The sequence below is a fragment of the Embleya sp. NPDC005575 genome (genome assembly GCF_040605455.1).
Lineage (GTDB): Bacteria > Actinomycetota > Actinomycetes > Streptomycetales > Streptomycetaceae > Embleya.
Window position 1 is genome coordinate 1 of record NZ_JBEXCV010000046.1, and the last position, 49,840, is coordinate 49,840.

Below are 49,840 nucleotides of genomic sequence, written 5' to 3' on the forward strand. Positions count from 1 at the left end.
GCATCCCGGTCCACATGGTCGAGGTGATCAACAAGCTGGCCCGCGTGCAGCGCCAGATGCTCCAGGACCTGGGCCGCGAGCCCACCCCGGAGGAGTTGGCCAAGGAACTCGACATGACGCCGGAGAAGGTCGTCGAGGTGCAAAAGTACGGCCGCGAGCCGATCTCCCTGCACACCCCCCTCGGCGAGGACGGCGACAGCGAGTTCGGCGACCTCATCGAGGACTCCGAGGCGGTCGTGCCGGCCGACGCGGTGAGCTTCACGCTGCTCCAGGAGCAGCTGCACTCCGTGCTCGACACGCTTTCCGAGCGCGAGGCGGGCGTGGTGTCGATGCGCTTCGGGCTCACCGACGGTCAGCCCAAGACGCTCGACGAGATCGGCAAGGTCTACGGGGTCACCCGGGAGCGGATCCGCCAGATCGAGTCGAAGACCATGTCGAAGCTGCGCCACCCGTCCCGCTCCCAGGTGCTGCGCGACTACCTGGACTGAGCCGGCAGCGCGGACCGGGCGGACCGCACCGCATGGGCACGACATCGGCCCCGGATACACCATCCGGGGCTTTCGTGTGTGCGGTTGACGAGGAAATCACCCGTTCGCACAGCGCGAGGGTTCCGCACGGCCACGCTGGGGCACCGGCCTCTACCTGACGGTAGCCGGCGAGAGGTTCCCCATGATGGTGCGAGCGCCCGAGCGGAACAGACGCAGCAGTTTCCGGCGGTACACACGAGGATCGATGGTCGCCCTTGCCGTGGTCGTGACGGTGGCAGTCCTGACGGGCGCCACGCCCTCGGGACCGCCGCGCGTGGTGGTCGGCGGGACCCCCGCGGACACCGCGACCTATCCGTGGGCGGTGGCCCTGTCCAGTCGGGCCGAGTACGGCTCCGCACGATCGGGGCAGTTCTGCGGCGGCACGCTGATTGCGCCCACCAAGGTGCTGACCGCCGCGCACTGCATGTACGACGCGAACGGCAAGCGAGACGACCGCCCGGACCTGAAGGTGATCCAGGGGCGGACCGATCTGCGCACCACGCAGGGCCACGAGGTGGCGGTCGGCGAGGTGTACGTGAACCCGGACTTCGATCCGGGGCGGATCCTGGGTGACTGGGCGGTGCTCACCCTGGACGAGCCGCTCGAGACCGGCGTCGCGTCGATGGTGGGACAGGACGCGGACGTCTACGCGAGCGGGACCGCGTCCACCGTGGTCGGGTGGGGTGACACAACGGGACGGGGCGACTACTCCTCGACGCTGCGACAGGTCACCGTGCCGCTGGTGTCCGACGCGACCTGCGGGGCCGCGTACCCGGGCGGGCGCTACGGGACGTACGACGCCGTCGCGATGGTGTGCGCCGGTGAGCGGCTGGGTGGCAAGGACGCGTGCAGTGCGGACAGCGGCGGCCCGCTCCTGGTGGCCGGCCGGGTCGCCGGGATCGTCTCGTGGGGTGACGGATGTGCCCTGGCGGGTAAACCGGGTGTCTACACCCGGCTCGCCTCGTTCGCCCGGGACATCCGGGATGCCGCCGGATTGTGAGGGATATCACGCCTCTCGATGGTGCCGACCGCCCTCCGGGTGAGCACGACAGACGCCGATGGCGGCCACCTCGCGGTGGCCGCCATCGGCGCGATGTCTGCTCGTCGGGGTCTCAGAGGGTCGGCTGTCTGGTCAGTTGTCGTCGTCCGGTGCGGTAACGGGGACCGCCGTGAGGCGGTCGGTCTCGTCCTGTATCTCCACGGCCACCTTCCGAAGTTCAGGCTCGAACTTGCGGGCGTGGTGCGCACAGAACAGCAGTTCGCCGCCGCTGGAAAGGACAACCCGAAGGTATGCCTGGGCGCCGCACCGATCACAACGGTCGGCGGCCGTCAACGGACTGGCGGGTGTCAGAACCGAATTCACGTCGCCTCTTCTCTACTCGACGAAGCCTTCATCGATGTCCAACATCAAATCAGCCTCGAACGTTCCCGGGGTGATCGTGTCATGTTCAACAGCTTCTCGGCACACCCCTTCTGCAACTCATTCCTTGTGCATAGGACGTGCCCTGTGCGCGTACGGTTCATGCCGGCCACCCGATCGGGTGGTCGAAGATGTGTTCGGTTGCCGGCTAGGATGCGGCGGCGAGCCGTCACCGGGGTGTCTTCCGGCCCCGGTAGCCTTGCTCTCCGGCGCGACGAGGGTGGTCAGTGGGCCCGATTTCGGGGGCTCGGGCACCGCCGCCGCGCCGCACGGATCGACGCGTTTCGCGGCGATTCGACTACGCGACTACATGCGAGGAGTTGCACCGCGTGACCGCCCAGACGACCGCGCAGTCCACCGCGCTCCTGGCGGGCGAGCCCGACCACTCGAACTACACCGCGCGGCATCTCCTCGTTCTCGAGGGTCTTGACGCGGTCCGCAAGCGGCCCGGCATGTACATCGGCTCCACCGACAGTCGGGGCCTGATGCACTGTCTGTGGGAGATCATCGACAACTCGGTGGACGAGGCCCTCGGGGGCTTCGGCGACCGGATCGAGGTGCTCCTGCACGCTGACGGCTCGGTGGAGGTTCGAGACAGCGGTCGCGGTATCCCCGTCGACGTGGAGCCCAAGACCGGCCTGTCCGGTGTCGAGGTCGTCATGACCAAGCTGCACGCCGGCGGCAAGTTCGGCGGCGGATCCTATGCCGCCTCCGGCGGCCTGCACGGCGTCGGCGCCTCCGTGGTCAACGCCCTGTCCGCCCGACTCGACGTCGAGGTCGACCGCGGCGGGCACACCCACGCCATCTCGTTCCGGCGCGGCGTGCCCGGCGAGTTCGCCACCCTCGGCGCGGACGCTCCGTTCAGTGCCGGTAACGGACTGCGCAGGATCAAGAAGGTCGCCAAAGCCAAGGCCGGCACCCGGATCCGCTATTGGGCGGACCGGCAGATCTTCCTCAAGGACGCCGCGCTAGACCTGGAATCGCTGTACTCGCGCGCCCGCCAGACCGCCTTCCTGGTGCCCGGACTCACGATCGTTGTTCGCGACGAGCGTAATGGTGCGAATCCGGGCGAAGTGGACGAACAGGTCTTTCACTACTCCGGCGGGATCAGCGAGTTCTGTGAATACCTCGCTCCCGACCGTGCGCTCTGCGACGTGTTGCGCTTCACCGGCTCCGGCACTTTCAAGGAAACCGTGCCGGTGCTCGACGAGCAGGGGCACATGGTGCCCACCGAGGTCCAGCGCGAGCTGGGCGTGGACGTGGCGCTGCGCTGGGGCACGGGATACGACTCGACCCTGCGTTCCTTCGTCAACATCATCGCCACGCCCAAGGGCGGCACCCACGTCGCCGGATTCGACCAGGCGCTTCGGCGCACGGTCAACGACGTGCTGCGCTCGACCAAGCTGCTGCGCGTGTCCGAGGACGACATCACCAAGGACGACGCGACCGAGGGCCTGACCGCCGTGGTCACCGTGCGTTTGGCCGAGCCACAGTTCGAGGGGCAGACCAAGGAGGTGCTGGGCACCTCGGCCGCCGCGCGGATCGTGCAGAACGTGGTGTCCAAGGAACTGAAGGCGTTCCTGACCTCCACCGGGCGCGACCACAAGGCGCAGTCGCGCGCCGTCCTGGAAAAGGTCGTCTCGGCGGCCCGCACCCGGATCGCCGCGCGGCAGCACAAGGAGGCCCAGCGGCGCAAGACGGCCCTGGAGACCTCGGCGCTGCCGGCCAAGCTGGCCGACTGCCGCAGCGACGACGTCGACCGCAGCGAGTTGTTCATCGTCGAGGGCGACTCGGCGCTGGGCACCGCCAAGCTCGCGCGCAACTCGGAGTTCCAGGCACTGCTGCCGATTCGGGGCAAGATCCTGAACGTGCAGAAGGCGTCCGTCTCGGACATGCTCAAGAACGCCGAATGCGCCGCGATCATCCAGGTCATAGGAGCGGGCTCCGGGCGTACGTTCGACATCGACCAGGCCCGCTACGGCAAGATCATCTTCATGGCGGACGCCGACGTGGACGGCTCGCACATCCGCTGCCTGCTGCTCACCCTCTTCCAGCGCTACATGCGTCCGATGGTCCAGGCCGGCCGGGTCTTCGCCGCGGTTCCGCCGCTGCACCGGATCGAGCTGTCCCGGCCCAAGAAGGGGCAGGACAAGTACGTCTACACGTACTCGGACGCCGAGCTGAAGCGCACGCTGCTGGATTACCAGCGCAAGGGCATCGCCTGGAAGGACCCGGTCCAGCGCTACAAGGGTCTGGGCGAGATGGACGCCGACCAGCTCGCGGAGACCACGGTCGATCCCCGGCACCGCACCCTGCGCCGGATCAACCTGGGCGACCTGGAGGCGGCCGAGCGCGTGTTCGACCTGCTGATGGGCAACGAGGTGGCGCCGCGCAAGGAGTTCATCACCAACTCCGCGTCGCTGCTCGACCGCTCGCGGATCGACGTCTGAGCACACCGGCCCGCCGGTCATGCGCCGGGCCCGAAGGGATTCGTCCCTTCGGGCCCGGCGTTTTTCATGATCATGACATCCGGTCCAAACGGTCCGTATATCTGCGATAGAAGGACGAATGTCACTCATTGGCGTGTGACCGTCACGCCTCCCGTATCGGGAGGGTTCAAATCCTCGTTGGCCAAACGATTCCACGACGCATGGCGGGGCCAGGTCTGCGGCCGTGCCGACGATTCATCCATACAGGTGAATCGTGCAGAACCTGGCCGTGCGGCCCGCGCCCGCTGCCCATGCTGAACACCGGTCCCGTCGAACGCCTGTCTCGGGTGTCGGGATCGGGACGAACGCGCGGTTCGGCAATCGACGAGGAGAGCTACGGTGACGACCAGTTCGTACCGACCCACACTCACCCGGGGTGTGCCGTTCGGCGACCCGGAGTCGGATACGCGCGCGGACATCTATCTACACGTGCAGGCGAGCCCGGAGTTCCAGGAGATTCGGCGTCGCTATCGCGACTTCGTCTTCCCGATGTCGCTCGCGTTCCTCGCGTGGTACCTGCTGTACGTGTTCGCGTCCACCTTTGCGCGCGGCTTCATGGCACACCGGGTCCTGGGCGTGTTCAACGTCGCGCTCGCCTTCGGTCTGCTCCAGTTCGCGAGCACGTTCCTGATCACGTGGGCGTACGCCCGCAATGCGCGCGGCAAGCGCGACCGGGCCGCGCTCAACCTGCGGTGGGAGACCCAGGAGATGTTCCGGTGAACGGTGCCTACCTCGCGGCGGCCGGCGGCCACCGCAGTCTGACCGGCCTGCTGTTCGTGGTCTTCGTGGTGATCACCCTCGGCATCACCGTGTGGGCCAGTCGGAACAACCGCACGGCCAACGACTTCTACGCCGGCGGGCGGGAGTTCTCCGCGTCCCAGAACGGGCTGGCCATCGCCGGCGACTACATGTCGGCGGCGTCCTTCCTGGGCATTGCCGGGCTGATCGCGCTGTTCGGCTACGACGGCTTCCTGTACTCGATCGGCTTCCTGGTCGCCTGGCTGGTCGTGCTCATGCTCGTGGCCGAACTCGTGCGCAACTGCGGGCGGTTCACGATGGCCGACGTGGTCGCGTTCCGGATGAGCCGCAAGCCGGTGCGGACCGCGGCGGGGGCCGCGACGATCGTGGTCTCGATCTTCTACCTGATCGCCCAGATGGTCGGCGCGGGCACGCTGGTCGCGCTGCTGCTCGGCGACACCGGCGGCTCGGCGCAGACCTGGACGATCGTCGGCGTGGGCGCGCTGATGGTGGTCTACGTGACCTTCGGCGGGATGAAGGGCACCACCTGGATCCAGATCGTCAAGGCGGTGCTGCTGCTCGGCGGCGCGATCCTGATGACGATCCTGGTCCTGGTGCGTTTCCACTTCAACCTCGACGAGTTGCTGGACACCGCGGCGCACACCAGCGGCCACGGACAGAAGTTCCTCGAACCGGGTCTGAAGTACGGGAAGAACCTGACCAGTCGGCTGGACTTCATCAGCCTGGCGATCGCGCTGGTGCTCGGCACCGCGGGGCTTCCGCACATTCTGGTGCGGTTCTACACCGTGCCCACCGCGAGGGCCGCGCGGCACTCGGTGATGTGGGCGATCGCCCTGATCGGCACGTTCTACCTGCTCACCATCGTGCTCGGATTCGGCGCCGCAGCGGTGCTCGGGTCGGACAAGATCCGCAAGTCGAACGCGGCCGGCAACACCGCACTTCCGCTGCTCGCGGAGGAACTCGGCGGCGGGCCGAACACGTTCGGCGGCGTGGTGCTGCTCGCGGTGATCGCGGCGGTGGCGTTCGCGACCATCCTGGCGGTGGTGGCCGGGCTGACCCTGGCCTCCTCGGCGTCCTTCGCCCACGACCTGTACACGAACGTGATCCGCAAGGAGGCGACCGAGGAGAGGAGCGAACTCCGGGCCGCCCGGCTCTCGGCGATCGTGATCGGCGGGATCGCGATCGGACTGAGCCTGTCCGCGCAGAAGCTCAACGTCGCCTTCCTGGTCGCGCTCGCTTTCGCGGTGGCGGCCTCGGCCAATCTGCCCACGCTGCTGTACACGCTGTTCTGGCGGCGGTTCAACACCAACGGCACGGTGTGGGCGATCTACGGCGGGCTCGGCTCGGCGCTGGTACTCGTGTTGTTCTCGCCGGTGGTCTCCGGAGGCAAGACGCCGCTGGTGACCGGGATCGACTTCCACTGGTTCCCGCTGGAGAACCCGGGGATCGTGTCGATCCCGATCGGCTTCCTGTGCGGCTGGATCGGCACGCTGCGCTCGGACGAGGAGGCGGACGTCGCCAAGTACGCCGAGATGGAGGTCCGTTCGCTGACCGGGGCGGGCGCCTACTGACGGTGCGTCAGTAGGCGGGCCCGCATGCTCGTCGGGAGGCCCTGGTCCTTGCCGCAACTCTCCGGCCGGGCGGGGGCCTCCTTGTGAGCGTCCACCGCGACGGTCCAGGTGCGGCCGTCGATGTGATCGACCCGGATCGTCCAGCCGCCCTCGTCCTCCGCGCGCTCGTCGTAGACCGACAGCGCGTCGGCCCGGCGCTCGCCGCAGTCCGCGCGGACCGCGAGCTCGGCGGCCTGACCGGCCCGGGAGTAGGTGGACCGGCCCCGGCAGTGGTCCGGCACCATCTCGCCGCGCCCGGCGGCGGCGACCACGGCGCGGGCCGAGGTGGGGTCCAGGCGCCCGTACAGGTAGCCCTGGGGCAGTACGACGGCGGTCGGTGCGAACCGGTGCCCGCCCAGGTGCGTGACCTCCCACGTGGCCTCGGGGAAGCTCGCGGCGAGCGCGGCGGCCAGCGGTCGGCCCGCGACCGCGCAGCACCGGTCGCGCTTGCCGTTCGTGCAGACCAGTAGGAGCGGCTCGGCAGCCGACTCGCCCACCGAGGGTTCGGTCGGTCCGGCCAGCGCGGCCAGGTCGAGCGCGAGCAGGTCGGCGGCGCTGCGCACGCGCAACCAGCGCAGCCAGGTGCCGCCGGGTTCGGTCCAGGCCAGGAAGGCGGTCCGGGGTCCTTCGGAGGCGGCGCCGGCCTTGTCGTCGGCGCGGCGTCCCGGGGCGTTCGGGGTGCGATCGCTCTCCTCGCTCCCGGGGCCCGCCTCGTCCGGGCGGCGGCTTGCCTCGTCCGGCCGACGGATGAGCGCGGCGCGGAAACCGGCCCGCGCGGCCCGCTCGTCCAACTCTTTGCCCACCCCGTCGTCGAGCCCGCGACTGCCGGTCAGCGCCTTGGCGGCCCACGGCCCGGGGTGCTCGACGAGCAGCCAGCCACGCGCCGTCGAAGCGGTGCCGGCCATCGGCTCGGCGAGTTCGTGCGAGAGAAAGACGCAGGTTTCCACGACTGTGCACCGTATAGCCTGCACCCGCCGCCCAGCCTGATCGGCCCCGCCCCGAGCGCCCGGATCCGGTGATCCCGGTACGGTTGTTGCACACGGTAATGATGGGAGGCGGCCATGCCCCAGGGACGGCCCGACGGGAGAGCGGCGATAGCCGGCTTCACGTTGGACGACGCGGTGGCGCTCGCCAGGGCCGCGCACGACGGTCAGTTGGACAAGGGTGGTCACCCGTACATCACGCACCCGTTGCGGGTGATGCGGCATGTCGAGGGCACCTACGCGCAGATGGCGGCGGTGCTGCACGACGTGATCGAGGACACACCGGTGGGCGCGGACGACCTGCGCGCGGCGGGTGTGCCGGAGCGGGTGGTGGCCGCGGTGATTGCGCTGTCCAAGCTGCCCGGCGAACCGCTGGAGGTCAGCATCGCGCGCGCGGCGGCGGACCCGATCGCGATTGTGGTCAAGCGGGCGGACATAGCGGACAACCGCTCCGAGGCCCGGCTCGGCCAGCTCGACGCACAGACGCAGGTGCGGTTGCGGAGCAAGTACGCGCGCTCGATCGAGCTCCTCGAGGAGTTCGCCGCGCGCTGAGGCCCGCGCGGTTCGCCCGGCGAGAAACAACGAAACAACGGAACGGGAGAGGCCCCCGCAGCGAGGGATGCTGCGGGGGCCTCGTCGACGGGTCGACTCAGACGGTGCCCGGCGGGCCGCCGACCGTGTCGACGTGCTTGACCAGCGGCGTGCCGGAGCCGTCCCGGCGCGGGTCCAGGGCGGGCAGCTCGACCGGCCGGCCCTTGGCGTCCGAGGCTCGGGCCGGCGCCAGGCCCGCCCAGGCCAGGCGCAGCGTGGTCTCGCCCTTGAGGAAGCGTTGGCAGCGCACGCCGCCGGTGGCCCGGCCCTTGCGCGGATACTCGGCGAACGGGGTGACCTTGCAGGTGCCGTGCTCCGAGCCGAACAGCGCGTCGCCGCTGTAGGCGGCGACCGTGACCACCACCGCGTCCGCGCCCGGATCCACTGCGGTGAACGAGAGCACGGACTGCTTGGCGCCCAGCTTGACGCCGGCCATGCCGCCCGCCGGGCGACCCTGCGGCCGCACCATCGAGGCCTGGAAGCGCAACAACTGGGCGTCGTCGGTGATGAAGACCAGGTCCTCCTCGCCGGTGCGCAGCTCGACCGCGCCGACGATGAAGTCGCCCTCGCGCAGCGTGATCACTTCCAGGTCGTCCTTGTTCGCCGGATAGTCCGGCACGACCCGCTTGACCACCCCCTGCGCGGTGCCGAGCGCGAGCCCGGGGGAGTCGGCGGCCAGGGTGGTCAGGCACACCAGTCGTTCGTGCGATTCCAACGAGGCGAACTCGGACAGCGGCGCGCCGCCGGCCAGGTTCGGCGCGGTTGCGGTCTCCGGCAACGAGGGCAGGTCGACCACGTTGATCCGGAGCAGCCGGCCGGTGCTGGTGACCGCGCCGACCTCACCGCGCACGGTGGCCGCGACCGAGGACACCACCAGGTCGTGGTTGGCCCTGCCCCCCTCGGGCGGCAGCGGGCCGCCGGTCGAGGTGCGTGCGAGCAGTCCGGTCGAGGACAACAACACCGTGCACGGCGCGTCGGTGACCTGGAGCGGGACCGCCGCGGCGGGCACGTCGGCCGACTCCAGCAGCACGGTGCGGCGCGGCGTGCCGTACTTCTTGGACACTGTGGCCAGCTCGTCCGAGACCACCTTCCGGAGCAGCTTGTCGTCCTCCAGGATCTTGGTCAGTTCGGCGATCTCGGCGCGCAGCCGCTCCTGCTCGGCCTCCAGTTCGATCCGGTCGAACCGGGTGAGTCGGCGCAGCGGGGTGTCCAGGATGTAGGACGCCTGGATGTCGGACAGTGAGAACGTCTCCATCAGACGTTCCTTGGCCTGTGCCGAGTTGTCGCTGGAGCGGATCAGCTCGATCACGCGGTCGATGTCGATCAGCGCGACGAGCAGACCGTCGACCAGGTGCAGGCGCTCCAGGCGCTTGCGGCGGCGGAACTCGCTGCGCCGGCGGATGACCTCGAAGCGGTGGTCCACGTAGACCTGGAGCAGTTCCTTCAGGCCCAGCGTGAGCGGCTGGCCGTCGACCAGGGCCACGTTGTTGATGCCGAAGGTCTCCTCCATCGGCGTCAGCTTGTAGAGCTGTTGGAGGATCGCCTCGGGATTGAAGCCGTTCTTGATCTCGATGACCAGACGCAGTCCGTGCGACCGGTCGGTGAGGTCCTTCAGGTCCGCGATGCCCTGGACCTTCTTGGACTGCACCAGCTCCTTGATCTTGGCGATCACCCGCTCCGGGCCGACGTTGTAGGGCAGTTCGGTGACCACGATGCCCTTGCGGCGCGCGGTGACCGACTCGACCGTCGCGGTCGCGCGGATCTTGAAGGTGCCGCGGCCCTTCTCGTACGCGTCCCGGACGCCGCCCAGGCCGACGATCCGACCGCCGGTGGGCAGGTCGGGGCCGGGCACGTGGCGCATCAGGTCTTCGAGCGTGGCGCCGGGGTGGCGGATCAGATGGCGCGCGGCGGCGACCACCTCGACCAGGTTGTGCGGCGGCATGTTGGTCGCCATGCCGACCGCGATCCCGGACGCCCCGTTGACGAGCAGGTTCGGGAACGCGGCGGGCAGGACGCCCGGTTCCTGCTCCTGGCCGTCGTAGTTGGGGCCGAAGTCGACGACGTCCTCGTCGATCGAGTCGACCATCAGCATCGCGGCCGAGGACAGCCGGGACTCGGTGTATCGCATCGCGGCGGGCGGGTCGTCGCCGCCGAGCGAGCCGAAGTTCCCGTGGCCGTCGATCAGCGGCAGGCGCATCGAGAACGGCTGCGCCATCCGCACGAGGGTGTCGTAGATGGGGCCGTCACCGTGCGGGTGCAGCTTGCCCATCACCTCGCCCACGACGCGGGCGCACTTGACGTACCCCCGGTCGGGACGCAGGCCCATCTCGGCGGCCTGGTACAGGATGCGGCGATGCACGGGCTTGAGCCCGTCGCGGGCGTCCGGCAGTGCCCGGGAGTAGATGACCGAGTAGGCGTACTCCAGGAAGGAGCCCTGCATCTCGTCGACGACATCGATGTCGAGGATGCGTTCCTCGAAGTCGTCCGGTGGCTGCGGACCGGAAGTTTTCGTACTACGGCGGGCCATGCGCGGCGTTGCTCCTTTGCTTCTTCGGGCCGGCGCCGGGCCGTGTCTCCCGTGTCCGCCCGAGGGCGGCGCGGCCGGGGACGGCCCGCACGGCGTGCCCATTGTGACGCGCCGGTGCGACATGTGAGTGCATCGACCCGGGTGACACCGTGCTTGAGGGCCGTGCGAGGAGGGAAGGACAGCCCTTTGGCCCACGGTTGTGCCGCAGGCTCCGGCCGCCGTCCGAGCAGGAAAAAGAAGGGTTTCGCGATGGACGACAAGCAGATTCGCGAACGCATCACCGACATGGTCGAGCAGGAGCGTGCCCTGCGGGAACAACTTGCGCAAGGCGCCATCTCCAGTGGCGAGGAGCACAGTCGATTGACCGAGGTGGAGGCCGAACTCGACCAATGTTGGGACCTGCTGAGGCAGCGTCAGGCATTGCGCGACGCGGGCGCGGACCCGGCGAGCGCGGCCGCGCGGCCGGTGCCGGAGGTCGAGGGCTACCAGCAGTAGGCGGTCCGCGGGCGGGCTTCGCCCATCGCGAACACCCTCGCGAGCGGGAGTCGATCGGGCACCGCGCGTCGTTAGGGTGAGGGTGGCCGCCGTCGCGGCGGTCACCCTCCAGGAGAGGACGGATGGGCTTATGGCAGGACCGGCGACTGCATCGTTGGGGTTCACCGCGACCACGCACACCCTCGGCAACGGGCTCCGCGTGGTGCTCTCGGAGGACCACGTCGACCCCGTGGCCGCCGTCTGCCTCTGGTACGACGTGGGCTCACGGCACGAACGGCCCGGGCGGACCGGGCTCGCGCACCTCTTCGAGCACCTGATGTTCCAGGGCTCGGCCAACGTGCACGGCAACGAGCACTTCGAGTTCGTGCAGTCGGCGGGCGGTTCGCTCAACGGCACCACGAGCTTCGAGCGGACGAACTACTTCGAGACCATGCCCGCGCATCAGCTGGAACTGGCGCTGTGGCTGGAGGCGGACCGCATGGGCGGCCTGCTCCAGGCGCTGACCGAGGAAAGCCTGGAGAACCAGCGCGACGTGGTCAAGAACGAGCGCCGCCAGCGCTACGACAACATGCCCTACGGCACCGCGTGGGAGCGCCTGGTGGCGATGGCCTACCCCGAGGGCCACCCGTACCACCACATGCCGATCGGTTCGATGGCCGACCTGGACGCCACCTCGCTCGCGGACTGCCAGGCTTTCTTCCGCACCTACTACGCGCCGAACAACGCCGTGCTGGCGATCGTTGGCGACGTGGATCCCGAGCAGACCCTGGCCTGGGTGGAGAAGTACTTCGGCACGATTCCCGCGCACGACGGCAAGCCGGTGCCCGCGGACGGCGCGCTGCCGCCGGTCCTGGGGGCGGAGCTGCGCGAGGTCGTGCGCGAGAACGTGCCTTCGCCGGCGCTGATGGCCGCCTACCGGATGCCGGCCGACGGCACCCGGGGCGCGGACGCCGCGGAGATCGCGCTGACCATCCTGGGCGAGGGGGAGAGCTCGCGGCTGAACACCCGCCTGGTGCGGCACGACGAACTCGCGCTCTACGCGGGGGTCGGCCTGATGCGCCAGGCCGGGACCGCGTCGGTGGGCATGCTGGACGTGAAGGCGTCCGGGTCGGGGGCGGTGGCGGCGATCGACGCGGCGTTGGCCGAGGAGTTCACCCGGTTCGCCGCCGAGGGGCCGACCCCGGCCGAACTCGAGCGCGCACAGGCCCAGTTGGAGCGTGCCTACCTGGACACGATGGCCACGGTGGGCAGCCGGGCCGACGAACTGTGCCGCTACGCGACGCTGTTCGGTGACGCGAACCTGGCATTCACCGCGTTGGAGCGGCTGCTGGACATCACCGCCGAGGAGGTGCGGGCGGTCGCCGCCGAACGCCTGGTACCGGAGAACCGTGCGGTGCTGGTGTACGAACCGACGGACGAGCCGACCGACGACGCGCACGAGAACGAGGAGCAGGTCGCGTGACCCAGACCGGCGAGATGGTGTTCCACCCGCGCCCCGGCGCGGGCCCGGCCCGTGAGTGGACCTTCCCCGCGCCCGAGCGCTTCGTGCTCGGCAACGGCCTCGCGGTCCTGCGCGTGGACCGGCCCGGCCAGAAGGTGGTGGCGGTCGAGTTGGTGCTCGACTCGCCGCTGGCCGCCGAGCCGGCCGAGTGCGAGGGCGTGGCGACGATCATGGCGCGCGCGTTCACCGAGGGCACCGACCGGATGGGCGCCGAGGAGTTCGCCGCCGAGTTGGAGCGCTGCGGGGCGACGATCGACACCGACGCCGACCACCCGGGCGTGCGGGTCGCGCTCGATGTGCCGGCCTCGCGCCTGGAGCGGGCGCTGGGGCTGCTTGCCGACGCGGTACGGGCACCGGCCTTCCCCGCGGCCGAGGTGGACCGGCTGGTGCGCCAGCGACTGGACGAGATCGTGCACGAGTTGGCGAGTCCGCCGCGGCGCGCCGCGCTCGCGCTCAGCGGCACCCTGTTCGACGCCTCGATGCGGCTGTCCCGGCCGCGGGCCGGCTCGGCGGAGAGCGTCGCGCGGGTGAACCGCGCGGCCGTGTGGGACTTCTTCACCGCGCATGTGCGCCCGCAGACCGCCACCCTGGTCGTGGTCGGCGACTTCGCCGGCGTGGACGTCACCGACGTGCTGGAGCGCACGATCGGCACCTGGAGCGCACAGACCGCCGAGCCCTCGCGGTCCGCTCCGGTGCTCGCCGACGACCACGCCCGCGTACTGATCGTGCATCGACCGGGCAGCGTGCAGACGCAGCTGCTGGTCGGGCGGGTCGGGCCGGGCCGCGAGGACGCCTCGTGGCCGGCCCTGACGATCGGCACGTACTGCCTGGGCGGCACGCTCACCTCGCGGCTGGACCGGGTGCTGCGCGAGGAGAAGGGCTACACCTACGGCGTGCGCGCGGCGAACCAGTCGCTACAGGAGGGCTCGCTGCTGGCGATCCAGGGTTCGGTGGAGACCGACGTCACCGGGCCGGCCGTCGCGGACCTGGTCGCGGTGCTGCGCACGCTGGCCGCCGAGGGCCTGGTGGACGCCGAGCGGGACGCGGCGGTGCAGAGCATCGTGGGCGTCGCCCCGCTCAAGTACGTGACGCCGCGCGCGGTGTGCGACTCGCTGGCCGATATGGCCGCCGAGCGGCAGCCGGACGGCTACCTGCCGCAGCTCTACCTGCGGTTGGCCGAGGTCGCGACCAAGGACGCCGCCGAGGCGGTGTCCGCCGGATTCGATCCCGAGCACCTCGTGGTGGTGCTGGTGGGCGACGCGGACAAGATTCGCGAACCGCTCGAAGCCCTCCGGCTCGGGCCGGTCACGGTCGTCGAATAGTCGCGATCCGGCGGTGGGCGGACGACAACGGTCGGCCCACCGCCAACCGCCGTCTCATGGGGCACTTACGGTAGACCCATGACTCAGCCGTTGCCGGGCGCCGGGCCCGGAGAGACGACAGCCATCCCGCCGTTCGACAGACCCGACGGGAAAGCAAGCGAACCCGGCGTGCCCCTTGGCGTCGGGCTGACCGCCGCGGACGTCGCGGAACGGGTCGCACGAGGGGACGTCAACGACGTTCCCGTGCGGTCGAGCCGCTCGACGGCCGAGATCGTCAAGGCGAACGTCTTCACCCGGTTCAACGCCGTCATCGGCGTGCTCTGGCTGATCATCCTGTCCGTAGGGTCGGTCAAGGACGGCCTGTTCGGCTTCGTGATCATCGCCAACACCGGGATCGGCATCATCCAGGAGATGCGCGCCAAGCGCACCCTGGACCGGCTGGCGGTGATCGGCGAGTCCAGGCCGGTGGTGCGCCGGGACGGGCAGGCCGTGGCGCTGTCCCCCTCGGACCTCGTGCTCGACGACGTGATCGAACTGGGCGCGGGCGACAAGGCCGCCGTGGACGGCGTGGTCGTCGAGGCGGACAACCTGGAGATCGACGAGTCGCTGCTCACCGGCGAGGCCGACCCGGTGATCAAGCGCCCGGGAGACCCGGTGATGTCCGGCAGCTTCGTGGTGGCCGGCAACGGCGCGTTCACCGCGACCCGGGTGGGTCGCGAGGCGTACGCGGCGCAGCTGATGGAGGAAGCCAGCAAGTTCACCCTGGTGGCCTCCGAACTGCGCAACGGCATCAGCACGATCCTCAAGTACGTCACCTGGATCCTGTTCCCGGCCTCGGTCGCGCTGATCATCAGCCAGTACCGGCTGGAGGACACCACCTGGCGCGAGGCCGTGACCCGGATGATCGCGGGCATCGTGCCGATGGTTCCCGAGGGTCTGGTGCTGCTCACCTCGCTGGCCTTCGCGGTCGGCGTGGTGCGGCTGGGCCGCAAGCAGTGCCTGGTCCAGGAACTGCCCGCGATCGAGGGCCTGGCCCGGGTCGACGTGGTCTGCCTGGACAAGACCGGCACGCTCACCGAGGGCGGCATGAACGTCGCCGAGATTCGCGAGCAGACCGAGGGCCTGCCGGTGCGCGCCGCGCTCGGTGCGCTCGGCACCACCGAGCCCCGGCCGAATGCGAGCCTGGCCGCGATCATCGACGAGTGCCCGGCGCAGACCGGCTGGACGTCGGTGGAGAGCGTGCCGTTCTCCTCCGCCCGCAAGTACAGCGGTGCGACGTTCGAGGTGTCCGGCAACCGCGCCACGTGGCTGATCGGTGCCCCCGAGGTGCTGGTGAGCACACAGGCGCACGGCGACCTGCTCGCCGACGCCGAACGGCTGGGCGCACAGGGCCTGCGGGTGCTGATGCTGGTGCGCACCGACGCCTCACTCGCGGACACCGTCGACGCGCTCGTCGGCGGCCCGGACGGCGCCGACGTGACGCCCGCCGCGCTGGTGGTGCTGGAGCAGCGGCTGCGGCACGACGCGGGCGCGACGTTGGACTACTTCGCCGACCAGGGCGTGGCGGCCAAGGTGATCTCCGGCGACAACGCGATCTCGGTCGGCGCGGTGGCCGCCAAGCTCGGCATCAAGGGCGCCGAGCACCCGGTGGACGCCCGCACGTTGCCCACCGACCAGAACGAGCTCGCGGACGTGTTGGAGGCCAATACGGTCTTCGGTCGGGTCACCCCGCAGCAGAAGCGGGACATGGTCGCCGCCCTTCAGTCGCGCGGCCACAACGTGGCGATGACCGGCGACGGCGTCAACGACGTGCTCGCGCTCAAGGACGCCGACATCGGCGTGTCGATGGGCTCGGGCAGCGAGGCCACCAAGGGCGTCGCGCAGATCGTGCTCCTGGACAACAGCTTCGCCACGCTGCCGTCGGTGGTCGGCGAGGGCCGCCGGGTGATCGGCAACATCGAGCGGGTCTCCAACCTGTTCCTGACCAAGACCGCCTACTCGGTGCTCCTGGCCATCCTGGTCGTGATCGCCAACGTGCCGTACCCGTTCCTGCCCCGGCACCTGACGCTGCTGGCCTGGTTCACCATCGGCACGCCGGCGTTCTTCCTGGCGCTGGCACCGAACAAGGAACGGGCCCGCGCCGGCTTCGTCAAGCGGGTGCTGCGCTACTCGGGCCCCTCCGGCGTGATCGCCGGTGTGGCGACCTTCACCGCGTACCTGCTGGCCCGTTCGCACTACGGCGCGACGGACGCCACGCGTACGGCCGAGACGTCGATCGCGACGCTCACGCTGTTCCTGGTCGGCCTGTGGGTGCTGGCGATCATCGCCCGCCCGTACACGTGGTGGCGGATAGCCCTGGTGCTGGTGATGGGGGCCGGGTTCGCCACGGTGCTCACGGTGCCCTGGCTCCAGGACTTCTTCGAGCTCAAGCTGGTCGGTACGCGGATGCCGTGGACCGCGGTCGGCCTCGCGGTCGCTGCCGGGGTCCTGCTGGAGGTCGTCGCCTATTGGAACAAGCGGCGCTTGGCGAGCGAGGTCGCGGCCTAGCGCCTGTGCGTTGGCGTTCGCGCCTGGCTCGGGAGGTTGTACCCACCCGCTCCACCCGTTGCGTCCGCTGCGGATGTTGCGGTTCGACCACGTCGGGGAGGCTGCTTGGCCTCGCAGCCCGGCGTGGTCGGCTCCTACTTGCCGGCTCGGTGCCGTTCCGCGAGGGCCAGGCCCACGCCGATCAGTGCCGAGCCTCCGGCCAGGCCGGCGATGAAGGCTCGGCGGCCGCGGGGGAGTTGCCCGCGGTGCCCGTACGTGATGAGCGTGTCGCCGACGTCGGCCGCCGAGGCCGCCAGCGCCCAGGTGCGGATCGGCTCTCCTCGGGCGGCCGCGAACATCGCACCGGCGCCGAGCGCGAGGTCGCGTCCGCCGAGCGCGCGGGCGAACACGAGGGCTCCGGTGCGATCCGCGTCGTCGCCGATCCACGGTCGGGAGACCCGCGGCGGGTCGAGCAGCGCGACCACGCCCAGGGCGGCCCGGGCACCGCCCCAGCCGATGGTGGCTTTGCGAATGAGGCCCTCGACATCACGCAGCGTGTTTGTCACATCCGCCACGGTATCGCTCACAAGGCACTTCAGCGGTCGTCGATTTCGTGCATTAGCCTCGCTCTGCCGCACACACGCATCGGCGACATTGCGGGATCGGCGCCATCGTGACGATCCGTCACGCATCCAGGGGGGTGGCGGCGGCCGATCGCGCCACGGGGATGGAGAACCACGTTGTACCTGCGCAAGCCTGCCGTTCCGGGACTGTTGATCGCCGCCTTTGTCATCGCGCTCTCCAGCGGATGCGGCCTGGTCGACAAGGTCAAGGGCGACGACGACAAGAAGAAGGCCACGACCGCGCCCCAGGCGGGCGGCGGTTCCACCGGTGGCGCGAGCGGCGCCCCGGCCACGCAGCCCGGCGGGGGCAAGGGCACCACGCCCGCCACGGCGCCGGCCACCGGCAAGCCGGGCGGCACGGGCGACCTCAACCCCAAGGAGTTCTGCAACCTGCTCACGCCCGCCGAACTCAAGGGCGTACTGGGCAGCGAGGTCACCCGCACCAAGAACGACGACTCGCTGCGCACCTGCCGCTACTACGGGCCGGGCGACTCGCCGGTGGTGACCCTCCAGTACTTCACCCGCAGCAGCAAGCTCGGCGACACGCCGGAGAGCGTCGTGGCCAAGAACGACATGTCGAAGTACGGCAAGCCGATCACCGACCTCGGTGCGTTCCCCACGCTGTACGTGCCGGGTAACGGCAGCTACCCGGCGCCCAGCGTGCCCGAGGTCTACTTCGCCAAGGCGCACGGCGACCTGATCGTCGACATGCACGTGAGCCTGGCACCCGCCGCGAAGGACCTGCCGCGCGCGCAGCACATCGCGATCGCCAAGCTGATCGCCGACAAGATCTGATCCGCCGCCCGGGGCCGGGCCGATGTCGGCTCGGCCCCGGGTCCGCGGTCAGTTCCCCTTGAGCTCCGGGAAATCCTCCTCGAACCACTCCAGGGCGCCCCGTCCGGCCAGGTCGCCGTCGTGCAACTCGCGCTCGCGACCCCGCAGTTCGACTCGGCGGATCTTGCCCGAGATGGTCTTGGGCAACTCCGCGAACTCGATCCGGCGAACCCGCTTGTACGGTGAGAGCACGGCACGGGCGTGCCGCAGGATGGACAGCGCGCTCTCTCGGGTCGGCTCGTGCCCGGGCGCGAGCACCACGTACGCCTTGGGCACGGCCAGTCGGACCGGATCCGGCGACGGCACCACCGCGGCCTCGGCCACCGCGTCGTGTTCGATCAGAACGCTCTCCAGTTCGAACGGCGAGATGCGGTAGTCGGATGCCTTGAACACGTCGTCGGAGCGGCCCACATAGGTGATGTAGCCGTCCGCGTCCCGGGTGCCGACGTCGCCCGTGTGATAGAAGCCGTCACGCATCGACTCGGCCGTGCGCTCCGGGTCGTCGAGGTATCCGGTCATCAGGCCCAGCGGGCGGGCGGCGAGTTCGAGGCAGATCTCGCCCTCGGCGTCGGTGCCCGTGACCACCTCGCCGGAGATCGGGTCGACCAGGGCCACGGTGTAGCCGGGCAGCGGCCGGCCCATCGAGCCCGGCCGCACCTCCTGCCCGGGCGCGTTGCCGATCTGCGCGGTGGTCTCGGTCTGCCCGAAACCGTCCCGGATGGTCAACCCCCAGGCGGCCCGCACCTGTTCGATGACCTCCGGGTTGAGCGGCTCGCCCGCGCCGATCACCTCGCGCAGCGCGGTGCGCCACGCGCCCAGGTCCTCTTGGACCAGCATCCGCCACACGGTCGGCGGCGCGCAGAACGAGGTCGCCCCACAGCGCACCATCGCGTCCAGCAACGGACGTGCGGTGAACCGCTCCTGACGCACGATCAGGATCGTGGCCCCGGCGTTCCAGGGAGCGAAGAAGTTGCTCCAGGCGTGCTTGGCCCAGCCGGGCGAGGAGATGTTCAGGTGCACGTCGCCCGGACGCAGACCCAGCCAGTACATCGTGGACAGGTGCCCGATCGGGTAGCTCGCCTGGGTGTGGCCCACCAGCTTGGGCTGCGCGGTGGTGCCGGAGGTGAAATACAGGAGCAGCGGATCGGTCGCGGCGGTCGGGCCGTCCGGTACGAACGCCGCGACCGCGTCGTGGGCGTCGGGCCCGTCGTGCGCGTCGGCGAACGAGAGCCAGCCCGGCACCGGTTCGCCCACCACGATCCGGGTCCACGCGCCCGGCACTTCGGCGAAGCCCGAGGTCACCGCCGACTCGGCGATCACGTGCGCGACACCGCCCCGGGTGACCCGGTCGGTCAGGTCGGCCGGCGCGAGCATCGTGGTCGCCGGGATGATCACCGCACCGAGCTTCATCGCGCCCAGCATCGCCTCCCACAACTCGACCCGATTGCCGAGCACGAGCAGGATCCGGTCGCCGCGCCGCACGCCCCGCGCGCGCAGCCAACCGGCGACCCGGTCGGAGCGCCGGGCCAGTTCGTCGAAGGAGAGCCTGGTGTCGGTGCCGTCCTCGGCCACGATCCACAGCGCGGTGGTGTCGTTGCCACGGGCGATCACATCGAACCAGTCGAGCGCCCAGTTGAATTCGGCGGGTTCGGGGCGCGGGAAGTCCCGGCACGCGGTGGGCTGGTCCTCGCGGTGTTCGATCAGGAAGTCGCGCGCAGCGCGAAAAGCCTCGGTCGCACCCGTCGTCATCGCCGAATACCTCCGTCTGTCGTGCGGATCGCCGTACCGCAGCATCGCGTCGTCGGTACAGGAACGCACCCTCGCATCACCCGTTCGAGCGGTCAACGACCGGGCACGGGCCCCTCGCATTGACCGTCGCGGCGCCGGGCCGCAAGACTCCCGGAGACACCGCAAAAAGCACACAAAGTTGATCTTGATCCGACATTCGGGGCCGTAATTGACAGACACTACGGGGCGATCCGACCCGCGCGTGCTCGTCCTCGCCGACGACCTCACCGGCGCCAACGCCACCGCGGTGCGCTTCGCCCGGCGCGGGATGCGCACGCTGGTCACCGGTGGGCCGCCCCGGGCCTGCGTCAGCGCGCCGGACGTGCTCGTGCTGGATCTGGCCACCCGTCAACTGCCTGCCGCGCAGGCCGCGCGCCGGGTGGTCGCGGGAGCCTCGGTCTTCCCGAACGCGCCGCTGGTGACCAAGCGGGTGGACAGCACGCTGCGCGGCAATCCGGGCGCGGAGACCGCGGCGCTGCTGCATGTGCTGGACGCCCGCCCGGGGCCGCCGGTGCGCGCGCTGGTGGTGCCGGCCCACCCCGAGGCGGGGCGTACCACCGAAGGCGGCATCCATCACGTGCACGGCGTGCCGATCGCGGACAGTGAGGTTGCCCGCGACCCGTTCTGCCCGGTGACGTCCTCGTGTGTGATCGAGGCGTTCGACGTGATCGACCGGCCGATCGTGCATGTCCCGCTCGACGTGGTGCGCGGTGACTCGTCCGGCCTGGCGCGGGCGCTGTGCGAGCCCGGAGCCCGGGTCCTGGTCTGCGACGCGGTCACCGAGGCGGATGTGGAAACGCTCGCGTCGGCCGCCGCGGCCGCCGCTCTCGGCGGCGAACTGCGCTGGCTGCCGGTGGATGCCGGCCCGTTCGGCGCGGCGCTGGTCGGTGCGTCGGGCGTGCTGCCCGCCGGGCCGCCGGTGCTCGGCGTCGCGGGCAGTCTGAGCCCGCTCAGCCGTGATCAGGTCGCCGAGACCCAGCGCCGACTGGGCGCGCGCTGGTTGGACGTGGGCGATGCGCCCGACCCGGTCCGGGTCGCCGCCGACCTGGTGGCGCTGGCCCGCACCGGCGCGGCCCTGACCGGGATTCGCACCCGGATCCCGGATCGCATCGACCCGGTGCGCGCCGCGCGGCTGCCGGTGCTGCTCGGCGAGGTGGTCAAACGTGCGTTGGCGGCCGCGCCGTTCGCGGGGGTGTACGCGACGGGCGGGGACATCGCGGGCGCGGTGTGCATCGCGCTCGGCGCGGACGGGCTCGCGGTGCAGACCGAGGTACAGCCGCTGGTGGTGGCCGGCCGGCTGGTCGGCGGGCCGCACGACGGGTTGCCGTTCGCGGCGAAGGGCGGCCTGGTCGGGGACGCGAACGCGGCGGTGGCGTGTGTGTTGCACCTGCGGATGAGTTCCACCGTCCAGGCGGCTTCGCCGACGGCAGTCACGGCTCGGGAGATCGATGATGGACGACGATAGGAACACGCTGCCCGTGGTGGGGCTGACCCTGGGCGACCCGGCCGGGGTCGGCCCGGAGATCGTCGCACGCACGCTCGTGGACCCGGGCCTGCGCGGCGACGTGCGGTGCGTCGCGGTGGGCGACGCGGCGGCGTTGCGCCGGGGCGCGGGGGTCTGCGGATTGGGCCTGACGGTGCGGGTGATCGACTCCCGGGAGGTGTCGCCGGACCCGGACCCGACGGTGGTCGACATCCTGGATACCGCGACCGTCACCGACGAGGAGATCACCGAGGCGATGCCGTGGGGGCGCGTCGGTGTAGCGGCGGGCGCCGCCGCGCTCGCCGCGATCGAACTCGCGGTACGCGCCGCCGAGAGCGGTCTCGTCGATGCGATCGCGACCGCCCCGATCAACAAGGAGTCGATCTGGGCCGCGGGTGCGGGGCAACTCGGACACACCGAGTTGCTCGGCGAACTCACCGGCGCCGCGCACCCCGACACGATGTTCGTGGTCGGCGGCCTGAAGATCTTCTTCACCACCCGGCACGTGTCGCTGCGCAAAGCACTGGACCTGCTCACCGCGGAGCGGGTGGACGCGGCGATCGAGGCCGCCTACCGGGCGCTGCGGGTGTTCGGCGACGACGAGGCGCCGGTGCTCGCGGTCGCGGCGGTCAATCCGCACGGCGGCGAGGGCGGGGCCTTCGGCGACGAGGAGACCGCGGTGCTGGGACCTGCGGTCGAGCGGGCGCGGGCGCGTGGGTTGGACGTGGTCGGGCCGATTCCCGCCGACGCGGTCTTTCATCAGGGGCTGCGGGGGCGCTACGCGGGGGTGTTGTCGCACTTCCACGATCAGGGGCACATCGCGGCGAAGACGTTCGACTTCGACGGGACCGTCTCGGTGACGGTCGGGCTGCCGATCCTGCGCACGTCGGTGGACCACGGGACGGCGTTCGACATCGCGGGGACGGGGGCGGCCGAATACGCGTCGATGCGTGAGGCGGTTCGGACCGCCGTGCGGTATGTGCCCGTGCGGGCGCGGGTTCGGGCTGCGTGGGCTCACGCGCCGGGTGGGCTGTGAGGGTGGGCTGGAGTGCGGGTGTCCTCAAGCGCCGGACGGGCTGGAGTGCGGGTGTCCTCAAGCGCCGGACGGGCTGGAGTGCGGGTGTCCTCAAGCGCCGGACCGAATGAGAGTGACTAAACAAAGATCGGGCTGAAAGAGCCCCGCCCGGCATGGGGTGGCCGGACGGGGCAGGGGTTGTGGTCAGGCAGTGCAGGGGTCGCACGGACTGAGCGTGACCGGCGCGTCCGTAAGGGGCGGGAACGTGCTGACGTGGTCGGGGCACGCGAAGACCGTTCCGCCGGCGAGACCGCGCGGCGAGTCGACCAGGGCGACGACTACGCAACCATGGCGGAAGTCGTGGCAGCGTGCGCAGTAGCGGTAGGCCGGGGGGCGCAGGAGCGTCACGCCATTACCCCCGCCGCGCGTGCCGCAACGGTCCAGTCATGGACGGGTCGGCGCGTCGCTTCGGTGAGTTCGGCGAGTCGGGCTTGCTGCTGCCGCTGTTGTTCGGCCGCTTCCGCTTCGGCGCTCTGCCGGCGCCACTCGGCGAGTTCTTCGGGGGTCATCAGGTACGGCCGGACGACCGCTGCCGAGTCCTCAAGGGGCGGGTCGTCGTCGGCGGGGGTGGGCGGTACGAAGTCGCGCCACACGGACCGGCGCGGGGTCGGCTTCGGCTTGCGGGGCTCGAACCGGCGCGGGGTTCGCTCGGCGCGGATGCCGTGCTTGCCGCGGGGTGTGGGGGTGAGGAGTCGCAGCACCCATGCGAGCGCGCGGGCAATAAGCTCTGTCATGTCTCAGCTCTCCTGAAGCTTGAGGCCACTCCCGGGACCGTTGGCGCGGTCGCCGGGGCTTTCCATCTCCGAATGTACGCCCTGTGGACTGCTCTGGACTAGCTTGGACTGGACTGGACTGACGTTATATGTGGGCATGGGGCGTTGACTACGATTCGCGCATGCCCATTGATCGCGATGACCCCGCGTGGCCGTACGAGCAGGTCGTGGCTGGACTGCTGGCCGCGATCAAGGCCGGAACCCTGGCTGCCGGGGCAAAGCTGCCGCCCGAACGTGTACTTGCCGAGGAGTACGGCGTGGCTCGGGTAACGGTCGGTCGCGCCCTTGACGAGTTGACGAAGCGGGGCGTAATCGAGACTCGCCCCCGCCGCGGGACCTATGTCACACAGGCTGGCCAGGGCATCGAGGCCGACGCCTCGGAGTAGGTGCAGGGATTCCGATGCCCCGCCCGGCCGCAAGCAGTCACGAACGGACGGGGCATCTCGGCATCTCGGTTCAGTCGATGGTGCCGGTCCATCCGCCGCGCTTCAGGTGGCAAACGCCGTCGGGGGTGATTCGGACGTGCGCGCCGTAGAGCGGCAACCGACCCTCGACGTTCAGCCGTAGTCGGATACGTTCGAGCAGCTTCCAGAGTCGGCGGGGTCCGCCTTCGTGAACGATGGGTGCCGCAAACCGATGGGCGGTTGCTCTCGCCCACGATCCATCCGGGTGGACGAGTACCGCGGAGCGCGTGTCACCTTCATGCCGGTAGTCGAGTTCCACGCCGGGCACTTCGACTTCAAGCATCGACCGGACTTCCCACGCTTCGGCAATATCCATCACCGGGAAGCGACCCGCTGTGACGTGCAATCCACCCGCTACCCACGCGAGCGTCACCAGGTCGGCGAGTCCCGGCGGGTAGTCGTCGCCGTGCCGAGTCGTCATGAAGCCGGCCCAGTCGCGTTCGATGCGGCCGGTCGCCCCGCCGTCCGGGTCCTTCCATGCGGTCAGAATCAGTGACGTGTTCGCAATCGTGGTCACGAGTCGTCCGCCGGGGCGCAGTGCGGCGAGCCACGATGCGGGAACGGGGCGAACGGCGACGGTCGCAATGATTCGGTCGTACGTGCCCTGAAGGGGTCCGGTCGCGTCGACTGTTTCGAACGTCGGGTGCATGTCCATCGCTGCGAGTCGTTCGCGCGCGGCTTCGGTCAGATAGGGGTCGACGTCGACACTCGTCACGTGCTCGGCGCCGAGTCGACGGCAGGCATAGGCCGTGAGCCCCCCGGCCCCGGTCCCGACGTCCAAGAGGTCGACCCCCGCGGTCAACCGCCCATGGCGAAGCATTTGCACCACCAAACCGGGCATTGTCGCCGAGGACGTCGCACGACCGATCGGGCGGTCGTCCGGCGCGGCGTGGTCGGCGTGCAAGGGACCGACCCGGGTTACCAACGACGTGTCGCTGTATGCGGCCGTTGCCCACACTTCCGGGTCCGCCGCACCGTCGCGCACCTGCCAACCCGAGTCGGCCCGTTCCCACCACTTCGGTACGAGCGCATGCCGGGCGGTGTGTGCGACAGGCTCGCGCCATCGTGACACGGGATCCGTGATGTCCTCGGCGAGTCGGGCGGCATGTCTTTCCCAGTCCATGACCGGCCTTTCTATTCGTCGTACTTCGGGGTGCACGCTTCCTGCCGTGACGGGTCACAGTCGTTGCTGTCGTCGGGCTGACACGGCACAACCGCCCGAACGGGAATCCGCTCGACTGCCGCAAACCATTCCGGGCTGCCCACGATGTCGGCGAGCCGGTGATCCCGGACGTTGAGAACCGGCATGAACCGGCTGAGCACGCACAGGCTCAGACTGCCGTCCGGGAGCACCGCCGCGCGCCGGTCGCCACACCGGCCGCATAGCTCGGTCACGCTGGGAGTCGCGGAGGTCTCGGCTGCCCGCCCGACCGCGCGTACTCGGTCGGTCTGAATGCGGCGCACACCCATACCGACCAGCTCGGCGCGCGCCTCCTTGATGCGCTGCCCCGGCAGGATGTCAACGATCCCCGCCCGAAGCGGAATGCCCCGGCGCACGACCTCGGCAATGTTTGCCCGAGTCCGCTGGTAACTGCCTGGCCTTGTGGTGATCGTGTCGTGCTCCGCGGGGTCGTCGCTGTAGTAGGACGTGGCGAGCGAGACCCTGGGGCGCTCGAACACCGCCCATGCGAGGGGCAGCACCTTGTACAGGTTGCTGTAGACCTCCACCTGTCGACCGAGGGAGAGCGCCAAGTCGACCAGCTCGCGCCAGTGCGGGTAGATGGTCGGCTCCCCGCCGATGAGCTGAATCCGTTCGATGCCGAGCGCCGCGGCATCCGTGATGAGCATCCGCCAATCGGCAAGCGTCATCACACCGTGCGTGCCTTGTGGGGATGACGACGAAAGGCAGTGGGTACAGGCGAGTTGACAGCCTGCCGTCACTTCGAGTTCGAGGAAGTCCAGCCCCACGGGCTTGAGTGCGGTTGTCATGTGCTTTCACGCTCCCTGTCGGATCGCTAGATACCGGTTACTTCGGTGACCCGGTCGCACTTGATGCACACCATCATTCGGGTCCCGCAGATCGTTGGCCCCTTCTGCGCCGGCGTGCACTTCCCGGGCGGGCAGGGGGGTTTCTCGCTCAAGTGCCCATTCCTTAGATCGGGTGGTGCCCGCCGCGCCGAGCTGCGGGGGTGACCAGCTCGGCGCGGCGGGATCGGGCGCCCTGGTGTCGGACTCGGGCAAGGAGAGGACGACACCAGGACAGCTACGGGAGTGCTCGCGGCGGCTTGCAGGGGTCCGGGAATCGGCATCCCGGCGAGCACTTACACGGCGGGTTCGGGGACATGTGTCCGTCGCCGAACGGCCACGATGCCAACGTGCCTGCGAACAGTTCGGGCGGCTTCACCATGCGGGTTCCGGCCCGGTCAACGCGGTAGACCGCAAGCCACATCCGGCCATCGGCGGCGGGAAGCTTTGGGCTTCGGTTGTCCTGCGTCGGGTCTCGCATTTCGACTGCGCTCCTCACACTTCGCGCGCTTCACTGCTGTGTGTAAACCGATCGTGACGCGGCGCCGGACCACTCGGGAGTGAGCGCCCGTCCCGGATTTTGATGGGAAAGAGGTACCGGCGTGCGATTCGAAGCGGCCCCCGATGGCGCGAAACGGTTGCATCGGTTCGGGCTTGCGATCAGGGCGCAGCGCGAGCGAAAGGGCTTAACGCTTGCCGACATGGCAGCCGCGTGCGGGTACTCGACGTCGGCATGGTCGCGGTACGAGAACGGAAGCCCGATCCCACCCGAGCTGCCCGCGAAGCTCGACGAAGTCATGGGCACACAAGGGATGTTCGCGGTGCTGTGGGACGTGATCAAAGACGAGATGTGGCCGGACCGGTATCGCGACTACATGCGGCTCGAAGACGGGGCACGGGAGATTGGCGAGTACGCCCCGTACGTCATCCCAGGACTGTTACAGACACCTGCGTACGCTCGCGCGCTGTTCGAAGCAGTGAACCCCGACGCGACACCCGAAGCCATTGAATCCATGGTTGATCTGCGCATGAGTCGACAGATTCGGTTGCGCAGCGCTGACCCGCCCTACGTCTCTGCCGTACTTGACGAAGCGGTCATCCGGCGCGCGGTGGGTGGGCCGGCCGTTCTGTGCGAACAGCTCGAAGCCCTCTTGCCGCTGCTGGACACGTCTCGCACGCTGCTGCGAGTTGCCCCGCTTGCCCGTGGTGCCCATGCAGCCCTCGGCGCCCCACTGATCTTGCTAGGTCTGGCCGATGGTGGACAGGCCGCCTACCAAGAAGGGCTGGTAAATGGGCAACTCGTCGAAGACCCGGATGCTGTGCGAGCGCGCCGGCGGTCCTACGATCGAGTTAGTGCCGACGCGCTGACGCCGGGTGAATCGGCAGCCCTGATCACGGCGGTCATCAAGGAGTGCAAGTCATGACCCAAACCCCTCAACTCGACCAAGCTGCCTGGCGCAAGTCGAGTTACAGCAACGGGGATGGCGGCGCCTGCGTAGAGGTGGCTGACGGCTTCGCGGTCGTCCCGGTCCGTGACTCGAAGGACCCGAGCGTCGGTCACCTGACGGTCGTCCCCGCGTCCTGGTCGGCGCTGCTGTCCACGCTGCGCACGGTCTGAAGCACTCCGCGCGACCCCCGGCCATGCTCGGACCGCCGGGAGTCGCCCCGCTCTGTGAACTCCCTTGCAGCGCCAGGTAGTTCGGCAACGTGAAAATGCCCCGACTCGCCAGCGGGTAGCCAACGAGTCGGGGCATTGTTGCGAGCATCGACAGTTGCAGAAGCCCACCAAAACGCCGCAATGAGCCGTGCTGAAGTTCCCTCTCCCTGCCGCCGGAAGTAGGCCGGGGGAGGGGGTCACCCCCTGGGCAGCGCGCTCAGCTCTGGCCGGACTCGCGCCGAGAGCGATGCTCGGCAGCCCAACCGCCGGGCTGATGACGCGCGGTCTCTCGGTTGTGGCAGCGCACGCACAGCGGACGCAGACGCTCGGGCGCGTCGGGATCGGCCACGCCCTGGTCGACCAGGACACGGCGACTGAGCGGGAAGTGGTCGGCGACCGTCGCGGCAGCCGAGCACAACGCACACCACGGGTTCGCGTACAGGTAGGCACGGCGCAACCGCTTCCACCTGGTCGACGCGTACCTGTCATCCGAGGTCGGCGCGCGAAGCTTCTCGGCTTCCCGCTTGTGCTTCGGACACTGACCGCCCGAGGTCAGCTCGGGACAGCCCGGGATCGGGCAAGGGGGGCGGGGTCGTCTGGGCATGGGGGTCCTTTCCCGGGCCGGGGGACAGTCGTGAATCCCCCGGGCCCGTAGTTGTCAGATGGCGCCTGTACGGGCCTTACATGCCTTCACAGCGGCCGAGTAGCACGGCACGCAGAACGACCGCCGGTAGCCGGGCATGTCCGGGCGGGATACGCCACGCGAGACCAGCTCGCGCCGTGTCAACGGCCAGTGCGCCGACACGTCCGCCCCTTGCCCGCAGACCGAACAGAACGGACTGACATGCCTACTCGTGTCCTGAAGCATCCGCCCCCTTCGGAGAAATGACCGGCGGATCGATCGGCAACCCGTCCGTCCCCATGGGCGTCACGTCGATCAAGGCCAGGCCGTCATCGACCGAACGCTGTCGACGGATGCCCCGCGGCATTGGTGCTCCGCCGTTCACCACGCGCAAGGGGTCGGGAGTGTCGCTCCACACGGGGCGACCAAGCGCGTCCCGGGGGAAGTACGGATAGTCCCCGTTCGGGCCGGGGTCCAGCGCGTCGACCGCCATCCCTACTGCGTGCCATTCACGTAGGCGTCGCGCTCGGCTCCGAGTTCCTTTTCGTACTCGCCACCGATCTCCGTCGCCTTCTCGTCCGCCATGGTGACGATCTCTTGGAGTAGGGACGACTCGTACCAGCGCTGTTCCGGAACGGTGATCTCCTCGCCCAGTACCCTCTGGGCAGCCTGCGCGGCATCCAGAACGTGCCTGCGCTTCTCGCGTCCGGCCCGGTATTCGGCAAAGGCCATGAACCAGGGTTCGGCGCAGATGAGTTCCTTGAATCGCTCGTGTGCGGCGCTCCCTTCATCGACCACCTTGTTCGCGTGCTCGCTCCACTCCTTGACGAATGCGCGGCTGTACTCCTCTCGCCGCTGCTGCCGTCGGGTGGCTTCCGCCTCCTGTGCGGCTTCCAGTGCTGCTTGGGCTTCGGCGAGTGGACCCGAGTACTTCTCGGCTTGGGCTTGCAGCTTGGCCAGCTTCTCGGCGGCCTTCTCGACCTCGGAACTCATGCGGCCTCCTCGTTTCCGGCGGCGGACACGTCGCGGCCACTCTGCGCAGCGATTTTCTTGTCGTTCATGTAGTAGCCGAGCGACATGCGGAGAGTGGGGCTCAGTCGGTCGACAGAGTCCGGGTTGCTGTCCCTGAGTGCGGCGAGCCGTTCCATCTCCGCGTTGTACTTCCACGCGCCCGCGCGAAGTCGAAGCTTCGTTTCCTGCCGATCCGTCGACAGTGTGTAGTGCTCGGCCTTGATGATCATTCACTCACTCCATGGTGTGCAGACATGGGGAAGCCCCCGGCCAATGGACCGAGGGCGATGGGGTTCAGCGATGGCCGCAGAGCGCCGCGTCCCCGGTCGGGTATTCGACGTCGACCAGCGCAGCCCCCGCGGAGAGGCTTGGTACTCGGTCCGCCGGTCCGTCGTGCGGAGTGGAAGTGTGGTAACCGGCTTCTCTCTCGGGAGTGGTAGGGACCCGCGATGGCCGGCCCCGGTCGACTGAATCGACCTCGGCAAGTCGTGCTGCCCCGTTCCTCTCTCGGGAGTAGTGGGGGTCGGCGATGTCCTACTGTCACGGCGGAACCGGTCGACGGTGACGGGGGAGCCCGGTGACCGGCCTCTCATGACCTATGGGGAGGGACGATGGCCCCGGGACGCCGGACGGTGACGAGGTGACGTTCGAGACCCTGTTTTCGGTATGTCTTAGAGATCTCTAAGGCATATCCAAAAATGGGTCTCGAACGTCACCTCGTCACCACACCGACCGCCGAACGTGCTGTTTAGGCCGGTATGGGTGCCCGCTGTTGGACTGCGCCGGTCGGTGTGGGGTCGGCAAGCGTCAGCCTGTCCCGGGGTTGGGTGATCGCAGGCCACCCGTTGACCGTGTGCGCGTCGTTGCGGGGCTTGCCCGCCGAGGTCAACTCGGGCAGCACGGTGGACACGTTGCGGCGCTCTTCGGCCGGTGGCGCGCTGTTGCGGGGCTTGCTCGCCGACGTGTCGCCGTGGTCGGCGGGTTCGTTCAGACGTGCCCGTGTTCCCGCCGGTGTCGGCACGGTCGGCCGCTCGGTCTCGGCTTCGGCGAGCGCTTCGGCTTCTTTGATGATCGGCGTCAACTCGCCGGACAACGCGAAGGTCACCAACGACTCGTCAAGCGACTTGGCGCCGCGGGCACCTCTGCGCACGGTGAGCTTCGCGCCGGCTTCGAGCAGCATGGCGCGCTTGCCGTCCGTGTCGGCTTCTCTCCAGTCGTCGGCGTAGGTGCGGCCGGTCGGGACGGTCTTGCGTTGTTCGGGTCGGGCGGGGGTGGCTTCGAGGGTGGCGAGTCGTGCGTCAAGGGCGTCCGCGTCGCGCTGCCACAAGGCTGCCGCGCTCTTGGACTTGTGTGTGCCCTGCCGGGCGTTGTGCCGTTCCAGTTCGGCGAGCGTGGCAGCGATCTCGGGTCCGGGGTCGTAACCGGGGGTCACGATCGTGCGCCGGTACTCGATCGAGCCGACCAGCCGAAGGAACTCACGTTCGACGTACTTCTCGATCCGTTCCGCCCGGACCATTGCGCGGTGTGCGCACACGGTGCCGCGGGAGTGGGGGTTGCAGAAGTACGTAGGTAGGCGTCCGGTGTTCCCCTTGTTGAGGTACATCCGTCCGTCACAGTCGGCGCAGTGGATCACGCGCAGGAGAACGGCGGTCGTGTCGCTGCGGACGGCAGCGGTCGTCTTGGTCCGGGTGCGACTGTCGAGTACGGCGCCGATCGCGTCGTACTCCTCCCGGGTAACCAGCGGCTTCGCGGTGAACATGATCGGGGCGCCGGATGCGTCGCGGACGGGCTCGCCCTTGTGCTGCTTCCACCCCAACAGGGTGGTCGACCGAAGGATGACGCTGATGGTGTGCGGGGTCCACTGGAACCGGTCGACTTTGCGTGAGGGGCTGGTCTTGGGTCCGCCGGTGCGTCCGCCGGTCGGCCGCCCCGCCTTGATCGCGCAGTGGTCGCGCCACGTCGGCTGCTTGTCCTGGTTGAGCCCGTGGGCAATGACCGCCAACGGCTTGCCGTCCAACAGTTCCCGGATGATCCGTTCGAGGATCTCGACCCCGTACGGGTCGGGTACGAGGGTGAAGCCCGATCCGCCGTGCTCTGCGGGCATGGGCACGCTCATGTACCCGAACGGGGGCTGACCGCCCGGCCACCGGTAGGTCATGGTCCGCATGGCGGCTTGCGCCCCGGCGACGCGTTCCCGGATGGAGGTTGCTTCGACCTGAGCCGCGAACGCGAACATGGTCATCATGAGTTCGCTGACCGGGTCGAGCGGGTTCCGGAAATCGAAGATCAACCGGCCGGTTCCGCCGATGCCCTCGGCGAACACGAGCATGATGCGGTGCTCTTTCGCCCACGCGGCGAGATCCCGCATGTCTGCCATGGAGCGAATCGCACGGTCGAAGCGCCAGAACACCAGCGCGGTGAACTCGGCGGGCTTGCGCAGCCACTCGCCAAGCTCGGGACGGTCGAACGGGCCGATCTTCGACGCGCTGACGTCAAGGTCGTACGCGATCCGGTCGCCGAGGTCGATGCCGAGTGCTGCCGCCGCACCCTGGCAGGCTTCGAGCTGTCGGGCGGGGCTGGTGGTTTCGTCTGTCAGTACGGATAGGCGGATCGCGGCCACGCCGCGAAGTAGAAGGGTCTCCATGCTCGGTGTAGGGACCTGTGATGTCCTTGACGCGCTGACCTGCGACGATGCCGTGACCACGGGAGTCTCCTAGATGTACTAGTGACTCTCGTTCGGTGGACGGGCTGATTTGGGGGGCGGATGGGTTGGCCTGGTGGCTCGGGGTGGGTGTCTCCAGGCGCCGGGCGGGCTGAGTGGGGCCCGGGTTGGGTGTCTTCGAGCGTTGGCGGGCTGGTTGGGCTTGGGCGGGGGATCAGGTGATGGTCAGGGCCTGGGCGACGCGGGCGGCGAGGGCGGCGTTGTTGAGGATGAGGGCGATGTTGGCGGTCAGGCTGCTGCCGGCGGTTTCGCGGTGGAAGAAGTCGAGGAGGAACGGGGTGACCGCCTTGCCGCTGATGCCCTTGTCGGCCAGCGCGGTCAGTGCCCGGTTCAGTACCCGGTCGTGCAACTGCGGGTCCAACTGGTCGGCCTGCGGCACCGGATTCGCCACCACGACGGCGTTTCGTCCCAGCCCGAGCGCCTCGTGCGCACGCACGACGTCGGCCACCTCGTCCGCGGTGTCCACCCGCCACTCCAGCCGATGGCCGGAGTCGACCAGGTAGAACCCCGGGAACGCGTGGGTGCCGAAGCCGATCACCGGGACGTTGAGCGACTCCAGGCGCTCCAACGTCGCACCGACGTCCAGGATGGACTTGACCCCCGAGCACACCACGACGAGCCCGCACCGGGTCAGCGCGACCAGGTCGGCCGATTCGTCCCAGCTCTCCCGCGCCTCGCGATGCACCCCGCCCAGACCGCCGGTGGCGAACACCCTGATGCCCGCCTGGTGGGCCAGGTGTGCGGTCGCGCCCACGGTGGTCGCGGCGTGCCCGCCCCGGGCGGCGACCAGCGCCAGATCACGCATACCGGCCTTGAGCACGTCCGGACACGTGGCGACGAATTCGAGCGTCTCGGCGTCCAGCCCGATCGACGGGCGGCCGTGCACGACCGCGATCGTCGCCGGGACCGCACCCGCGGCCCGGACCCGGTTCTCGATCTCGCGCGCGATCCGCAGGTTGTCCGGGCGCGGCAGCCCGTGCGCGATGATCGTGCTCTCCAGGGCGACCACCGGCCGGCCCGCGGCGAGTGCGTCCGCGACCTCCGGCAGGATCCGCAAGCCGCTCACCGGTAGGACGCTACCGGGCGCGAGCGGCAGCGGCACCGCATACGCGCCGGGACGCGGCGGTTCGGCCTCGCCCCGGCGCTCGGATACTCCGATGATCATGGCAATCCGCCGTCCCGTCGCGACCCGCGTTCAGCGCCGCGGCTGGTACAGCACGGCGGACCAGCCGTCCGGCCCGGTCACCCGGACCCGCACCTCGTGCGGCCCCTCGACCGACTCGCCCACGGTGAACCCGCCCTCGCGCAGCGGCACCAGGGCCGCGCCGAGGTCGGCGACCTTGACCATGACCGACGCCGACTCACCCTCGCGGTCGGTGCCGGCCAGCGCCAGCCGGCCGCCGTTCACGTCGAACTGCGCCCAGCGCTCACCGTCGACGAAGGTCGGTTCCGCACCGAGTACCGCGGTCATGAACCGCACCGCCGCGGCCATGTCGGCGACGGGGAAAGCGGCGGACAGGCCCTGAGCGGACATGGGTTACCTCCTGCGGCGAGACCGGGCACGGTATCTGATGGTCTATCAGGCGCAGCGGACACCCATCGAGTCGGGGCGCCTCGAACACGCCGGCGGTGCGCCGTAGGGGTTAGCCTCGCAAACGTGGAGCCCACCGACACCGCAGATCCGCCACCGAAGCCCCCCGAGCACTGGGAGGCCGACGTCGTGCTGCGCGACGGCGCCACCGCCCACGTGCGACCTGTCGGGCCGGACGACGCCGGCCGGCTGGTCGACTTCTACGCGCGCGTGTCGGCCGAGTCGAAGTATCTGCGCTTCTTCACGCCCTACCCCCGACTGTCCGACCGCGACGTCCGACACTTCACCACGCACGACTGGGTGGACCGGGTGGGCCTGGGCCTGTTCGTCGGCGACGAGATGGTCGCGATCGTGCGCTACGACCGGATCGGCCCGGACGGGCGCGCGGTGCGCACCGGCCCGCAGGGCCGCTCCTCCACCGCCGAGGTGGCGTTCTTGGTTCAGGACGACCAACAGGGCCGCGGCGTCGCGTCGGTGCTGCTCGAACACATCGCCGCGGTCGCCCGTGAGCGCGGCATCCGACGCTTCGTGGCCGACGTACTGCCCTCGAACCGCCGGATGGTCATGGTGTTCACCGAGGCCGGCTACACCCAACAGTCCGCCTTCGAGGACGGCGTGGTCCGGCTCACCCTGGAACTCGCGCCCACCGAGACCTCGCTCGGCGTCATGCTCGGGCGCGAACATCGGGCCGAGTCGCGCTCGATCGCCCGCCTGCTCACCCCGCGCTCGGTCGCGGTGATCGGCGCGAGCCGGCACGAGGGCACGGTCGGCCACACACTCCTGACCAACCTGCGGGCGGGCGAGTTCACCGGCGACCTGTACGCGGTCAACCCGAAGGCGGGCAGCGAGCCGATCGACGGCGTACCGACCCATGCCTCGGTCCTGGACATCCCGGGGGAAGTGGACCTGGCGCTGGTGGCGGTGCCCGCGGATGCGGTGCGCCAGGTGGTCGAACAGTGCGGACGCAAGGGCGTACACGGTCTGGTCGTGGTGTCCTCCGGCTTCGCCGAGACCGGTCCCGAGGGCCGCGAACGGCAGCGGCGCCTGGTCCGCGCCGCACGCCGGCGCGGGATGCGGGTGATCGGACCGAACTGCCTGGGCGTGCTCAACACGGACCCCGATCTGCTGGTCAACGCGAGTCTGTCGCCCCGGATGCCGCGCCGCGGCCGGGTGGGCATGTTCGCCCAGTCGGGCGCGCTGGGCATCGCCATCCTGGAGTCCACCGTGAGCCGGGGCATCGGGCTCTCCACGTTCGTGTCGGCGGGCAACCGCGCCGACGTCTCCGGCAACGACCTGTTGCAGTACTGGGAGGACGACCCGGCCACCGACGTGGTGCTGCTGCACCTGGAATCGATCGGCAATCCGCGCAAATTCACCCGGCTCGCCCGACGGGTCTCCCGAGCCAAGCCGGTGGTCGCGGTCAAGTCCGGGCGGCACACCCAGGGCGTCCCGCTCGGGCACGTCACCCGCACGCTGACCCTGCCCGACTCGGCGGTCGACGCACTCTTCCGGCAGGCGGGCGTGATCCGCGTGCCCACCGTCGCCGAACTCTTCGACGTGGGCCAACTGCTCGCCTACCAGCCGCTGCCCGCCGGCGACCGGATCGCGATCATCGGCAACTCGGACTCGCTGGGCCTGCTCACCCAGGACGCGTGCGCCAGTGCCGGCCTGAAACCGCGGCGCCCGGTCGACCTGACCACCTCCGCGACCGCCGACGACTTCCGCGACGCGCTCGCCGAAGCACTGGCCTCCACCGAGACGGACGCGGTGATCACCGTGTTCATCCCGCCGCTGACCACCTCCGGCGATGCGGTGGCGAGCGCGATCGCCGAGATGGCCGGACACGCGGCACAGATCGGCAAGCCGCTGCTGACCACCTACCTCGCGCACGAGGGGTTGCCCACGCAACTGCGCCGACTGGACGCGGACGGCGTGCCCGCGCTCGGCTCGGTGCCCTCCTACCCGGCCCCGGAGAACGCGGTCCGCGCGCTCGCCGAAGTGGTGCGCTACGCCGCGTGGCGCCGGCGGCCCACGGGCTCGGTGCCCGATCATCCCGAGGTGCGTACCGATCAGGCCCGCGCGCTGGTCCGGGCCCGACTCGGTGCGGCGGACGCGGTGGGCCTGTCTCCGGCGGACGCCGCCGACCTGCTGGACTGCTACGGCATCAGGCTGCTGCCCGCAGTGCGGGTGGACAGCGAGGACGCGGCGATCCGCGCGGCGACCGAACTGGGCTATCCGGTCGCACTCAAGACGATCGCCGAACACCTGCGACACCGGGTGGACGTGGACGGGGTGCGCCTGGACATCGGTGCGGAGGCCGGGCTGCGCCGGGTGTTCCGGGAGATGACCACCCGCCTGGGCGGCCCGGACCAGGCCCGACTGGTCGTGCAGCCGATGGCGCCGCACGGGATCGCGACCGTGCTCGGGCTGACCTACGACGAATCGTTCGGCGCGGTGCTCTCGTTCGGCCTGGCCGGCCCCGCCACCGAGCTCTTGGGCGACGTGGCCCACCGGCTGGTGCCGGCCACCGACCAGGATGTGGCGGATCTGGTCCGCGAGGTCGGGGCGGCGCCGATGTTGTTCGGCTACCGCGGGGCACGGCCGGTGGACGTGCCGGCGCTGGAGGACGTCCTGCTGCGGCTGTCCCGACTGGCCGACGACCTGCCGCAGGTGACGTCCGTCGCACTGAATCCGGTGGTGGTGGCGGCCGAGGGCGCGCACGTGCTGGGCGCGCAGATCCGCCTGTCCCGTCCGCCGGCCCGCACCGACCTGGGCCCGCGGTCCCTGTCCCGACCGTAGCCGGCCGTCGCGCCGGCAACACCCCGGGCGCGTGTGCGGTGCAGACATACCGGCCCACCCCGGTGCGCGGGTCGACGCAGACCGGGCACGGGCACACATGCGGAACCGCCGCCGTACTCAGATGCCACCCCGAGCTGTGGCACCTACGTACGGCGGCGATCCCAGGCCGGATCCGCTCCGCGGCATGCCCCTCCGCGCCTACCCTCCACATGGCTGCGCATTTCATGCCGTTCGACGCTGTCCCGACCGAGCCGCCCCGCGCCGGTCGTTTCCCCGAGTGTCCCCGGCGGTGAGGCGGTCACTCGTTCCCCCGCCCGGGGGCACGAGTGATGCGAGAGATCCACCGGTGCCACCGTGTCGACGGCGCGTCCCTGTTGCCCCGGTCGGGCCTCTCGAGAGATCAGTCAACTCCGCCGAGCCGTCCACCGGGAGGGCGCACGGAAGGCGCACGGTGGCGATCCGTAGAGGTCGTACCCACAGTGCGCATCCATCTCACCCGTTCGGTCCTGTCATTACGTCGACAAACCGTCACCGTTTCGCAACGGTACGTGCGCAACCCGACCTTCGCACGGGGCAGATGGCGCACGTGTGCCCTCGGAGGTGCCAGGATGGGGGTATGGCTAAGACCACCACCTCGACCCAGGGGCTGCGCACGGCCATCGAGCGCAGCGGTTACTACCCGAGCCTCGTTGCCGACGCGGTCGATTCCACGATCGGCACCGAGCCGGTCGACGCTTTCCTGGTGCACCAGGAGACCACGTTCGATTCCAATGAGGTCCGCCGCCACATCACCGTTCTGGTGCTCACGCCAGGCCGTTTTCTGGTCAGCCACACCGATGAACACGCGCCGGACGACACCTCGCCCACTCCGTACGCGACGACGTCCACCGAGACGGTGCGGATCGACCGCCTGGAGTCGGTCGTGGTCAGTCGCGTCGTGGGCAACCCCGCCGAGTACGTCCAAGGGGCCCCGCCGCGCGAAGCCGTGCTCACCATCGGGTGGGGTGCGGTCGGCCGGATCGACCTCGAACCGGCCGGTTGCGCCGACCCGAACTGTGAGGTCGACCACGGCTACACCGGTTCGCTGACCGCCGACGATCTCTCGCTGCGGGTCAGTGAAGCCGCCGACGGCCCCGAAGCGGTCGAGCGCACGCTCACGTTCGCCCGCGCGCTGTCCGAGGCAGTGGCCGGCATCAACCAGTGAGTGCTTCCGTCTGGCTCGACGAACAACCCCCGGTCCCGTTGCCTCGCTACGGGACCGGGGCGCTGTCCGACCTGTTGCCCTCCATAGCCGCCTCCCTCGGCATGCCGGGGGAGGTGAACACACTCGGCCTCGCGCCCGCGCGCGCCGCGTGCGTGTTCCTGATCGACGGCCTGGGCTGGGACCTGCTGCGGGCACACCCGGTCGAGGCGCCGTATCTGCACTCGCTCCTGGCCACCTCGTTCGCCGGCAGCGGCCGGCCGCTGACGGCCGGCTTCCCGGCGACCACCGCGACCAGCCTCGCGTCGTTCGGCACCGGGCTCACCCCGGGTGTGCACGGACTGGTCGGCTACTCCGTGGCGGTGCCGGGCGAGAACCGCCTGATGAACCAGCTGCGTTGGGTCGACGACATCCGCCCGCGGGACTGGCAGCCGTACCCGAGCCTGCTGGAGCGGGCCGCCGCTGCCGGGATCACCGTCGCGCAGGTCAACGACGTGATCTTCGAGCACACCCCGCTGACCAGGGCGGTGCTCGGCGGTGGTCGCTACGTCGGCGCCGAGTTCGGCGAACCCAGGGTCAAGGGCGTGCACCGGCAACTCGCCCAACCGGGCCCCGTGCTCGTGTACACCTACGCCAGCGAACTCGACCGCTGCGGCCACGGCATGGGCGTCGACTCGCCCGAGTGGCGCGCCGAACTGCGGCGGATCGACGGTGTCGTGCGGGCGATGGCCGAGGGCCTGCCCGCGGATTCGGTCCTGTACGTGACCGCCGACCACGGCATGGTCGACGTGGCCCCCGAGCAGCGCGTCGACGTGGACACCGACCCCGGTCTGTCCGCGGGCGTCGCCCTCCTGGGCGGCGAGTCCCGGGCCCGTCACGTCTATACGCGTCCGGGCGCGACCAAGGACGTGCACGCGATCTGGGACGACATGCTGGGCGACCAGATGTGGGTGCTCACCCGCGACGAGGCGATCGAATCGGGCTGGTTCGGGCCGACCGTCGAAGACCGGGTGCGTGCGCGCGTCGGCGACATCGTCGCGGCGGCCTTCGGCGACATCGCCGTGGTGGCCTCCCGCCGCGAACCGGGCGAATCGCGACTCACCGGCGTGCATGGGTCGATGACCTCGGCCGAACAACTGGTGCCACTGCTCGAAGTCAGAGCCTAGTGCCGTGGCACCAGCGGTGGTTTGTCGACGGCGGCTCCGAGTAGCGGTATGCCGTGCAGTGGCAGTATTCGTGGGCCCGTTCGGGGTGTGCCGTGACCGCTCGTGTGCCGTGTCCTCCGGCGCCGGGGCCGTTGGAGGGGGATGCGGCCCGGTTCGACGACCTGTTCGGGACGCTCGCGCAGCGGCGGGGGTTCCGGGAGTACCTGGTCGGGTTGTTGGCGCCGCGGGACCGGAACAAGACGCTGACCTTACCGGAAACGTGCATTGGGCGACGGCGCATGCCAACCGGTGAACGATGTCGAAAAGCCGTGTGCGGGAGAACCGCATGCACGGTTTGAAGCAGTGGGGACTGGAAACGGAGCATCAGTCACCGCGCCAGTCCCAGACCCTACCTCAGCGAGTGAACTCAATAAGTTTCTGATCAATATAATCGCCGACGAATTTACTCACGTCTGGGATACCGCACACCCCTCGAGGTTCTGCGGGACTATAAGGCAGTCGGACTCGCGGCATGGAAAACACAAGCCAAAGCGTCCGGAAAACACTGAACCCCTCATTCAGCTTGTCCCCCCAGGCTACGGCCTACCTGCTCGGCCGTTCTAGCCCCCTTGCGGCCTCCCGAGGCTCCACTAGCATCAATGCACCCGGAGCCAAACCCCACGACGGTTGAAGCACGCTCCGCCCCATGATAACACTACGTCAAGTCGCCTCCGCTGAGATGCAAGCCGATTCGAAGCGATCTTGGACGGTAGTGAACCGGAGCGATTTGACGCACAGTCGGCCGGACTTGCGCGGAGATCTGGATCACCGATCAGCCTGCGCCCGGAGAACGTACCGAACGCTGGGGCGCCTCGCGTGGGACATCAGCAACAGTGCACCGGAATCAACAGCCAACGTCCTCTCCTCGGCGCTCTCGATCGAACTCGGCTCACCGATCGGGGGAGGTAAAAATCAACATGGCGCATGTTCGGCCACACTCAAGATTGTGTCAAATCCCTATAAGTGGATTTCCGGCTTCCACTTCCGGAGCCTTGCTTGACGGGCAGAGCGCCATAGCGATGGAAGTCAAGCCGCTCCAGTAGCTTGCCCAACATTCGCCCCTCGTGTAAGTGTCTGAGCAAACGCGGCCAGTGAGGCGGCTGAAGTAGGATCAAGGAACCTGGCTGGTTGACGTTCCGGAGGTATTGAGCTTTTGACGGTGGGGCGTCCTGGGAAGACCCTGGACCCTCATTTCGCGTTGGTCATTGGGAATTCTATGGGGGACCCGATGTCGTCAAACGAGGCACCATGGAGCATGCGGCCCCGTCCAATTGGCCGACCGAAGGTACTCCAGCCACGTGCATCGGCACGCTGGAAAAGCCGGCACAACAAGGGCCTACGGAAATCGACGCCGGTTAGGGCCATCGGGCCTGACAGGCTGGACGGCGTCCGCAAGGCAACCGCGCTGGAACGGCATACAGGGCTGCGTCGGCCGGCCGCCGACGAACCGTGCCCTCGGTCTCAATCCGGCAGGGCGAGGTCTGGCGCTGCGGAAACAGTTCGCGAGAATCAAGCGTTTTACTCACTGGAGGAGCAGATTCTCGCTTCCCGCCTCATGGTATCTGACGGCCTGCCAGGTAGTCCGACCTATCGTTGTTGAACATTGGCGCGATCGGGAAAGGTTTACAGCCCTATGCTCAAGGCGTTCGAGTTGGATCCCGCAACCGAGTCCGTCTATCTCGCAATCATATCCAAACCGGGCAGTGATATCTCCGCCTTGGCCGCGGAACTCGGCTACCCCGAGAACACGGTACGCGCAGCCATCGGCGATCTCGCCGAGGTGAGCCTGCTGCGCCCGTGCTCGGAGACCCCCGGCGAACTGCGCGCGGTGAGCCCCGACATCGCCTTGGAGGCCCTACTTGCCAGCCAGGAGGCAGAACTCGCACGTAGACAGGCAGAAATTGCCAAGAGCCGCGCGGTGATCGCCATGTCCGCAGCGGAGGGCAGCCGCCACCGCAGGGTCGGCGTTGAGATCGAGCAGATAGACGGCATCGACGAGATCCGGGACCGGCTGCAGGTACTCGCCCGCCAGTCCCGCGACGAAGTGCTGGCGCTCATGCCGGGCGGCGGGCAGAGCGAAGCCAACTTGGCCGCCAGCAAGGCCATCGACGAAGAGTTGCTTGAGCGAGGCGTGGGTATCCTCACCCTCTACCTCGACAGCATGCGCAACCACCCGCTGACTGCCGGATACGCCCGCTGGATGACCGAACTCGGCGGTGAGGTACGGACGTTGCCGACGCTCCCAATCAGAATGATCGTGTTCGACCGCGAACTCGCACTCATCCCTACCGACCCCGACAACACTGGCAAAGGAGTACTTCTAACCCGGGACAGAGGCACCGTGACGGCACTGACCGCCCTCTTCGACCATCTGTGGTCTGCCGCCCAGCCCTTCGGAGCCCCGGTCAGGAAGGGCGACGACGGACTAACGGGGCAGGAACGCGATCTGCTCCGGCTACTGGCCGCCGGCTACACCGATCTGATCGTCGCCCGGGAACTGGGGGTATCGCCACGGACCGCACGGCGGATCACTGCGGATCTGATGGAACGGCTGAGCGCACGGAGCCGGTTCCAGGCGGGAGCCCGTGCCGCCGAGCGAGGCTGGCTATCGCCCTCACACTGAGCCGACCGGCCTCGCGCCGCGCCCCGGGCTGCCCCTCCCGGAGTCGTCGCCGTTCGCAGACACCAGGGCATGGGGTCCGGGCATGGGAAACAGCAGGAACCGGGGCGTTCCCCCCGATGTGTCCTACCGCCAGTACAAGGGGGTTCTCCGTACTGGCTCTCCTCCTCGGGCTATCCGTCCGATCGTTGAGCCGGCTATCGGGCAGGCTGGTGACTAGGTGTATTCACCCGTGAGGTTGGTGACGCGGCTGGCGGGTGGGTGGCCCTTGAGCGCGGTGTGTCCGCGGTGGTGATTGTAGGAGTGCAGCCAGGCGGGGTAGGCGTCACGTCGTTCGGTCTCGGATCGGTAGGGCCTGGCATAGGCCCATTCGTCGAGGAGGGTGCGGTTGAACCGCTCGACCTTCCCATTGGTCCGGGGCCGATACGGACGCGTTCGCTTGTGTGAAATGCCCTGATCCGCAAGGGAGTTGCGCCAGTCGTGTGACCTGTAGTAGGAGCCGTTGTCGGTCAGGACGCGCCGCACCGTGACGCCGCACTCGGCGAAGAAGGCGTGCGCACGTGACCGGAATCCGACTGCGGTCTCCTTCTTCTCGTCGGCCAGGATCTCGCTGTAGGCGAGGCGGGAGTGGTCGTCGACGGCGTTGTGGAGGTAGGCGTATCCGACCTTGGCTCGGTTCTTGCGTCCGGCGGCGCGGCCGAGGGTTTTGTGGCCGCCGCCGTCGGGGACGTTGCCGAGCTTCTTGATGTCGACGTGGACCAGGTCGCCCGGTGCCGCGTGCTCGTAGCGACGGACCACCCGGCCGGTCGCCCGGTCCAGGTGAGTGAGGCGGGCGAGGCGGTAGCGGGTGAGGACGCGGTGCACGGTCGCAGGGTTCAGGCCCAACAGGTAGGCGATGCGAGCCGGTCCCCAGCGGCGCAGGACACGGACCTTGATGATCCGGCGCTCGGTGCGGGTCGGGGTCCGGCGCGGGCTGTGGTGCGGCCGCGAGGAGCGGTCGGCCATGCCGGCCTCGCCCGATTCGCGGTAGCGGGCGGCCCATCGGGCGGCGGTGGTGACCGATACCTGGAAGCGTTCCGCGGCTCGCCGCAGGGGCCATCGGTCGTCGACGACGCAGCGGGCCAGGCGCAGGCGTCCGGTCTCGGTCAAGGGTGCATTACGGTGGGGCATGAGGGCCTTTTGATCGTTCGAGTGTTGACGTCGCAATCCACACCGAACCCGAAAGGCCCTCACTCGTTCAAGATCACCCCACCGTGCGATCCGTCACCAACCTCCGTGGGCAATACAACTAGGCCCGGGTACGGGACACAGAACTGCGAAACCAGGCCGGCTGGGACAAGGATGCTGCTCGGGAGGACGTCCGCTGCCTCGCGGTGCAGCATCCTGGCTCACAGGACGGCATGTTGATCTCGATGAGAGTGCCGCCCGGGCTCATGTCATGCCCCACCTCGTCGGTGGGTCGGTAGGTCGGACGCGGTGCGGCAGAGTCCTCACTGCAATAGGACGTGCCGCCTCCTCAGGGTTCCTACCAAGAAGTAGCCCACATCGGACCACGCTTGAATCTCGTTCTCGCGCTTCATGAATCCGTGCCCCTCGTCCCCGTACACGTCGTAGCGCACGTCCAGGCCCCGCGAACGTAGGCCTGCCACAATCTGGTCGCTCTCCGCCCTGGCGACCCGTCTGTCCTGAGCCCCCTGGAGCACGAACAACGGTGCCACGACCCGGTCGATGTGCGTCATCGGCGACTGCGCCGCGAGTAGCTCAGCGTCCGTGTCGGGGTCGCCAAGCCAGCGTGTCATCAGCGGCCGCCACGTGGCCGGCGCGGACCGGGCGAAGGTGATCAGGTCGGACGGCCCCATCACGGATACGCCGGCAGCCCAGTACTGCGGCAGCCGCGACAGGCACGACAGGGCGGCGAAGCCGCCGAAGGATCCCCCGAACACCGCAATCCGCTCGGGGTCCACCCATGTCTCGCCGCGCAGGTAGCGCGCAGCCTGTTCCAGGTCGCCCAGTGCGCCGCCGCCCCAATCCCGATGGATCAGCTTCTGATAGGCCGTCCCGTAGCCGGTGGAGCCGCGGACGTTGGGCGCCAGCACAGCGATCCCGTTGGCGAGCAGATACTGGTACAGGCCCGCGTATCGGTAGATCGGTCGTTCCTGCTCTTCCGGACCGCCGTGCACGGAGAGCACCACGGGGAACGGACCCTCGCCCCTGGGGCGGTACACGTAGGCGGGGATGGCCCGCCCGTCGTGCGTGGGGTAGCGGACCAGCTCGGGCGCAACCAGGTCGGCCCGTGTCCGGGCCGCCGCCGGCCGGTTGTCGGTGAGGAAACGGAATTCCGACGAGCGGAGGTCCGCAGTGCACAACTCGGTGGGCCGGGTCGCGGTGTCCAGCAGGAAGGCGAGGGACCGCCCGTCCGGGGAAATGGCCAGGCAGCTGACCTGCCCAATCGGGACGGCTGGTGTCGGCGACTCGACACCGTCGCGGCAAGCCCGGATTACTGATGATCCGTCAACGTTGACGACCCATGCAACGGATCGCCCGTCTGCGGAAACAACTGCGCATTCGACGTCCCACTCCTCGTCTGAGTGCTGCTCGACAGTGCCGAGTTCGAGGTCGCTCAGAAGCAGCGCCATGTGGTCACGGCCGGCGTCGCTGATCTCGTGGATCCGGGTGGCCCTTCCCAGCCAGCCGCCGGGCCGGTGCTGTTCCTCGCCGGTGTGTGCGGTGAGGCACTCCAGCGGGCCGTCGAACCGATCCGTCCCCAGCCGGTACAGATCGCTGTCCACCGTTGTGTGCTCGCCGAACACCAGCAGGGTGGCGCCGTCAGGCGAGAAGGCAACCGGTTCAAGCACGAGTTGCGGCACAGCCTTGAAGCGCCGGGTGTCGCCGGAGGCGAGGTTGAGCAGGATGAGGTCTTGGTCCAGCGGGTCGCGGTCGTTGGCCGCGTAGGCGATGGTTGATCCATCGGGCGAGAACGGGGCCCGCGCGAGCAGGTGGTCCGCGTCCGGTGCCGCGGTCAGCGCGTGCGGCTCGCCGCCGTCCGCAGGCACTGTGTACACCTGGCGGAGTTCCCCGCCTCGGTGGTCGGCGCTGAACACCAGCGACTTGCCGTCCGGGGCGAATGCGAGCTGCCGGACGGCTCGGTCCGTGAAGCGCGTCAGCTGTCGGGGCCTTCCTCCAGCGATCGGATGCAGCCAGAGGTTGTACTGCCCTGAGAAGTTGCTGGCGCATGCGACAGTCGTGCCGTCCGGTGAGAACACGAGCGACGGCTGATAGCGGCAGACCGGCACGAAGGAATGAAAATCGGTCACTGGGTACCCTCCTGCTCAAACCTTTGGTTCACGGACTGGTCCGCCCAACTGTGCGCTGTGGAAGGCCAGCGTGTCGGCGCAGAGTTCGACCGCCAGGGACAGTGCCCTTGCGCCGTGCCCGACGCCGTGCTCGCGGCGCAGCAGTACAGGGTTGTTGCCGGCGGTGGCGTGCTGCAGTGCGGCGGCGAGCTTGCGAGCGTGCAGCGGATCGACCCGGGTGTCCTCCTCGAACACCGTGAAGAGCACCGCCGGGTACTCCTCGCCTTCGCGGACGTTGTGATAGGGCGAGTACGAGAGCAACCAGTCGAACTGATCGGGGTCGCAGGCCGTCCCGTACTCCATCGCCCAGGTCGCGCCGAGCCCGAAGCGCTCGTATCTGGCCATGTCGAGCAGTGGGGCGGAGCACACCACTGAGCGGTACTTCTCCGGATGCTGGGTGAGTGCGACGCCGACCAGCAGGCCTCCGTTGGAGCCGCCGTGGATGCCGAGTTGGTCAGGCGTGGTCCAGCCGTGTTCAACGAGCCAGTCGGCCGCGGCGTGGAAGTCGTCGTAGACGTTCTGTTTGTGCTCCAGCATTCCCTCGCGGTGCCATTGCTCCCCCTCCTCACCGCCGCCTCGCAGATTGGCAACGGCGTAGATACCTCCGGCCTCGACCCAGGCGAGCATCGGGGCGGCGTAGGAGGGGGTGAGGCAGACGCCAAAGCCGCCGTAGCCGTTGAGGATGGCCGGTCTCGGTGCGATGGGTTCGCTTGCGGTGCCGATCGCGTTGGCGGGAGCGATGACGAACATCCGCACCATCGTGCCGTCCGCCGACCCATAGCTGACCTGACGTGTAGTGACCGCCGGCACCCGGACCAGCCCCGGGGCCGAGGCATGACGCCGGACCTGGCCGGTGCGGCCGTCGTAGACGTACACCCCGCGGGGCGTGGTGAAATCGGTAAAGCTGAACCAGGCTTCGTGGCCGCCCTCCGGCCGGGTACTCAGCGAGTCCACCGAGCCGAGGCCGGGCATCGGGATGGTGTCCAGCGGGACTCCTGTGGCGAGGTCGTGCACCGTGATCTCTCCCACGGCGTGCCTGGTCCACCGGACCAGTAAAAAGGGCCGAGTCATGAGCGCGCCATCGAGGATCGCGTAGTCCTCCAGTACCGCCTCCGGGTCCTGCGGCACGAGGTCCTGCCAGGACTCGTACGAGAGGTCGGCAGTCGTGGCCACGCACAGCCGCCCCCGTGGGGCCTGCCGGTCGGTGCTGAGGTAGACGCGGTCGGCAAAAGCGGTAGAGGGCCGGCCGAAGCGCACGAGGGTCTGGGCATCGACTCCCTCCTGAACGGCCCGGAACCGGGGGCGCTCCAGTGGCTCGGCTGCCTCGTGCGGCCGGAGGTCCGCGATCCACACGTCATTGCACGGCGCGGTGCCGGTGGAGACGCCTACAGTGAGCCAGTGGCCGCCCAGCGAGACTGCCACGTTGTAGTAGTTCCGCTTGTCGAGGCCCTCGCCGAAGACCATGACGTCCTCTGCCGGGTCGGTGCCGATGCGATGGAGCCAGACCCGGCGGTGGTACTGCCGCTCGTCGTCGGGGACGAGGGCCGGGTCGAGCTTGCGGACGTAGTAGAAGGCCCGCTCGCCCGGGAGCCAGGCAACCGTGGAGTAGCGCAGCCGGCCGATCGGGTCGTCCACCGTCTCTCCGGTGTCGACCTTGATCACCCGCAGGGACGCTTCCTCGGTGCCGCCAGTGGACACCTGGTACGCCAGCAGATTCCCCTCCTGCGAGGGCTGGTAGGCATCGAGGGTGGTGCGGCCGGTTGGGTCAAGGGCCATCGGGTCGACGAGTACCCGCTCCGTCCCGTCGGCCTCCGCAGTGAGCAGCACGGCATGCTCCTGCCCTGCCTCGCGGCGAAGGAAGAACTGCCGGCTGCGGCGCCAGCCTGGGGACGAGACCCAGCCGGCCGCCAGTAGATCCTGCGTCAGTTCGCGGAAGCGGCCAAGCTCACCGAGTTGTCCCCGGTGCTCGGCGAACAAGCGGTCCTGGGCCTTGCTCCAGGCCGCCGTCCGGGGGTCTGCCGGGTTCTCCAGCCATCGGTACGGGTCCGCGACCTGGTAGCCGTGGATGGACTCGACCAAGTCAAGCCGCTCGGCCGGCGGATACGTGGGCAGTTGGGGGGGCACCTGCGGCCGCGGCCTGTCCTTTGCGACATGTATCACCCGGCGCGCTGCGGATGGCGCGATCGTCACTCGAATGGCATCCATGTCCGTCCTGCCTGTCATGTCTGGGGCCTGCGTGGGGTCCGATGACGCGGGATCAAACAACCGTTGACGGGTATGGCCAGCGTCGTGCGCGGTAGGGCATCCACCACAGCAGGTCTGCGACGCGGCCCACCAGCCCGTCGGCCTCAAAGTCGGCGACGATGTGCTCGGGGGCTGCGTCCCGTGGCCCGCCGGCCAGGAACAGGTGTATTACAGAGAGCCACGCGGGATCGTCGATGACGGAGCAGCGCAGGGAACCGTAGCGGCGGTCGCGCACCTGGACGAACCCTGGGCCAAGTCGGTAGACGCACTTGCATATATAGAAGGAAGTGGTCCACTGGCTGAGCGCCGCCTCGGCACCGTCGAACCCGCTGAGCGCCGATGGCGGGTACAGGTGGCTCAGCGCGCGCCACCCGTCCACGTCGTCCGCTCCGAGTACGAGACGCCAATCCACCACGGTGCCATAGCTGGTGAGTTCGCGGACCAGGTTCATGATTCGCATCGCCACCACGGCATCCTGACGCCCCGTCAGGTCTACGGGCTCGCGGATCGTGACGCGGCGGGCGCCCTGCGCGTAGGCGTCTGCGGCCTGCTCAGCCGCATCCGCGGCGACTTCGGCCGTGCCTAGTCGCATGCCGGGAAGGTCGAGTACCTCCGGCTCGTGCCCGCGCCACAGGTCCAGGATGAGTGGGGTGGTCTTGAGCGTCATATCTGTTCACCTTCCGCAGGGACTTGGAGAGGTGTTCGCGCCAAGGGGCCGGCTCTCACACGGGGAGCAACTCCTCCGCCTCGGCACCATGGCGCCCAGCGCGGAACACGGCGCGGTCGATGTGTAGGACGTCCTGGTTGCGCGCCTCCACCGCCACCTGGATGTAGTGGCCACTCTCGGTGAAAACCAGTCCCAAGGCGCGCCAGCGTTCCAGTAGGGCGACGATCACGTCCTGATCGACCGAGAGCTTGCGAGCCAATGCCTCGGGGGTGCGCGGTTGGTTGAGCAGTCGGAAGGCAGCCAGCTCCAGTGGATCGGCGAGGGTCAGCACCGTCCAGTCGAACCCGCTTCTGCGGCTTACCAGCACGATCGCGCCGTCGACCTCGCAGAAGGTCAGCTTGCTGTGGGCGTAGGACGCTTTCCACTCCTCGACAGCCGTGTCGAGCACAGCGGCTTCGGCGCTGCCGATCCCCTGGGGCAGTGCGTCGAAGAGGTAGGCCAGGTCGAAGAGCTCGCGCTCCGGGAGGTCGTAGATGAGTGAGTACTGCTTGTCCGGCCGCAGTTCGGCGAAGCCAAGTTCCGGGCGGTCGAAGTAGGGACTGAACCGCTCTATCGCGATGCGGCTTGTCCCGCCTGCCGGATACAGGTGGTGCAGCGCCGGCATCTGCGCGATCTCATCCGGGTAGTCCGCCGCAGTCTCGCCAGGGAAGCCGTAGAGGTAGTTCCATGACACTGTGAGGCCCAGTGTCTCCGCGTCGCGCATCAACCGCACGTTGTGGCAGCCAGTGACGCCCTTGTCCATCAGCTTGAGCACCCGGCTGTTCAGGCTCTCGATGCCCGGCTGTACGTGCAGCAGCCCCGCCTTGGCGAGCACCTCGACCTGCTCGTAGCGCATGTTGGACTTGATCTCGTACTGCACTCGCAGGTCGTAGCCCGACTCGATGATCCTCGGAAGCACCGATTTGACGTATGCCATGTCAAGGATGTTGTCGACCACGAAGATGTCCAGGACCTGGTGACGCTTCACCAGGTCGATCATCTCGTCATAGAAGCGGACCGGGCTCTTGCTGCGGAACTCCATGAACGACCCGTTGAGACCGCAGAATGTGCAGTGGTGTTTCTCCCCCCACCAGCAGCCACGCGCCCCTTCGAGCACCAGCTTGGGCTCCACCCAGTTCTGCGCCACGGACGAGTACAGCCGCTCGAAGTACCCGTCGTAGTCAGGAGATTCGATCTCTGATGGCGGCAGCGGCCGGGTACTCATCGGGTTCGCGACTGGCGTCCCCTCCGTGTCGCGCCAGCACAGACCGGGTACGCCGGCGAAGTCCCGCGCGCCGTCGCGAACCGCCTCGATGAACTGGGGGAATGCCGCCTCGCCCTCGCCTCGGGCGACAAAGTCGACGAAGTCGAAGTTTCGGTGCAGCGCCTCGCCCTGCGCACCGTCGCAGTTCGCCCCGCCGAGGATGGTCACCGTTTTCGGGGACAACAGCTTGACGCGCTTGGCTGCTGCCAGCGATGCGGTGTTCTGCTGGAACGTCGAGGTGAAGCCGACGATGTCCGGAGCGAGTGCGACGACGCGCCGCGCCAGCTCGTCGACGAACTCCGGGACCAGCTCGTGGAGCCGCACGTTGAGTTCTATCTCAGCTGGTTTCATCGACTCCTCGTGGCGCTCACGGAATTCGGAGAGCCGCCACTTCGGGTCGTCGTAGAGTGCCGACGAGAATACCCAGTCACCGCACCCCTGGAAGTAGGTGAACAGGGAGTAGTAGAGGTAGTCCCGCCCGAAGAACTCCATCCGGTCGGTGACCCAGTCGACGAAGTCGAGATTGGCGTGGACAACCTCGACGTCGACCTCGGGAAACACCTTGGCTACTCGGTTCTTAAGGATTCCGAGAGCAAGTGATGGGACGTCTATCGACGCCCATGGCATATTGATCAACACGACGCGCACGGTGTATTCCCTCCAGCTGGCTCATAGAAAGGCCCATGAGTTCGAGCCGCGTTGGAAGCTCCTGGGGCCGCCGCTCAGCGCGACGGCCCCAGGGTGATGCGGATTTCAGCTGACGGAGATGGTGATCGGCGGGTTCTTCTCGTCGTCCTCGCCGCCCAGCGGGTCGTTCTCGATCGTGATCTTCCGTGCCATGGGACTCACACCCTTCGGGATTTCAGCTGACGGAGATGGTGATCGGCGGGTTCTTCTCGTCGTCCTCGCCGCCCAGCGGGTCGTTCTCGACCGTAATCTTCCGTGCCATGGGACTCACACCCTTCGGGATTTCAGCTGACGGAGATGGTGATCGGCGGGTTCTTCTCGTCGTCCTCGCCGCCCAGCGGGT

39 protein-coding genes are annotated in these 49,840 nt (G+C 69.1%); 20 read left to right on the forward strand and 19 right to left on the reverse strand.

Going from position 1 to position 49,840, the window contains the following annotated elements:
- Nucleotides 1-488 (forward strand): sigma-70 family RNA polymerase sigma factor (locus ABZS54_RS17705; protein WP_355536162.1); only part of this gene is annotated, 488 nt, incomplete at its 5' end.
- Between the two features lie 244 nt (nt 489-732).
- Nucleotides 733-1,527, forward strand: coding sequence for a serine protease (locus ABZS54_RS17710; protein WP_355536165.1), 795 nt, complete (start codon nt 733-735; stop codon nt 1,525-1,527).
- 132 nt (nt 1,528-1,659) lie between these two features.
- On the opposite strand, the gene ABZS54_RS17715 is transcribed toward ABZS54_RS17710, so the two are convergent.
- Nucleotides 1,660-1,890: a hypothetical protein gene (locus tag ABZS54_RS17715; RefSeq protein ID WP_020555816.1), complete on the reverse strand. Its 231-nt coding sequence runs from the start codon at nt 1,888-1,890 to the stop codon at nt 1,660-1,662.
- A 386-nt stretch (nt 1,891-2,276) separates the two neighbouring features.
- On the opposite strand from ABZS54_RS17715, the gene ABZS54_RS17720 reads away from it, so the two are divergent.
- The 3 genes from ABZS54_RS17720 (at nt 2,277) to ABZS54_RS17730 (ending at nt 6,766) form a co-directional block, all read left to right on the forward strand.
- On the forward strand, nt 2,277-4,397 hold the full coding sequence (locus tag ABZS54_RS17720) for a DNA topoisomerase IV subunit B (protein ID WP_355536168.1): 2,121 nt from the start codon (nt 2,277-2,279) through the stop codon (nt 4,395-4,397).
- A gap of 378 nt (nt 4,398-4,775) precedes the next feature.
- Nucleotides 4,776-5,156: a DUF485 domain-containing protein gene (locus ABZS54_RS17725; RefSeq protein ID WP_355536171.1), complete on the forward strand. Its 381-nt coding sequence runs from the start codon at nt 4,776-4,778 to the stop codon at nt 5,154-5,156.
- The gene (locus ABZS54_RS17730; RefSeq protein ID WP_355536174.1) at nt 5,153-6,766 is read left to right on the forward strand and encodes a cation acetate symporter; all 1,614 of its coding nucleotides are present in this window, start codon (nt 5,153-5,155) and stop codon (nt 6,764-6,766) included. Before ABZS54_RS17725 ends, ABZS54_RS17730 begins: the two co-directional genes overlap by 4 nt.
- Here the strand turns inward: ABZS54_RS17730 and ABZS54_RS17735 are convergent.
- Complete coding sequence (locus tag ABZS54_RS17735; RefSeq protein ID WP_355536177.1) at nt 6,760-7,752, reverse strand: sucrase ferredoxin; 993 nt, start codon at nt 7,750-7,752, stop codon at nt 6,760-6,762. The genes ABZS54_RS17730 and ABZS54_RS17735 overlap by 7 nt on opposite strands.
- A 114-nt stretch (nt 7,753-7,866) precedes the next feature.
- On the opposite strand from ABZS54_RS17735, the gene ABZS54_RS17740 reads away from it, so the two are divergent.
- Nucleotides 7,867-8,340 (forward strand): phosphohydrolase, encoded by a 474-nt coding sequence (locus tag ABZS54_RS17740; protein ID WP_355536180.1) that lies wholly within the window; start codon nt 7,867-7,869, stop codon nt 8,338-8,340.
- A 97-nt stretch (nt 8,341-8,437) separates the two neighbouring features.
- Here the strand turns inward: ABZS54_RS17740 and ABZS54_RS17745 are convergent, their stop codons facing one another.
- Nucleotides 8,438-10,906 (reverse strand): DNA topoisomerase (ATP-hydrolyzing), encoded by a 2,469-nt coding sequence (locus ABZS54_RS17745; protein WP_355536183.1) that lies wholly within the window; start codon nt 10,904-10,906, stop codon nt 8,438-8,440.
- A gap of 249 nt (nt 10,907-11,155) precedes the next feature.
- Here ABZS54_RS17745 and ABZS54_RS17750 point away from each other — a divergent pair, with 249 nt between their 5' ends.
- The 4 genes from ABZS54_RS17750 (at nt 11,156) to ABZS54_RS17765 (ending at nt 16,771) form a co-directional block, all read left to right on the forward strand.
- Nucleotides 11,156-11,401: a DUF2630 family protein gene (locus ABZS54_RS17750; protein ID WP_355536186.1), complete on the forward strand. Its 246-nt coding sequence runs from the start codon at nt 11,156-11,158 to the stop codon at nt 11,399-11,401.
- A 130-nt stretch (nt 11,402-11,531) separates the two neighbouring features.
- Entirely contained in the window at nt 11,532-12,863 is a 1,332-nt protein-coding gene (locus tag ABZS54_RS17755) for a pitrilysin family protein (RefSeq protein WP_355536189.1), read from the forward strand.
- Entirely contained in the window at nt 12,860-14,224 is a 1,365-nt protein-coding gene (locus ABZS54_RS17760) for a pitrilysin family protein (RefSeq protein WP_355536192.1), read from the forward strand. The genes ABZS54_RS17755 and ABZS54_RS17760 overlap by 4 nt, the downstream gene beginning before the upstream one ends.
- 78 nt (nt 14,225-14,302) lie before the next feature.
- Nucleotides 14,303-16,771, forward strand: coding sequence for an HAD-IC family P-type ATPase (locus ABZS54_RS17765; RefSeq protein ID WP_355536195.1), 2,469 nt, complete (start codon nt 14,303-14,305; stop codon nt 16,769-16,771).
- A 134-nt stretch (nt 16,772-16,905) separates the two neighbouring features.
- On the opposite strand, the gene ABZS54_RS17770 is transcribed toward ABZS54_RS17765, so the two are convergent.
- Nucleotides 16,906-17,316, reverse strand: a complete 411-nt coding sequence (locus ABZS54_RS17770) for a hypothetical protein (protein WP_355536198.1) — start codon at nt 17,314-17,316, stop codon at nt 16,906-16,908.
- Between the two features lie 174 nt (nt 17,317-17,490).
- Between ABZS54_RS17770 and ABZS54_RS17775 the strand changes: the two genes are divergently transcribed.
- Nucleotides 17,491-18,168 (forward strand): hypothetical protein, encoded by a 678-nt coding sequence (locus ABZS54_RS17775; protein WP_355536201.1) that lies wholly within the window; start codon nt 17,491-17,493, stop codon nt 18,166-18,168.
- Nucleotides 18,169-18,216: 48 nt separating this feature from the next.
- Here ABZS54_RS17775 and ABZS54_RS17780 read toward each other — a convergent pair whose 3' ends face one another.
- On the reverse strand, nt 18,217-19,956 hold the full coding sequence (locus ABZS54_RS17780; protein WP_355536204.1) for an AMP-binding protein: 1,740 nt from the start codon (nt 19,954-19,956) through the stop codon (nt 18,217-18,219).
- A gap of 208 nt (nt 19,957-20,164) precedes the next feature.
- On the opposite strand from ABZS54_RS17780, the gene ABZS54_RS17785 reads away from it, so the two are divergent.
- Nucleotides 20,165-21,460, forward strand: a complete 1,296-nt coding sequence (locus ABZS54_RS17785; RefSeq protein ID WP_355536207.1) for a four-carbon acid sugar kinase family protein — start codon at nt 20,165-20,167, stop codon at nt 21,458-21,460.
- Nucleotides 21,447-22,514: a 4-hydroxythreonine-4-phosphate dehydrogenase PdxA gene (gene pdxA, locus ABZS54_RS17790; protein ID WP_355536210.1), complete on the forward strand. Its 1,068-nt coding sequence runs from the start codon at nt 21,447-21,449 to the stop codon at nt 22,512-22,514. The genes ABZS54_RS17785 and pdxA overlap by 14 nt, the downstream gene beginning before the upstream one ends.
- 383 nt (nt 22,515-22,897) lie before the next feature.
- Here pdxA and ABZS54_RS17795 read toward each other — a convergent pair whose 3' ends face one another.
- Nucleotides 22,898-23,287 carry a hypothetical protein gene (locus ABZS54_RS17795; RefSeq protein WP_355536213.1) on the reverse strand — a complete coding sequence of 130 codons (390 nt, stop codon included), beginning with the start codon at nt 23,285-23,287 and terminating at the stop codon, nt 22,898-22,900.
- A 161-nt stretch (nt 23,288-23,448) separates the two neighbouring features.
- Here ABZS54_RS17795 and ABZS54_RS17800 point away from each other — a divergent pair, with 161 nt between their 5' ends.
- Nucleotides 23,449-23,712 carry a winged helix-turn-helix domain-containing protein gene (locus ABZS54_RS17800; protein WP_355536216.1) on the forward strand — a complete coding sequence of 88 codons (264 nt, stop codon included), beginning with the start codon at nt 23,449-23,451 and terminating at the stop codon, nt 23,710-23,712.
- A 70-nt stretch (nt 23,713-23,782) separates the two neighbouring features.
- On the opposite strand, the gene ABZS54_RS17805 is transcribed toward ABZS54_RS17800, so the two are convergent.
- Together ABZS54_RS17805 and ABZS54_RS17810 are read right to left on the reverse strand one after the other, a co-directional pair.
- Entirely contained in the window at nt 23,783-24,913 is a 1,131-nt protein-coding gene (locus ABZS54_RS17805) for a methyltransferase domain-containing protein (RefSeq protein ID WP_355536219.1), read from the reverse strand.
- An 11-nt stretch (nt 24,914-24,924) separates the two neighbouring features.
- Nucleotides 24,925-25,779: a radical SAM/SPASM domain-containing protein gene (locus tag ABZS54_RS17810; protein ID WP_355536222.1), complete on the reverse strand. Its 855-nt coding sequence runs from the start codon at nt 25,777-25,779 to the stop codon at nt 24,925-24,927.
- Nucleotides 25,780-26,417: 638 nt separating this feature from the next.
- On the opposite strand from ABZS54_RS17810, the gene ABZS54_RS17815 reads away from it, so the two are divergent.
- On the forward strand, nt 26,418-27,239 hold the full coding sequence (locus tag ABZS54_RS17815; protein ID WP_355536225.1) for a helix-turn-helix transcriptional regulator: 822 nt from the start codon (nt 26,418-26,420) through the stop codon (nt 27,237-27,239).
- Complete coding sequence (locus tag ABZS54_RS17820) at nt 27,236-27,433, forward strand: DUF397 domain-containing protein (RefSeq protein WP_355536228.1); 198 nt, start codon at nt 27,236-27,238, stop codon at nt 27,431-27,433. Before ABZS54_RS17815 ends, ABZS54_RS17820 begins: the two co-directional genes overlap by 4 nt.
- Nucleotides 27,434-27,689: 256 nt before the next feature.
- On the opposite strand, the gene ABZS54_RS17825 is transcribed toward ABZS54_RS17820, so the two are convergent.
- From ABZS54_RS17825 to ABZS54_RS17850, 6 genes are all read right to left on the reverse strand, one after another.
- The gene (locus ABZS54_RS17825; RefSeq protein ID WP_355536231.1) at nt 27,690-27,929 is read right to left on the reverse strand and encodes a hypothetical protein; all 240 of its coding nucleotides are present in this window, start codon (nt 27,927-27,929) and stop codon (nt 27,690-27,692) included.
- A gap of 660 nt (nt 27,930-28,589) precedes the next feature.
- A complete protein-coding gene (locus ABZS54_RS17830; protein WP_355536234.1) occupies nt 28,590-29,087 on the reverse strand; it encodes a hypothetical protein in 498 nt (165 codons plus the stop codon).
- Nucleotides 29,084-29,335: a hypothetical protein gene (locus tag ABZS54_RS17835; protein ID WP_355536237.1), complete on the reverse strand. Its 252-nt coding sequence runs from the start codon at nt 29,333-29,335 to the stop codon at nt 29,084-29,086. Before ABZS54_RS17835 ends, ABZS54_RS17830 begins: the two co-directional genes overlap by 4 nt.
- A gap of 518 nt (nt 29,336-29,853) precedes the next feature.
- Nucleotides 29,854-31,749 (reverse strand): recombinase family protein, encoded by a 1,896-nt coding sequence (locus ABZS54_RS17840; RefSeq protein ID WP_355536240.1) that lies wholly within the window; start codon nt 31,747-31,749, stop codon nt 29,854-29,856.
- 232 nt (nt 31,750-31,981) lie between these two features.
- A complete protein-coding gene (locus ABZS54_RS17845) occupies nt 31,982-32,992 on the reverse strand; it encodes a pseudouridine-5'-phosphate glycosidase (protein ID WP_355536242.1) in 1,011 nt (336 codons plus the stop codon).
- Between the two features lie 30 nt (nt 32,993-33,022).
- Entirely contained in the window at nt 33,023-33,361 is a 339-nt protein-coding gene (locus ABZS54_RS17850) for a VOC family protein (RefSeq protein WP_355536245.1), read from the reverse strand.
- Nucleotides 33,362-33,484: 123 nt separating this feature from the next.
- Here ABZS54_RS17850 and ABZS54_RS17855 point away from each other — a divergent pair, with 123 nt between their 5' ends.
- From ABZS54_RS17855 to ABZS54_RS17870, 4 genes are all read left to right on the forward strand, one after another.
- Nucleotides 33,485-36,217: a GNAT family N-acetyltransferase gene (locus tag ABZS54_RS17855; RefSeq protein WP_355536248.1), complete on the forward strand. Its 2,733-nt coding sequence runs from the start codon at nt 33,485-33,487 to the stop codon at nt 36,215-36,217.
- Between the two features lie 616 nt (nt 36,218-36,833).
- Nucleotides 36,834-37,421 (forward strand): DUF5998 family protein, encoded by a 588-nt coding sequence (locus ABZS54_RS17860; protein ID WP_355536251.1) that lies wholly within the window; start codon nt 36,834-36,836, stop codon nt 37,419-37,421.
- Nucleotides 37,418-38,584, forward strand: coding sequence for a nucleotide pyrophosphatase/phosphodiesterase family protein (locus tag ABZS54_RS17865; protein ID WP_355536254.1), 1,167 nt, complete (start codon nt 37,418-37,420; stop codon nt 38,582-38,584). The genes ABZS54_RS17860 and ABZS54_RS17865 overlap by 4 nt, the downstream gene beginning before the upstream one ends.
- A 1,672-nt stretch (nt 38,585-40,256) precedes the next feature.
- Entirely contained in the window at nt 40,257-41,246 is a 990-nt protein-coding gene (locus ABZS54_RS17870) for a LuxR C-terminal-related transcriptional regulator (RefSeq protein ID WP_355536257.1), read from the forward strand.
- 213 nt (nt 41,247-41,459) lie between these two features.
- Here ABZS54_RS17870 and ABZS54_RS17875 read toward each other — a convergent pair whose 3' ends face one another.
- The 5 genes from ABZS54_RS17875 to ABZS54_RS17895 all read right to left on the reverse strand — a co-directional run bounded on the left by ABZS54_RS17875 (nt 41,460) and on the right by ABZS54_RS17895 (nt 49,458).
- The gene (locus ABZS54_RS17875; protein ID WP_355536259.1) at nt 41,460-42,413 is read right to left on the reverse strand and encodes an IS481 family transposase; all 954 of its coding nucleotides are present in this window, start codon (nt 42,411-42,413) and stop codon (nt 41,460-41,462) included.
- Nucleotides 42,414-42,733: 320 nt separating this feature from the next.
- Nucleotides 42,734-44,557, reverse strand: coding sequence for a S9 family peptidase (locus ABZS54_RS17880; protein WP_355536262.1), 1,824 nt, complete (start codon nt 44,555-44,557; stop codon nt 42,734-42,736).
- Between the two features lie 15 nt (nt 44,558-44,572).
- Nucleotides 44,573-46,756: a prolyl oligopeptidase family serine peptidase gene (locus ABZS54_RS17885; RefSeq protein ID WP_355536265.1), complete on the reverse strand. Its 2,184-nt coding sequence runs from the start codon at nt 46,754-46,756 to the stop codon at nt 44,573-44,575.
- A 97-nt stretch (nt 46,757-46,853) separates the two neighbouring features.
- On the reverse strand, nt 46,854-47,507 hold the full coding sequence (locus ABZS54_RS17890; protein ID WP_355536268.1) for a DUF5825 family protein: 654 nt from the start codon (nt 47,505-47,507) through the stop codon (nt 46,854-46,856).
- A gap of 55 nt (nt 47,508-47,562) precedes the next feature.
- On the reverse strand, nt 47,563-49,458 hold the full coding sequence (locus tag ABZS54_RS17895; protein ID WP_355536271.1) for a RiPP maturation radical SAM C-methyltransferase: 1,896 nt from the start codon (nt 49,456-49,458) through the stop codon (nt 47,563-47,565).
- Nucleotides 49,459-49,840: the final 382 nt, after the last annotated feature.

Bases quoted from the DNA above. Each gene is read 5' to 3' on its own strand.
- ABZS54_RS17750 (WP_355536186.1), top strand. From the start codon at position 11,156: ATGGACGACAAGCAGATTCGCGAACGCATCACCGACATGGTCGAGCAG.
- ABZS54_RS17710 (WP_355536165.1), top strand. From the start codon at position 733: ATGGTCGCCCTTGCCGTGGTCGTGACGGTGGCAGTCCTGACGGGCGCC.
- ABZS54_RS17840 (WP_355536240.1), bottom strand. From the start codon at position 31,749: ATGGAGACCCTTCTACTTCGCGGCGTGGCCGCGATCCGCCTATCCGTA.
- ABZS54_RS17805 (WP_355536219.1), bottom strand. From the start codon at position 24,913: ATGGACTGGGAAAGACATGCCGCCCGACTCGCCGAGGACATCACGGAT.
- ABZS54_RS17875 (WP_355536259.1), bottom strand. From the start codon at position 42,413: ATGCCCCACCGTAATGCACCCTTGACCGAGACCGGACGCCTGCGCCTG.
- ABZS54_RS17830 (WP_355536234.1), bottom strand. From the start codon at position 29,087: ATGAGTTCCGAGGTCGAGAAGGCCGCCGAGAAGCTGGCCAAGCTGCAA.
- ABZS54_RS17835 (WP_355536237.1), bottom strand. From the start codon at position 29,335: ATGATCATCAAGGCCGAGCACTACACACTGTCGACGGATCGGCAGGAA.
- ABZS54_RS17740 (WP_355536180.1), top strand. From the start codon at position 7,867: ATGCCCCAGGGACGGCCCGACGGGAGAGCGGCGATAGCCGGCTTCACG.
- ABZS54_RS17755 (WP_355536189.1), top strand. From the start codon at position 11,532: ATGGCAGGACCGGCGACTGCATCGTTGGGGTTCACCGCGACCACGCAC.
- ABZS54_RS17845 (WP_355536242.1), bottom strand. From the start codon at position 32,992: ATGATCATCGGAGTATCCGAGCGCCGGGGCGAGGCCGAACCGCCGCGT.
- pdxA (WP_355536210.1), top strand. From the start codon at position 21,447: ATGGACGACGATAGGAACACGCTGCCCGTGGTGGGGCTGACCCTGGGC.
- ABZS54_RS17780 (WP_355536204.1), bottom strand. From the start codon at position 19,956: ATGACGACGGGTGCGACCGAGGCTTTTCGCGCTGCGCGCGACTTCCTG.
- ABZS54_RS17810 (WP_355536222.1), bottom strand. From the start codon at position 25,779: ATGACAACCGCACTCAAGCCCGTGGGGCTGGACTTCCTCGAACTCGAA.
- ABZS54_RS17765 (WP_355536195.1), top strand. From the start codon at position 14,303: ATGACTCAGCCGTTGCCGGGCGCCGGGCCCGGAGAGACGACAGCCATC.
- ABZS54_RS17890 (WP_355536268.1), bottom strand. From the start codon at position 47,507: ATGACGCTCAAGACCACCCCACTCATCCTGGACCTGTGGCGCGGGCAC.
- ABZS54_RS17745 (WP_355536183.1), bottom strand. From the start codon at position 10,906: ATGGCCCGCCGTAGTACGAAAACTTCCGGTCCGCAGCCACCGGACGAC.
- ABZS54_RS17820 (WP_355536228.1), top strand. From the start codon at position 27,236: ATGACCCAAACCCCTCAACTCGACCAAGCTGCCTGGCGCAAGTCGAGT.
- ABZS54_RS17850 (WP_355536245.1), bottom strand. From the start codon at position 33,361: ATGTCCGCTCAGGGCCTGTCCGCCGCTTTCCCCGTCGCCGACATGGCC.
- ABZS54_RS17870 (WP_355536257.1), top strand. From the start codon at position 40,257: ATGCTCAAGGCGTTCGAGTTGGATCCCGCAACCGAGTCCGTCTATCTC.
- ABZS54_RS17795 (WP_355536213.1), bottom strand. From the start codon at position 23,287: ATGACAGAGCTTATTGCCCGCGCGCTCGCATGGGTGCTGCGACTCCTC.
- ABZS54_RS17800 (WP_355536216.1), top strand. From the start codon at position 23,449: ATGCCCATTGATCGCGATGACCCCGCGTGGCCGTACGAGCAGGTCGTG.
- ABZS54_RS17860 (WP_355536251.1), top strand. From the start codon at position 36,834: ATGGCTAAGACCACCACCTCGACCCAGGGGCTGCGCACGGCCATCGAG.